This window comes from Streptomyces sp. NPDC111628, assembly GCF_055635195.1.
Window position 1 is genome coordinate 57380 of sequence record NZ_JBVKBZ010000005.1, and the last position, 55465, is coordinate 112844.

General features: G+C 72.5%; 56 protein-coding genes, 5 tRNA genes and 1 other RNA gene (2 of these 62 cut by a window edge). 33 read left to right on the forward strand and 29 right to left on the reverse strand.

From position 1 onward, the window contains the following. Positions 1-231, reverse strand: the start of a protein-coding gene (locus ACZ7MF_RS26035) for a M23 family metallopeptidase (protein ID WP_471480200.1). The gene continues 621 nt to the left of window position 1, outside the view; the window shows 231 of its 852 coding nt (coding positions 1-231); it begins with the start codon at positions 229-231; the stop codon falls past the left edge of the window. A gap of 65 nt (positions 232-296) precedes the next feature. After that, the gene (locus ACZ7MF_RS26040) at positions 297-803 is read right to left on the reverse strand and encodes an ArsR/SmtB family transcription factor (RefSeq protein ID WP_471480201.1); all 507 of its coding nucleotides are present in this window, start codon (positions 801-803) and stop codon (positions 297-299) included. Between the two features lie 109 nt (positions 804-912). On the opposite strand from ACZ7MF_RS26040, the gene ACZ7MF_RS26045 reads away from it, so the two are divergent. After that, positions 913-1497, forward strand: coding sequence for a Uma2 family endonuclease (locus ACZ7MF_RS26045; RefSeq protein WP_471480203.1), 585 nt, complete (start codon positions 913-915; stop codon positions 1495-1497). 61 nt (positions 1498-1558) lie between these two features. Here the strand turns inward: ACZ7MF_RS26045 and purL are convergent, their stop codons facing one another. The 3 genes from purL to purS are packed head-to-tail and all read right to left on the reverse strand — an operon-like array spanning position 1559 to position 4763. After that, entirely contained in the window at positions 1559-3817 is a 2259-nt protein-coding gene (purL, locus tag ACZ7MF_RS26050) for a phosphoribosylformylglycinamidine synthase subunit PurL (RefSeq protein WP_471480205.1), read from the reverse strand. Beyond that, on the reverse strand, positions 3814-4494 hold the full coding sequence (gene purQ / locus ACZ7MF_RS26055; RefSeq protein ID WP_356867795.1) for a phosphoribosylformylglycinamidine synthase subunit PurQ: 681 nt from the start codon (positions 4492-4494) through the stop codon (positions 3814-3816). The genes purL and purQ overlap by 4 nt, the downstream gene beginning before the upstream one ends. Further along, entirely contained in the window at positions 4491-4763 is a 273-nt protein-coding gene (gene purS / locus ACZ7MF_RS26060) for a phosphoribosylformylglycinamidine synthase subunit PurS (RefSeq protein WP_003974895.1), read from the reverse strand. The genes purQ and purS overlap by 4 nt, the downstream gene beginning before the upstream one ends. A 350-nt stretch (positions 4764-5113) precedes the next feature. On the opposite strand from purS, the gene ACZ7MF_RS26065 reads away from it, so the two are divergent. From ACZ7MF_RS26065 to ACZ7MF_RS26100, 8 genes are all read left to right on the forward strand, one after another. Then, entirely contained in the window at positions 5114-5431 is a 318-nt protein-coding gene (locus tag ACZ7MF_RS26065) for a histone-like nucleoid-structuring protein Lsr2 (protein WP_003974896.1), read from the forward strand. Positions 5432-5598: 167 nt separating this feature from the next. Continuing rightward, a tRNA-Gly gene (locus ACZ7MF_RS26070) sits at positions 5599-5670 on the forward strand. An 82-nt stretch (positions 5671-5752) separates the two neighbouring features. Beyond that, a tRNA-Gly gene (locus ACZ7MF_RS26075) sits at positions 5753-5825 on the forward strand. 141 nt (positions 5826-5966) lie between these two features. Then, the gene (locus tag ACZ7MF_RS26080) at positions 5967-6965 is read left to right on the forward strand and encodes an ABC transporter ATP-binding protein (protein ID WP_471480207.1); all 999 of its coding nucleotides are present in this window, start codon (positions 5967-5969) and stop codon (positions 6963-6965) included. Then, entirely contained in the window at positions 6962-7777 is an 816-nt protein-coding gene (locus ACZ7MF_RS26085; RefSeq protein WP_356867790.1) for an ABC transporter permease, read from the forward strand. Before ACZ7MF_RS26080 ends, ACZ7MF_RS26085 begins: the two co-directional genes overlap by 4 nt. 29 nt (positions 7778-7806) lie before the next feature. Continuing rightward, the gene (locus tag ACZ7MF_RS26090) at positions 7807-9054 is read left to right on the forward strand and encodes a sensor histidine kinase (protein ID WP_471480209.1); all 1248 of its coding nucleotides are present in this window, start codon (positions 7807-7809) and stop codon (positions 9052-9054) included. Further along, positions 9051-9665 carry a response regulator transcription factor gene (locus ACZ7MF_RS26095; protein WP_059302871.1) on the forward strand — a complete coding sequence of 205 codons (615 nt, stop codon included), beginning with the start codon at positions 9051-9053 and terminating at the stop codon, positions 9663-9665. The genes ACZ7MF_RS26090 and ACZ7MF_RS26095 overlap by 4 nt, the downstream gene beginning before the upstream one ends. Positions 9666-9702: 37 nt before the next feature. After that, a tRNA-Gly gene (locus tag ACZ7MF_RS26100) sits at positions 9703-9775 on the forward strand. A 59-nt stretch (positions 9776-9834) separates the two neighbouring features. Here the strand turns inward: ACZ7MF_RS26100 and ACZ7MF_RS26105 are convergent. From ACZ7MF_RS26105 to ffs, 6 genes are all read right to left on the reverse strand, one after another. Further along, positions 9835-10734 (reverse strand): phosphoribosylaminoimidazolesuccinocarboxamide synthase, encoded by a 900-nt coding sequence (locus ACZ7MF_RS26105; RefSeq protein ID WP_356867786.1) that lies wholly within the window; start codon positions 10732-10734, stop codon positions 9835-9837. Between the two features lie 91 nt (positions 10735-10825). After that, positions 10826-12283 (reverse strand): N,N-dimethylformamidase beta subunit family domain-containing protein, encoded by a 1458-nt coding sequence (locus ACZ7MF_RS26110; protein WP_471480211.1) that lies wholly within the window; start codon positions 12281-12283, stop codon positions 10826-10828. 164 nt (positions 12284-12447) lie between these two features. Continuing rightward, entirely contained in the window at positions 12448-14358 is a 1911-nt protein-coding gene (locus ACZ7MF_RS26115; protein WP_471480213.1) for a hypothetical protein, read from the reverse strand. 318 nt (positions 14359-14676) lie between these two features. Continuing rightward, positions 14677-15927, reverse strand: coding sequence for a phosphoribosylamine--glycine ligase (gene purD / locus ACZ7MF_RS26120; RefSeq protein ID WP_471480214.1), 1251 nt, complete (start codon positions 15925-15927; stop codon positions 14677-14679). Between the two features lie 148 nt (positions 15928-16075). Next, complete coding sequence (locus ACZ7MF_RS26125) at positions 16076-18442, reverse strand: DNA polymerase III subunit gamma and tau (RefSeq protein ID WP_471480216.1); 2367 nt, start codon at positions 18440-18442, stop codon at positions 16076-16078. A 46-nt stretch (positions 18443-18488) separates the two neighbouring features. Continuing rightward, positions 18489-18583, reverse strand: an RNA gene (ffs, locus tag ACZ7MF_RS26130) — signal recognition particle sRNA small type. 74 nt (positions 18584-18657) lie between these two features. Here ffs and ACZ7MF_RS26135 point away from each other — a divergent pair. Beyond that, a tRNA-Ser gene (locus ACZ7MF_RS26135) sits at positions 18658-18745 on the forward strand. A 145-nt stretch (positions 18746-18890) separates the two neighbouring features. Here ACZ7MF_RS26135 and ACZ7MF_RS26140 read toward each other — a convergent pair. After that, positions 18891-20063, reverse strand: a complete 1173-nt coding sequence (locus ACZ7MF_RS26140; RefSeq protein ID WP_471480218.1) for a serine hydrolase domain-containing protein — start codon at positions 20061-20063, stop codon at positions 18891-18893. 54 nt (positions 20064-20117) lie between these two features. Then, positions 20118-21317, reverse strand: a complete 1200-nt coding sequence (locus tag ACZ7MF_RS26145) for a serine hydrolase domain-containing protein (protein WP_471480220.1) — start codon at positions 21315-21317, stop codon at positions 20118-20120. A 213-nt stretch (positions 21318-21530) separates the two neighbouring features. Here ACZ7MF_RS26145 and ACZ7MF_RS26150 point away from each other — a divergent pair, with 213 nt between their 5' ends. Both ACZ7MF_RS26150 and ACZ7MF_RS26155 read left to right on the forward strand, forming a co-directional pair. Continuing rightward, positions 21531-22700 carry a sensor histidine kinase gene (locus tag ACZ7MF_RS26150; RefSeq protein WP_471480222.1) on the forward strand — a complete coding sequence of 390 codons (1170 nt, stop codon included), beginning with the start codon at positions 21531-21533 and terminating at the stop codon, positions 22698-22700. Next, positions 22697-23404 carry a response regulator transcription factor gene (locus ACZ7MF_RS26155; protein WP_471480224.1) on the forward strand — a complete coding sequence of 236 codons (708 nt, stop codon included), beginning with the start codon at positions 22697-22699 and terminating at the stop codon, positions 23402-23404. The genes ACZ7MF_RS26150 and ACZ7MF_RS26155 overlap by 4 nt, the downstream gene beginning before the upstream one ends. A 94-nt stretch (positions 23405-23498) precedes the next feature. Here the strand turns inward: ACZ7MF_RS26155 and ACZ7MF_RS26160 are convergent, their stop codons facing one another. Together ACZ7MF_RS26160 and ACZ7MF_RS26165 are read right to left on the reverse strand one after the other, a co-directional pair. Continuing rightward, positions 23499-23834: an ArsR/SmtB family transcription factor gene (locus ACZ7MF_RS26160; protein ID WP_471480226.1), complete on the reverse strand. Its 336-nt coding sequence runs from the start codon at positions 23832-23834 to the stop codon at positions 23499-23501. Beyond that, positions 23831-24325 carry an SRPBCC family protein gene (locus ACZ7MF_RS26165; protein ID WP_471480228.1) on the reverse strand — a complete coding sequence of 165 codons (495 nt, stop codon included), beginning with the start codon at positions 24323-24325 and terminating at the stop codon, positions 23831-23833. Before ACZ7MF_RS26165 ends, ACZ7MF_RS26160 begins: the two co-directional genes overlap by 4 nt. A gap of 293 nt (positions 24326-24618) precedes the next feature. Between ACZ7MF_RS26165 and ACZ7MF_RS26170 the strand changes: the two genes are divergently transcribed. Then, complete coding sequence (locus tag ACZ7MF_RS26170) at positions 24619-25455, forward strand: MIP/aquaporin family protein (protein WP_471481187.1); 837 nt, start codon at positions 24619-24621, stop codon at positions 25453-25455. A gap of 36 nt (positions 25456-25491) precedes the next feature. Here the strand turns inward: ACZ7MF_RS26170 and ACZ7MF_RS26175 are convergent, their stop codons facing one another. Next, positions 25492-25683 carry a hypothetical protein gene (locus ACZ7MF_RS26175; protein WP_030190387.1) on the reverse strand — a complete coding sequence of 64 codons (192 nt, stop codon included), beginning with the start codon at positions 25681-25683 and terminating at the stop codon, positions 25492-25494. Positions 25684-25821: 138 nt separating this feature from the next. Between ACZ7MF_RS26175 and ACZ7MF_RS26180 the strand changes: the two genes are divergently transcribed. Next, positions 25822-26955 (forward strand): glutathione-independent formaldehyde dehydrogenase, encoded by a 1134-nt coding sequence (locus tag ACZ7MF_RS26180; RefSeq protein WP_471480230.1) that lies wholly within the window; start codon positions 25822-25824, stop codon positions 26953-26955. Here the strand turns inward: ACZ7MF_RS26180 and ACZ7MF_RS26185 are convergent. The 6 genes from ACZ7MF_RS26185 to ACZ7MF_RS26210 form a co-directional block, all read right to left on the reverse strand. Next, positions 26952-27650 (reverse strand): hypothetical protein, encoded by a 699-nt coding sequence (locus tag ACZ7MF_RS26185; RefSeq protein ID WP_471480232.1) that lies wholly within the window; start codon positions 27648-27650, stop codon positions 26952-26954. The genes ACZ7MF_RS26180 and ACZ7MF_RS26185 overlap by 4 nt on opposite strands. A gap of 147 nt (positions 27651-27797) precedes the next feature. Further along, entirely contained in the window at positions 27798-29579 is a 1782-nt protein-coding gene (locus ACZ7MF_RS26190) for a copper resistance CopC/CopD family protein (protein ID WP_471480234.1), read from the reverse strand. 219 nt (positions 29580-29798) lie between these two features. After that, positions 29799-30593, reverse strand: coding sequence for an SDR family NAD(P)-dependent oxidoreductase (locus ACZ7MF_RS26195; RefSeq protein ID WP_471480236.1), 795 nt, complete (start codon positions 30591-30593; stop codon positions 29799-29801). Next, positions 30590-31087, reverse strand: a complete 498-nt coding sequence (locus ACZ7MF_RS26200; RefSeq protein ID WP_471480238.1) for a cupin domain-containing protein — start codon at positions 31085-31087, stop codon at positions 30590-30592. Before ACZ7MF_RS26200 ends, ACZ7MF_RS26195 begins: the two co-directional genes overlap by 4 nt. Beyond that, positions 31084-31704, reverse strand: a complete 621-nt coding sequence (locus tag ACZ7MF_RS26205; protein WP_471480240.1) for a GNAT family N-acetyltransferase — start codon at positions 31702-31704, stop codon at positions 31084-31086. Before ACZ7MF_RS26205 ends, ACZ7MF_RS26200 begins: the two co-directional genes overlap by 4 nt. Continuing rightward, entirely contained in the window at positions 31697-33910 is a 2214-nt protein-coding gene (locus ACZ7MF_RS26210) for a penicillin acylase family protein (RefSeq protein WP_471480242.1), read from the reverse strand. The genes ACZ7MF_RS26205 and ACZ7MF_RS26210 overlap by 8 nt, the downstream gene beginning before the upstream one ends. 84 nt (positions 33911-33994) lie before the next feature. On the opposite strand from ACZ7MF_RS26210, the gene ACZ7MF_RS26215 reads away from it, so the two are divergent. The 6 genes from ACZ7MF_RS26215 to ACZ7MF_RS26240 all read left to right on the forward strand — a co-directional run bounded on the left by ACZ7MF_RS26215 (position 33995) and on the right by ACZ7MF_RS26240 (position 38393). Next, the gene (locus ACZ7MF_RS26215; RefSeq protein ID WP_471480244.1) at positions 33995-34720 is read left to right on the forward strand and encodes a siderophore-interacting protein; all 726 of its coding nucleotides are present in this window, start codon (positions 33995-33997) and stop codon (positions 34718-34720) included. 25 nt (positions 34721-34745) lie between these two features. Continuing rightward, complete coding sequence (locus ACZ7MF_RS26220) at positions 34746-35339, forward strand: HhH-GPD-type base excision DNA repair protein (protein WP_361015481.1); 594 nt, start codon at positions 34746-34748, stop codon at positions 35337-35339. 547 nt (positions 35340-35886) lie between these two features. Continuing rightward, positions 35887-36567, forward strand: coding sequence for an HdeD family acid-resistance protein (locus ACZ7MF_RS26225; RefSeq protein ID WP_471480246.1), 681 nt, complete (start codon positions 35887-35889; stop codon positions 36565-36567). A 471-nt stretch (positions 36568-37038) separates the two neighbouring features. Beyond that, positions 37039-37173, forward strand: coding sequence for a hypothetical protein (locus ACZ7MF_RS26230; RefSeq protein WP_016326745.1), 135 nt, complete (start codon positions 37039-37041; stop codon positions 37171-37173). Positions 37174-37346: 173 nt separating this feature from the next. Next, positions 37347-37643 carry a type II toxin-antitoxin system VapB family antitoxin gene (locus ACZ7MF_RS26235; protein WP_003955420.1) on the forward strand — a complete coding sequence of 99 codons (297 nt, stop codon included), beginning with the start codon at positions 37347-37349 and terminating at the stop codon, positions 37641-37643. 135 nt (positions 37644-37778) lie between these two features. Continuing rightward, complete coding sequence (locus ACZ7MF_RS26240; protein ID WP_471481189.1) at positions 37779-38393, forward strand: LytR C-terminal domain-containing protein; 615 nt, start codon at positions 37779-37781, stop codon at positions 38391-38393. A gap of 56 nt (positions 38394-38449) precedes the next feature. Here the strand turns inward: ACZ7MF_RS26240 and upp are convergent, their stop codons facing one another. Beyond that, a complete protein-coding gene (gene upp, locus ACZ7MF_RS26245) occupies positions 38450-39085 on the reverse strand; it encodes a uracil phosphoribosyltransferase (RefSeq protein WP_003974921.1) in 636 nt (211 codons plus the stop codon). A 138-nt stretch (positions 39086-39223) separates the two neighbouring features. On the opposite strand from upp, the gene ACZ7MF_RS26250 reads away from it, so the two are divergent. The 8 genes from ACZ7MF_RS26250 to ACZ7MF_RS26285 all read left to right on the forward strand — a co-directional run bounded on the left by ACZ7MF_RS26250 (position 39224) and on the right by ACZ7MF_RS26285 (position 43866). After that, positions 39224-39472 carry a hypothetical protein gene (locus ACZ7MF_RS26250; RefSeq protein ID WP_471480248.1) on the forward strand — a complete coding sequence of 83 codons (249 nt, stop codon included), beginning with the start codon at positions 39224-39226 and terminating at the stop codon, positions 39470-39472. A gap of 339 nt (positions 39473-39811) precedes the next feature. Beyond that, the gene (locus ACZ7MF_RS26255) at positions 39812-40360 is read left to right on the forward strand and encodes a tRNA adenosine deaminase-associated protein (RefSeq protein WP_471480250.1); all 549 of its coding nucleotides are present in this window, start codon (positions 39812-39814) and stop codon (positions 40358-40360) included. A 68-nt stretch (positions 40361-40428) separates the two neighbouring features. Then, positions 40429-40860, forward strand: coding sequence for a tRNA adenosine(34) deaminase TadA (gene tadA, locus ACZ7MF_RS26260; RefSeq protein ID WP_471481190.1), 432 nt, complete (start codon positions 40429-40431; stop codon positions 40858-40860). Between the two features lie 77 nt (positions 40861-40937). Next, positions 40938-41022: transfer RNA gene (locus ACZ7MF_RS26265), tRNA-Ser, on the forward strand. Positions 41023-41065: 43 nt separating this feature from the next. Then, positions 41066-41287: a hypothetical protein gene (locus tag ACZ7MF_RS26270; RefSeq protein ID WP_003974925.1), complete on the forward strand. Its 222-nt coding sequence runs from the start codon at positions 41066-41068 to the stop codon at positions 41285-41287. Next, positions 41287-41580 (forward strand): Dabb family protein, encoded by a 294-nt coding sequence (locus tag ACZ7MF_RS26275; protein ID WP_115743197.1) that lies wholly within the window; start codon positions 41287-41289, stop codon positions 41578-41580. The genes ACZ7MF_RS26270 and ACZ7MF_RS26275 overlap by 1 nt, the downstream gene beginning before the upstream one ends. 179 nt (positions 41581-41759) lie before the next feature. Further along, a complete protein-coding gene (locus ACZ7MF_RS26280) occupies positions 41760-42599 on the forward strand; it encodes an RNA polymerase sigma factor SigF (RefSeq protein ID WP_030188868.1) in 840 nt (279 codons plus the stop codon). A gap of 292 nt (positions 42600-42891) precedes the next feature. Then, positions 42892-43866, forward strand: a complete 975-nt coding sequence (locus ACZ7MF_RS26285; protein WP_471480252.1) for an RNA polymerase sigma factor SigF — start codon at positions 42892-42894, stop codon at positions 43864-43866. A 138-nt stretch (positions 43867-44004) separates the two neighbouring features. Here ACZ7MF_RS26285 and ACZ7MF_RS26290 read toward each other — a convergent pair whose 3' ends face one another. Then, entirely contained in the window at positions 44005-44205 is a 201-nt protein-coding gene (locus tag ACZ7MF_RS26290; protein WP_007451180.1) for a hypothetical protein, read from the reverse strand. Positions 44206-44410: 205 nt separating this feature from the next. On the opposite strand from ACZ7MF_RS26290, the gene ACZ7MF_RS26295 reads away from it, so the two are divergent. The 3 genes from ACZ7MF_RS26295 to ACZ7MF_RS26305 all read left to right on the forward strand — a co-directional run bounded on the left by ACZ7MF_RS26295 (position 44411) and on the right by ACZ7MF_RS26305 (position 48456). Then, positions 44411-44911, forward strand: coding sequence for a MarR family winged helix-turn-helix transcriptional regulator (locus ACZ7MF_RS26295; RefSeq protein WP_109029062.1), 501 nt, complete (start codon positions 44411-44413; stop codon positions 44909-44911). Between the two features lie 85 nt (positions 44912-44996). Continuing rightward, complete coding sequence (locus ACZ7MF_RS26300; protein ID WP_471480255.1) at positions 44997-47525, forward strand: MFS transporter; 2529 nt, start codon at positions 44997-44999, stop codon at positions 47523-47525. 109 nt (positions 47526-47634) lie between these two features. After that, positions 47635-48456, forward strand: coding sequence for a YceI family protein (locus tag ACZ7MF_RS26305; RefSeq protein WP_388524375.1), 822 nt, complete (start codon positions 47635-47637; stop codon positions 48454-48456). On the opposite strand, the gene ACZ7MF_RS26310 is transcribed toward ACZ7MF_RS26305, so the two are convergent. Together ACZ7MF_RS26310 and ACZ7MF_RS26315 are read right to left on the reverse strand one after the other, a co-directional pair. Next, entirely contained in the window at positions 48439-49200 is a 762-nt protein-coding gene (locus ACZ7MF_RS26310) for a GAF and ANTAR domain-containing protein (RefSeq protein WP_471480257.1), read from the reverse strand. The genes ACZ7MF_RS26305 and ACZ7MF_RS26310 overlap by 18 nt on opposite strands. 18 nt (positions 49201-49218) lie before the next feature. Beyond that, positions 49219-49968, reverse strand: coding sequence for an ANTAR domain-containing protein (locus tag ACZ7MF_RS26315; protein WP_471480259.1), 750 nt, complete (start codon positions 49966-49968; stop codon positions 49219-49221). A 238-nt stretch (positions 49969-50206) separates the two neighbouring features. Here ACZ7MF_RS26315 and ACZ7MF_RS26320 point away from each other — a divergent pair, with 238 nt between their 5' ends. Together ACZ7MF_RS26320 and ACZ7MF_RS26325 are read left to right on the forward strand one after the other, a co-directional pair. After that, complete coding sequence (locus tag ACZ7MF_RS26320; RefSeq protein ID WP_471480261.1) at positions 50207-50608, forward strand: STAS domain-containing protein; 402 nt, start codon at positions 50207-50209, stop codon at positions 50606-50608. A 9-nt stretch (positions 50609-50617) separates the two neighbouring features. Continuing rightward, positions 50618-51088: a PPOX class F420-dependent oxidoreductase gene (locus tag ACZ7MF_RS26325; protein WP_471480263.1), complete on the forward strand. Its 471-nt coding sequence runs from the start codon at positions 50618-50620 to the stop codon at positions 51086-51088. A 47-nt stretch (positions 51089-51135) separates the two neighbouring features. Here ACZ7MF_RS26325 and ACZ7MF_RS26330 read toward each other — a convergent pair whose 3' ends face one another. The 3 genes from ACZ7MF_RS26330 to ACZ7MF_RS26340 form a co-directional block, all read right to left on the reverse strand. Continuing rightward, entirely contained in the window at positions 51136-51912 is a 777-nt protein-coding gene (locus tag ACZ7MF_RS26330; RefSeq protein WP_471480265.1) for a TetR/AcrR family transcriptional regulator, read from the reverse strand. 120 nt (positions 51913-52032) lie between these two features. Further along, the gene (locus tag ACZ7MF_RS26335; protein ID WP_471480267.1) at positions 52033-53556 is read right to left on the reverse strand and encodes an MFS transporter; all 1524 of its coding nucleotides are present in this window, start codon (positions 53554-53556) and stop codon (positions 52033-52035) included. Between the two features lie 58 nt (positions 53557-53614). Beyond that, positions 53615-55465: the 3' portion of an ArnT family glycosyltransferase gene (locus tag ACZ7MF_RS26340; RefSeq protein ID WP_471480269.1), read on the reverse strand. 378 nt of this gene lie beyond the right edge of the window; only the last 1851 of its 2229 coding nucleotides appear in the window; its start codon lies beyond the right edge, outside the window; its stop codon occupies positions 53615-53617.

Sequence of the window (55465 nt, forward strand, 5' to 3'; positions counted from 1 at the left end):
GCCGGTGACGGGCGGTGCGGTCTCGACGGGTGCGCGGGCCTTGCCGGACGCGTCGGGGGCGCCGCCGTTCCACCGGTTGACCACGGTGATCAGGACGTAGGCGAGGACCAGCGGCAGGAAGACGCACCACCACGGGATCCCGGGGTCGAAGAGGACGCCGATGGCCACCAGGGCCAGGAAGACGAGCTGCAGCACCCGGAAGGTGATCATGGCGAGCTTGCGTGCGGACATTGGTCCTTCCCCTTGCTCGTGACGTTGCTCGTGACGTTGCTCGTGTCGGTCCTGACCGCCCTCGGTCAGTTCCGTGCGATCGACAGCGCCACCAGCAGCGGGACGACCCGCCCCGGCGGCACCTCGTGGCGGCCCCGGCCGGTGGTGTGCAGCCAGCCGGCGCCGGTGAGCTGGCGCAGGTGGTGGTAGATCTGGCCGGTCGTGCCCATTCCGTCCAGCTCGGCCAGCTCGGCGGCGGTGCGTCGCCCGCCGAGAACCTCCCGCAGCAGCCGCAGCCGCACGGGATGCCCCAGCGCGGCGAACACCTCGGCGGACTCGGCCCAGTCGGCGTCCAGCAGCCCCTCGGTCAGCGCGCCGTGCTGCCAGGCGTACTGCTCCCCGGTCGGCAACCGCACCGAGCCGGTGAAGAGGACACCCCCGGCTTCCGCCTCCAGCTCCGTGAGCTGCTCCTTTAGCCCTTCCAGGGCCCAGAGGTCGCCCCCCTGGACGCGAGGCGCGGGGCGGTCGGTGGCTTCCAGCGCGGCGAGGCGCCGTTCGAGGTCGGCTACGCGTTGTTCGAGATGCTGCTCCACTCCGACAGATTACGGAAGTACGTAATTACGTGCAATCCTTGAACGCGGATCACTCGTACGTGCGTCTGGGCGGGGAACCGACCCTCGCCGGCGCCGGAGTGCGAGCACCATGACGGTCATGGCCGAACACCATCCTGAAATGTCGGTGGAAGTGTTCGAAACGATCGCTTCCGGCGCCCCCGAGACCGTCACCCTCGAGTTCCTCGACGGACGCCTCGCGGTCGGGAAGGCAAGGGACGGGGATCACTGCACCGTCGTGTCCTGGCTGGTCAAACGCTGTCTGCAGACCCGGCCCGACCTGAACCTGTGCCAGACACAAGGGTTACGGGTCGACGCCCACCGGCAGAGCCGTGCGCGGCCGGACGCCGTGCTCGCACCCGAGGCTCATTTCGCGGGGCACGGGGAGTGGGCCGACGCGGCCGGGGCGCTCATGGTCGTCGAGGTCACCTCGTACGACTCGGACACCGACCGGCGGGCCCGGTACGTCAAGCCGGCCGCGTACGGGCAAGCCGGGATCCCCCTGTACCTGCTGATCGACCGGGGAAGCTGCACGATTACGGTGCGCAGCAGCCCGGACCGGCAGGTCGGCGGCTACCGGGACGCCCGCGTCACGATGTTCGGCGAGACGTTGGTCCTGCCGGACCCCGTCGGCATCGAACTCGACACGGCGATCCTCAAGAACTACGTGCGCTGAAGCACAGAGGTCCCGTCCGGACGTGTCCGGACGGGACCTCTGCCGCGCAGCGAGCGTGCGACTACGCCAGCAGCCCCGGGATGGTCCCCTCGTGGGCCTCGCGCAGGTCGGTCAGGGGGAGGGTGAACTCGCCCTGGACCTCGACCGCGTCGCCGTCGACCACGCCGATGCGGGTGACGGGCAGCCCGCGGGCGCCGCACATGTCGTTGAAGCGGAGCTCCTCCGAGCGCGGGACGGCGACGACCGCACGGCCCGCCGACTCCGAGAACAGGAAGGTGAAGGCGTCGAGCCCGTCCGGTACGACCAGGCGCGCGCCCTTGCCGCCCAGCAGCGCCGACTCGACGACCGCCTGGACCAGACCGCCGTCGGACAGGTCGTGCGCGGAGTCGATCATGCCGTCGCGGGAGGCGGAGATCAGGATCTCGCCCAGCAGGCGCTCGCGCTCCAGGTCGACCTTCGGGGGCAGGCCGCCGAGGTGGTCGTGGATCACCTGGGACCAGGCCGAGCCGCCGAACTCCTCACGCGTGTCGCCCAGCAGGTACAGCAGCTGGCCGTCCTCCTGGAAGGCGACCGGCGTGCGGCGGGCCACGTCGTCGATGACGCCGAGGACCGCGACCACCGGGGTGGGGTGGATGGCGGCCTCGCCGGTCTGGTTGTAGAGCGAGACGTTGCCGCCGGTCACCGGGGTGCCGAGCTGGAGGCAGCCGTCGGCCAGGCCGCGCACGGCCTCCGCGAACTGCCACATGACCGCCGGGTCCTCCGGCGAGCCGAAGTTCAGGCAGTCGGAGACCGCGAGGGGCTTCGCCCCGGTCGTGGCCACGTTGCGGTAGGCCTCCGCCAGCGCCAGCTGCGCGCCCGTGTACGGGTCGAGCTTGGCGAACCGGCCGTTGCCGTCGGTGGCGATGGCGACACCGAGGCCGGACTCCTCGTCCACCCGGATCATGCCCGAGTCCTCGGGCTGGGCGAGGACGGTGTTGCCCTGCACGAAGTGGTCGTACTGCTGCGTGATCCACTGCTTGGACGCCTGATTGGGCGAGCCGACCAGCTTGAGGACCTGGTCCTTCAGCTCGTCGGACGTGCCCGGCCGCGGCAGCTTGCCCGCGTCGTCGGCCTGGAGGGCGTCCTGCCAGTCGGGGCGGGCGTAGGGGCGCTCGTAGACCGGGCCGTCGTGGGCGACGGTGCGCGGGTCGACGTCGACGATCTTGCCGCCGTGCCAGAAGATCTCGAGGCGGTCGCCGTCGGTGACCTCACCGATCACCGTGGCGATGACGTCCCACTTGTCGCAGATCTCCAGGAAGCGGTCGACCTTCTCCGGCTCCACGACCGCGCACATGCGTTCCTGCGACTCGCTCATGAGGATTTCCTCGGGCGAGAGGGTCGAGTCGCGCAGCGGTACGTCGTCCAGGGTGACGCGCATGCCGCCGGAGCCGTTCGACGCCAGCTCGGACGTGGCGCAGGACAGGCCCGCCGCGCCGAGGTCCTGGATACCGACGACCAGCTTCTCGGCGAACGCCTCCAGGGTGCACTCGATGAGGAGCTTCTCCTGGAAGGGGTCGCCGACCTGGACGGCGGGACGCTTGGACGGCTTCGCGTCGTCGAAGGTCTCGCTCGCCAGGATCGACGCGCCGCCGATGCCGTCGCCGCCGGTGCGGGCGCCGTACAGGATGACCTTGTTGCCCGCGCCGGAGGCCTTCGCGAGGTGGATGTCCTCGTGCCGCATGACGCCGATGGCACCGGCGTTGACCAGCGGGTTGCCCTGGTAGCAGGCGTCGAAGACGACCTCGCCGCCGATGTTGGGCAGGCCCAGGCAGTTGCCGTAGCCGCCGATGCCGGCGACGACGCCCGGCAGGACGCGCTTGGTGTCGGGGTGGTCCGCGGCGCCGAAGCGCAGGGGGTCCACGACGGCGACCGGCCGCGCGCCCATCGCGATGATGTCGCGCACGATGCCGCCGACGCCGGTCGCGGCGCCCTGGTAGGGCTCCACGTACGACGGGTGGTTGTGCGACTCGACCTTGAAGGTGACCGCGTAGCCCTGGCCGACGTCGACCACACCGGCGTTCTCGCCGATGCCGACGAGCATCGCCTCGGACTCGGGGGCCTTCTCGCCGAACTGGCGCAGGTGGACCTTGCTGCTCTTGTACGAGCAGTGCTCGGACCACATGACGGAGTACATGGCCAGCTCCGCGCCGGTGGGGCGGCGGCCGAGGATCTCGACGACCCTCTCGTACTCGTCCTTCTTCAGGCCCAGCTCGGCCCAGGGCAGCTCGACGTCGGGGGTCGCGGTCGCGTGCTCGACCGTGTCCAGAGGCGTCCGGCTCATGCGTTGACCAGCTTCTTGAGGATCGAGGTGAAGAACGGCAGGCCGTCGGTACGGCCCGTACCGATCAGCGACTCGACGGCGTGCTCGGGGTGCGGCATGAGGCCGACGACGTTCCCGGCGGCGTTGGTGATGCCGGCGATGTCGTTGAGCGAACCGTTGGGGTTCATGTCCAGGTAGCGGAAGGCGACCCGCCCCTCGGCCTCCAGCTCGTCCAGCGTGTGCTGGTCGGCGACGTAGCGGCCGTCCATGTTCTTCAGCGGGATGTGGATCTCCTGACCGGCGGTGTAGTCGCTGGTCCAGGAGGTGTCCGCGTTCTCCACCCGCAGCTTCTGGTCGCGGCAGATGAAGTGCAGGTGGTCGTTGCCCAGCATGCCGCCGGGCAGCAGGTGGGCCTCGGTGAGGATCTGGAAGCCGTTGCAGATGCCCAGCACCGGCAGCCCGGCCTTCGCCTGGTCGATGACGGTGTCCATCACCGGCGAGAAGCGCGCGATGGCGCCGGCGCGCAGATAATCGCCGTACGAGAAACCGCCGCACAGCACCACGGCGTCGACCTGCTTGAGGTCCTTGTCCTTGTGCCAGAGAGCGACGGGTTCGGCGCCGGCGACGCGGATCGCGCGCTGCGTGTCCCGGTCGTCGAGAGAGCCAGGGAAAGTGACGACGCCAATACGAGCGGTCACTTCGCCGCCCCCGCGACTACGTCTTCGGACTCGACCTTGACGGTGAAGTCCTCGATCACGGTGTTGGCGAGGAAGGATTCCGCAAGATCATGGATGCGGGCGAGGGCGGCGTCGTCGACCGGCCCGTCCACTTCCAGTTCGAATCGCTTTCCCTGGCGGACGTCCGAGATCCCTTCGAAACCCAGTCGCGGCAGTGCGCGCTGCACCGCCTGGCCCTGGGGGTCGAGGATCTCCGGCTTGAGCATGACGTCGACTACGACGCGTGCCACTGGCACTCCCGGTGTGTGGTGCTGAGCAGGTTCCTTCAGACTACCCGTACAAAATTTCTACGCGCGTAGCCTTGGAGGAAACTACGTGAGCCCAGTCACGATTCGGCATCGGGAGGGGGCGGCCACGAAAAGCTTCGGGAAAGATCCGGGATCGAGCGCGGACACCTATTGCCCGACGGACACGCGGGCAGATTTAGTCGGTCTTCCCATTGCAATGCCGGGCACTGTACAAATGAAATGTCATTAGCCGATACTTTGCCCAATTACAGGCGAACAGTCGGCATCATCGCGGCGTCTCGGCACGTTCGGGCACGTCATCGCGGAGATGCCGCACGAAGGGACCGATATTCGTGGCGCAGCGTGTCGTGGTCACTCTCTTTGACGACATCGACGGCTCGGAAGCGGCGGAGACGATCGCCTTCGGAGTCGACGGCCGGATGTACGAGATCGACCTGAACGAAGCCAATGCCCGGAAACTGCGCAAGGCGCTCGAACCGTACGTCTCGGCCGGCCGCAAGCGCTCCCGGTCCGGCAAGGCCTACCGGCAGACGGAGGTCGCCCCCGACCCGGCGGCGGTCCGCGCCTGGGCCCAGGCGAACAAGATGGACGTGCCCGCGCGGGGCCGGATCCCGAAGAAGGTGTACGAGGCGTTCGCCGAGGCGCGGTGAGCCGTGCGTCCAGTGAACCGGCCTCCAGTGGGCCGGCGTCCGGCGGGAGCGGCCGACGGCCGCTCAGCCGCCCCTCGCGGCAACCGACTTGCGCGGCACCCCGGGTGATCAGCTAAAGTCTGGAGCACGCCGAGGGGCTAGGCCGAAAGGCCCAGCTCACGGAACATGCGGGTGTAGTTCAGTAGTAGAACATCCCCCTTCCAGGGGGAAGGCGCAGTGTGCAATTCCTGTCACCCGCTCTGCACTGCCGTACCGATGACCCGATGGGATCAGGTAGGCTGGTGCTCGCACCGATCAGTGAACTGCTGATCGGGAGCACATGCGGACGTAGCTCAGTTGGTAGAGCGCAACCTTGCCAAGGTTGAGGTCGCGAGTTCGAGCCTCGTCGTCCGCTCGGGAATCAGACCCCGGTCCTCCAGGACCGGGGTCTTTTCGTGTATCCGGTCCCGGGTGCCCCAACGGCTCTGACATTTGTCATGTCCGGTGATGACGGCTCGCACTGTCGTCCCGCCCGGTGCGCCGGAATGCTCGAAGCATGCAGACGAACGAGCACGAACACGTGATTGAGGTCACCGGCCTTCGGCGGGTGTACGGGGGCGGGTTCGAGGCCGTGCGCGGAATCGACTTCTCCGTGCGCCGCGGCGAGGTCTTCGCCCTGCTCGGCACCAACGGCGCCGGCAAGACGTCGACGGTCGAGCTCCTGGAGGGCCTGGCCGCCCCGGCCGGCGGGCGGGTACGGGTCCTCGGGCACGACCCGTACACCGAGCGGGCCGCCGTGCGCCCGCGCACCGGGGTCATGCTCCAGGAGGGCGGCTTCCCCTCCGAGCTGACGGTCGCCGAGACGGCACGGATGTGGGCGGGGTGCGTGAGCGGCGCCCGGCCGCCGGCCGAGGTGCTGGCGCTGGTCGGTCTGGAGTCGAAGACCGACACCCGCGTGAAGCAGCTGTCCGGTGGCCAGCGGCGCCGCCTGGACCTGGCGCTCGCGCTGCTCGGCGACCCCGAGGTGCTCTTCCTCGACGAGCCCAGCACCGGCCTGGACGCCGAAGGCCGCCGGGACACCTGGGAGTTGGTGGCCGCCCTGCGCGACCAGGGCACGACGGTGCTGCTGACCACGCACTACCTGGAGGAGGCCGAACACCTCGCCGACCGGCTCGCGATCATGCACGACGGCCGGATCGCCGCCACCGGCACCCCGGCCGAGGTGACCGCCGCACAGCCGTCCCACATCTCCTTCGAACTGCCCGACGGCTACTTCGTGGGCGACCTGCCGCCGCTCGGCGAACTCGGCGTGAGCGACCACGAGATCGACGGCCGGACGGTGAAGCTGCGCACCAGGGAACTCCAGCGCGCGGCCACCGGCCTGCTGGTGTGGGCCGCGCAGGCCTCGGTGGAGCTGCGCCGCCTGGACGTGCGCTCGGCGTCCCTGGAGGAGGCCTTCCTCAGCATCGCCAAGAAGGTGGCGGCGAGGGCGGACGGCACCGCGACGGACACGACGGGCACGACGGACACGACGAAGAAGGAGTACGCGGCATGAGCGCCACGGACGCACCGGCCCGCGCGAAGGGTCCCGCCCGGACGGCGGCCACCACGCCGAGAAGCCGCATGACCGCCCTCGCCCGCGCCGAGCTGACCCTGCTCGGGCGGAACAAGGGCACCGTCTTCGCCGCGCTGTTCATCCCCTTCGTGATGCCGTTCAGCGTGCGGGCGGGAGCCGAGGAGATGGACCTCGGCAAGGCGGGGCTGACCATCGGCACGCTCGTGCTGCCCGCCGCGATCGGCTTCTCCCTGCTGTTCGCCGTCTACTCGGCCCTCGTCGGCGTGTTCGTCGTCCGGCGCGAGGAACTCGTCCTCAAGCGGCTGCGCACCGGCGAGCTGCGGGACGCGGAGATCCTCGCCGGATCCGCCCTGCCGGCCGTGCTCAGCGGGCTGGTGCAGTCCCTGCTGCTCGCGGTGGGCTGCGCGGTCCTGCTCGACCTGCCGGCACCGTCCGCACCCCTGCTGAGCGTCGTCGGCCTGCTGCTGGGCCTGCTGATGTGCGCCGCGCTCGCGGCCGTCACCGCGAGCTTCACCAGGACCGGCGAGAGCGCGCAGGTCACGCCGCTGCCGTTCACGTTCGTCTCGATGCTCGCCTCCGGCCTGTTCTTCCCGCTGGAGCTGCTGCCCGACCGGGTGGCCTCGGTGTGCGAGCTGCTGCCGCTGACCCCCGTCGTCACCCTGGTGCGCGGCGGCTGGACCGGCGACCTGTCGGCGGCCGAGACACTGGGCGCCGTGGCGACGGCGGTGGCCTGGACCGTGCTCGCGGTGTTTGCTGTACGGCGGCGGTTCCGGTGGGAGCCGCGGCACTGACGTGCGAGTCGAGCGGGAGTGGCGGACGGATGCGCAGGCCGGGCGGATGGTGGCGGCTCAAGAGCACGCCGGAGAAGGTGGAGACGTACACGCGGTGGTCGTTCCACTTCTTCGGGGTCATCGAGATCCTCGCGCTGGGGGTGTCCGCCTACGGCCGGACCGGCGCGGGGCTCGCCACCGTGCTGTGCCTGCTGGTCACCGCGCACGCCGCGGTCTGCATGCTGGTCTCGTCCCGGGCGCTGGACTGGACGCGCGGACGGCGCCCGCAGCCCGTGCGGCAGATGTGGGCGCTCGTCGTCGTCTCCGCCGTCGTCTCGGCCACCGCGGTCGTGATCGCGGAGCGCGGACCGTCCGGTGAGGTGGAGACCGCGGCGGGCTCGGTCTACGGCGGGGTCCTGTGCTACGCAGCCGGTGTCATCACGCTCGGGGTGCGGGGGCGGCGGCGCAGGGTCGCCGTCGTCGGGGCCTTCGCGGTGGGCGCCGGGCTCCTGACGTTCCCGCTGGAGATGCCCCTGCTCGCGTCGGTCGTGCTGGCCGGCCTGGTGATGGTGACCGGCGGGTTCCTCGCCGTCACCTCGATCTTCTCCCTCTGGCTGCTCAACGCGGTCTACGCGCTCGACGACGCCAAGGAGACCCGGGTCAGGCTCGCCGTCGCCGAGGAGCGGCTGCGGTTCGGCCGGGACCTGCACGACGTGATGGGCCGGAACCTGGCGGTGATCGCGCTCAAGAGCGAGCTGGCCGTCCAGTTGTCCCGGCGCGGGCGGCCCGAGGCGGTGGAGCAGATGATCGAGGTGCAGCGCATCGCCCAGGAGTCGCAGCGCGAGGTCCGGGACGTCGTGCGCGGCTACCGGGAGGCCGCCCTGGAGGTCGAACTGGCCGGCGCCCGGGGGGTGCTCTCGGCGGCGGGCATCGCCGCGAAGGTCACCGGGGACACGTCCGGCCTGCCCCCCAAGGTGCAGTCGGCGCTCGGCTGGGTGGTGCGGGAGGCGACCACGAACGTGCTGCGGCACGGGGACGCGAAGAAGGTCGCGGTGACGGTGCGGATGTCGGAAGGACGTGCGGTGCTGACGGTGGAGAACGACGGGGTGTCCGAGGCGACGGGCGAAGGGCCCCCGGCGGGTCCGGGCGGCTCCGGGCTCGCGGGGCTGCGGGAGCGGCTCTCCGCGGTGGACGGGACGCTGGAGGCGGGGCCCGTCGGCAAGGGCGTGTTCCGGCTGACGGCCGAGGTGCCGCTGCCGGACACCGCGGCCGGGGCCGCGCTGGAGGTCGCGTCGTGACGACGACCGTGCGCGTCCTGCTCGCCGACGACGAGCACCTCATCCGCGGGGCCCTGGCGGCCCTGCTGTCCCTGGAGGACGACCTGGTCGTCGTCGCCGAGGCGGCCACCGGTCCCGAGGCCCTGGCGATGGCCCGGGCACACGCGCCGGACGTCGCCGTACTGGACCTCCAGATGCCCGGCGCCGACGGTGTGAAGGTCGCCACATCGCTGCGGGCCGAGCTGCCCGCCTGCAAGGTGCTGATCGTGACCAGTCACGGGCGCCCGGGGCATCTCAAACGGGCCCTGGCGGCGGGGGTGCGCGGGTTCGTCCCCAAGACGGTCAGCGCCCAGCGGCTCGCCGAGCTGATCCGCACGGTGCACGCCGGAAACCGGTACGTCGACCCCGAGTTGGCCGCCGACGCGATCTCCGCCGGGGACTCGCCGCTGACCGCGCGCGAGGCCGAGGTGCTGGAGCACGCCGCCGACGGGGCGCCCGTCGCGGAGATCGCCGAGCGGGCCGCGCTCGCCGAGGGGACCGTACGGAACTACCTGTCGTCGGCCGCGAGCAAGCTCGGTGCGGAGAACCGGCACGCGGCGGTGCGGCTCGCGAGGGAGCGCGGTTGGGTATAGTGGCTGTCGCGCCACGGAGAAATCCACGGCACGCAGTGCGAACGTAGCTCAGTTGGTAGAGCGCAACCTTGCCAAGGTTGAGGTCGCGAGTTCGAACCTCGTCGTTCGCTCCGAATGAGAAGCCCCCCGGTTCCGACCGGGGGGCTTCTTCGTGTGCGGCCTTCCGCCGCTACGACCAGCTCTGGCCGGTCAGAAGCTCGTACGCCTCCACGTACTTGGCGCGGGTGGCGTCCACGACCTGCTGCGGCAGCGGCGGCGGGGGCTGCTCGCTCTTCCGGTCCCAGCCGGACTCCGCCGAGGTCAGCCAGTCCCGCACGAACTGCTTGTCGTACGACGGCTGCGCGCGGCCCGGCTGCCACCGGTCGGCCGGCCAGAAGCGGGAGGAGTCCGGGGTGAGGACCTCGTCGGCGAGGACCAGGTCGTCCCCGTCGAAGCCGAACTCGAACTTGGTGTCCGCGAGGACGATGCCGCGCTCGCGGGCGATGTCCCGGGCGCGGGAGTAGACGGCGAGGGTGGCCTGGCGCAGGGCGGCGGCGGTGTCGGCGCCGACCTGGCGGGCGACCTCCTCGTAGGAGACGTTCTCGTCGTGCTCGCCGACCTCGGCCTTGGTGGCCGGGGTGAAGATCGGGGCGGGCAGCTCCGAGCCGTCGACGAGGCCCTCGGGCAGGGCGAGGCCGCAGACGGTGCGGGTCTCGTCGTACTCCACCAGGCCGGAGCCGGTGAGGTAGCCGCGGGCCACGCACTCCACGGGGACCATTCGCAGCGACTTGCAGACCAGGGCGCGGCCCGCCCAGTCGGCGGGGGCGCCGGGGGGCAGCTCGGTGCTCAGGACGTGGTTGGGGGCCAGATCGGCGAGCTGGTCGAACCACCACAGGGAGAGCTGGGTCAGGACCCGGCCCTTGTCGGGGATCTCGGTCGGCAGCACCCAGTCGTAGGCGGAGATGCGGTCGCTGGCGACCATCACGAGGTCGCCCGCCTCGTTCCGGTACAGCTCGCGCACCTTGCCGGTGTGCAGATGCACCAGACCCGGAACCTGGATCGGCTCGGGCTTTTCAACGAATCCGGACACGGTTCCTCCCCGTGGTTCTGAACAATACGTCGATTGTCCCGTACGTCGGGGGGAGGGCGACCGGCGGGGCGGCGGGGTGCGGGTGCGCGGCTCAGTCCCGTTTGCAGATGCGGTCCAGGAGGTTGGCGGTGGCGCGCTGGACCCGCGGGTCGACGTGGCCGGGGCGGTCCAGGGCCGGGGACCAGGCGAACGTGCCGGACGCGAAGACCCAGGCGCCCGACGGGGCCCGGTACAGCGACGTCTCCTGGTGGCGCCGGACGCCGTCCACGTCGGTGTACGGGGAGTGGGCGAGCAGGACCCGCTCGTCGTGCCCGGGGAGCGCGGTGCGCGGGAAGTAGCGGTCGGCCTCGCCCGCCACCAGGTCCTCGATCTCGTCGCCCTCGTGCGCCCCGGTGGCCTCCCAGAGCCAGTGACCGGCGTTGCGGACGACCATCGGGTGGGGTTCGGGGACACGGCCGGCGTACTGGATGCCGAGCAGCTGCTGCTCGGGGCGGTCGATCTCCCGCCACAGCGCGGGCCGGCCGGGGCCCTTGCGTTTGCGGCAGGTCAGCAGGCGGTCGGCGACGCCGGAGGGAGAGGGGGCCAGCTCCACCTGCCAGTACATGGTGTTGGCGGAGAGGAAGACCAGGGACGTGCCCCGGTCGCGGGCCCGTTCCGCGGTGCGGCGCATGGCGGTGGACCAGTACTCGTCGTGGCCGGGGAAGACCAGTCCCCGGTAACGGGCCGGGTCGACCCGGCCGGAGTGCAGGTCGCGGGCGTCGGCGTAGGCGAGGTCGTAGCCGTAGCGCTCGGCGAAGCGGATGAAGTCGTAGGCGTGGCCCACGTGGAGGGGCAGCCCGGCGCCCGCGTACGGGCGGTCGAAGGAGACGGTCGTCGCGGCGTCCGCCTCGCCGAGGAGCCGGCCCTCCTCGTCCCAGGCGTGGTAGAGGCTGGCACCGGTGCGGCCGTCCTCGGGATAGAGGTTGTACGCCTGCCAGGTGACGTCCGGCAGGACGAGGAGCAGGTCGGCCGGGTGGTCGTCGCGGACCGTGAAGGGGACGTGGGAGCGGTAGCCGTCGGCGGTGGTGAGCACGGCCACGTACGCGCCGATGTTCCAGTACGTGGGGATCTGCAGGCGCCAGGACAGCCACCAGTGGTGGCAGGAGACCGTGCGGTCGGCGGCGAGCGGCGGGGGCTGGACGATGCCGGACAGGCGGGGGCTGGTGGTGATCTTGGCGGCGCCGTCGCCGCCGTAGTGCCCGATCCGGTAGACGTCGACGCTGAACTGCTGCGGCGGGTCGACGGTGACGTGGAAGTCGATGGCCTCGCCGGGGGCGGCGGCTCCCGTCGCGGTGAAGCCCTTGATCTGGCGGCGGACGTCGTCCGCGGCGCGGGGTCCGGTCTCGGCCCCGGTGCGGTCCTGGTCCGCGTACCAGGCGACCACCTGGCCGGTGTCGCCGAAGTACGTCTCGCCGCCGCGCAGCCAGGGGACCGGCCCCTGCCCGAAGGGGTCCGTCACGGCGTGCGCGAGTGCTCCCGACTCCCAACGGCGGATCTGCTCGGAGCCCATGGGACAGTCCCCTCCCTCGTGCCCCCGTGGTCGTGCGTATGACGAACGCCTTTGCCATGTGCGCGATCGGTCCCAGCACATCACATTTCGCACGCGGGCTGTCACTGTTCGTCGCGAACTGGCCGAAAGTGGAATGGGAGGGTCCGATTCGTCGGAGTCCGGGGTCAGACCAGGCGCACCGGCTTCTCGGGACGTATGCCGAGGTCGGTCATCCAGGCGCGCAGCGGACCCGGGTCGCCGGTCTCGACGAGGCTGAGCACGCTGGGCGCCAGGTCCGCGGTGCGGGCGCCGTCGAAGAGGAGCGAGGGCCCGTCGAGCCAGTCGAGGCCGGGGGCCGCCCCGGCGGTGTCCATCGCCGCGCAGCACACCATCGCCGTGATGTGCGCGGTGAGGATCTCGCGCCCGGTGCGCGGGGGCTGGAGCGGGAGAAGGGGGAGCGCGCGGTCGTCCCAGAGGGCCGCGTCGGGACCGGCTCCGGCCCCGGCTCCCGGTTGCGGGGTCGGCGAGGGGGACCCGACCGCGGCGGGCGGCGCCTCGGCCTCCTCACGGGCCAGCTGCGCAGTGAGCCCGGCGGCCAGGGCGGCGCCGCGGGCGGTGGTACCGGCGAGATCGTCCTCGTCGTCCTCGTCCTCGTCGTCGGCGGCGGCGTCGGCGGCGGCGGCGTGGTCGCCGTACGACACGTGCGGGGCCTCGTCGTCGCCGTACGGCACATGGGGGTGCGGGGTGCCGACGGGGGCGTCCGCGTCGGCGCCGGCGGCAGGGGTGACGGTGACCGCGTGGTCCGGGGTCGTGAGGTGGTCCAGGACGCGGGCGAGGGTCGGGCCGTCCGTGCCCGCTGCCACACCCTCGGCGGCGCGGCGGACGCCCAGGGTGTCCAGTACGCGGTGCAGGCGGGCCGCCTCCGTGCGCCAGGTCCGGTCGACGACCTCCTCGGGATACTCGTCCCACCCCACCGGCGACCAGTCCGGGCCGGTCTCGGCGGGCCCGCCGTGGAAGAGACGCGCGGCGAGGAGCGAGACCGCCTCGTCCATCACCCCGGGCTCCTCCAGCAGGTCACAGGCGGGGCGCTCACCCAGGCGGGAGGCGAAGCCCTCGGCCAGGCGGTCCCGGCGCGACAGCTCCGTGAGGGCGGCGACGACACCGACGTCCAGCCGGGAGGGCCAGCGGCCCATCCGCCAGGCGGGCAGCGCCACCCGGGTCAGCAGCCGGTCCCAGCCCGCATAGGCGAGCCCGACCTGCTCCTGCGCGACGATTCGCAGTCCGTAGTCCACAGCCTGTGCACGCTCGGCGGCCGCGGCCGCGACCCCGCGCTCCATCTCGGTCGCGTCCCCCCGGCAGCTCCGCAGCAGCAGCCGGGACACCCAGCCGAGGCCCGCGCACACCAGGCGGGACAGCGGATCCCGCCGGCCCGCCGAGGCCACCGCCACCGCGGCGTCCAGGCCCCGTATGAAACGCCGGGCCGCGGCTATGTCGGGGTGCGCCGAGGGCCCCGTACCGGCGACGACCGGGGCGAGGACGGCGCGCAGCTCGCCCACCCGCATCCACCACAGGAACGGTGAGCCGATGACCAGGACGGGCGCGGCGGCCGCGCTCCGGCGGTGGGGGGGCCCGCTCAGGCCGCCCAGGTCGTCGTCGTGCTTCTCCACCGGGGGCGGGCCGTGGGCCGGGTGGGTGCGGTCCTCCAGCCAGCTGTCGCAGTCCGGGGTGAGCGCTATCGCGGAGGGCGCGGGGACGTCGAGGCGGTCGGCCAGGTCGCGCACCATCCGGTAGAGGTCGGGCGCCGACTCCTCGGCGACCGTGACCGTGGGGGTCACCGCGGGCCGGGAGCGCGCCACGACCAGGGCGACTCCGGCGGCGGCCGGCAGGACGAGCAGCGCGAGGGCGGACACGACCCAGCGCAGGACGTCCCAGGCGGCGCCCGCCAGGTGCCCGGTCGAGCCGCCGACCAGGAGGATCACCGCGACCGCGGCGGGCAGCAGGGCCACGGCCAGCGCGCGGCTGCGGACCCGCAGCACCGCCAGGGCCCGGGAACGCGCGGCCTGAGCACCCATCTCCACACCACCGATACCGGTCACGGCCGGACCTCACCCCCTCATCGCTGTCCTGTCTGTCCTGGACCGTCCTGCTGCTCTTGCGTGCTTCCGCTCTTGCTCACTCCACCCACTGTGGCACCCGGCACTGACATCGCAATGCCGGTGGGCCAAGTGCCGGAACGCTTGCGCGGCACCATAGTTGGGGCCCCCGCCCCCGTCAGCCGTATGGCCCATCGGTCACCCGATGGAATGGCTTTGGGGAAAGGTGGAGACGGACAGCAAAGGTCAGGCCCCGACTCCTGAGACGGAGCCGGGGCCTGCCGGGTTCGGTGACCGGGGAGACGCGGGAAGGGTGCGGGGCTACGCGCCCGCCGCCTTCGCCGCGATGTCGGTGCGGTGCTGCGAGCCGTCGAGGCCGATGCGGGCGACCGCCCGGTAGGCACGGTCGCGGGCCTCGGTGAGGTCGGTGCCGGTGGCCGTGACGGACAGGACCCGGCCCCCGGCGCTGACGACGGCGTCGCCCTCGGCGCGGGTGCCGGCGTGCAGCACGTAGGCGTGCGGGGCGTCCTGGGCGGCCACCTCGTCGAGGCCGGTGATCGGGTCGCCGGTGCGCGGGGTGCCGGGGTAGTTGTGCGAGGCGACGACCACGGTGACGGCCGCCTCGTCGCTCCAGCGCAGGGGCTCCAGGTCGGCCAGGTTGCCGGTGGCGGCGGCCATCAGCAGCCCGGCGAGCGGGGTCTTCAGCCGGGCCAGCACGACCTGGGTCTCGGGGTCGCCGAAGCGGGCGTTGAACTCGATCACGCGCACACCGCGCGAGGTGATCGCGAGCCCGGCGTACAGCAGCCCGGAGAACGGGGTGCCGCGCCGGCGCATCTCGTCGACGGTCGGCTGGAGCACGCTCTGCACCACCTCGTCGACCAGCTTCGGGTCGGCCCAGGGCAGCGGCGAGTACGCACCCATGCCGCCGGTGTTCGGACCCTCGTCGCCGTCGAGGGCGCGCTTGAAGTCCTGGGCGGGCTGGAGCGGGCGGACGTTCTCGCCGTCGGTGACGGCGAAGAGGGAGACCTCGGGTCCGTCCAGGAACTCCTCGACGACGACGCGGTCGCAGGCGTTCGCGTGCGCGCGGGCCGCCTCGACGTCGCCGGTGACGACGACGCCCTTGCCGGCGGCCAGCCCGTCGTCCTTGACGACGTAGGGCGCCCCGAAGGCGGCGAGGGCCGCGTCGACCTCGGCGGGGTTGGTGCAGACGTAGGAGCGGGCGGTGGGCACGCCCGCGCCGGCCATGACGTCCTTGGCGAAGGCCTTGGAGCCCTCCAGCCGGGCCGCCTCCCCCGAGGGGCCGAAGACCGGGATGCCCGCCTCGCGGACGGCGTCGGCGACCCCGGCGACCAGGGGCGCCTCGGGTCCGACGACGACCAGCTCGGCGCCGAGCCGGGTGGCCAGCGCGGTGACGGCCGCGCCGTCGAGGGCGTCGACCTGGTGCAGTTCGGCGACCTCGGCGATACCGGCGTTGCCGGGTGCGCAGTGCAGCGCGGTGACGTCGGGGTCGAGGGACAGGGAACGGCACAGGGCGTGTTCGCGGGCGCCGCCGCCGATGACAAGGACCTTCACGGGGTGAAGCCTAATGGGAGCGGGCCGGTGCGGTTTGTGCGGGCTTCCGAAGGGACGGCAGGCAGGGACTCGTACCTTCCTCCAGGCCCGGCGGAAGACCGACGGTGGAAGACCGATAGCGGAAGACCGACGGCGGAAGGGCGGGAGGCTATTCGTTCGTGATCTCCTCGACCACCGTCGCGCCCAGTTCGCGGACCAGCAGCTCCTTGCCGGAAAGAGCCGACTCGTCGAGGTCCGGGTCGTCGTCCTCGGGGATGTCGTCCTCGGGGGAGACCGGGGGCGGCTCGGGTGCCGAGGGCCGGGGGGCGGGAGCGGGCGCCGGGGCCGACGCGGGGGCCTGAGGTGGCGCGGCGGGCGTGGCCGCGGACGCCGACGGCCGCTGGGCGGGCGCGCCCCCGCCGAAGCCGCCACCGCCACCGGAGCCCCCGCCGCCGAAGCCGCCGCCCCCGGATCCCCCGGATCCGCCGAAGCCGCCGGAGGGCCCGGAAGGACCGCCGGCGGGCGGGGGTGCCGCGCCGCCGCCGGACGGGTCGACGACCGCGTCGATCTTCCACTGCACGTTGAACTGCTCGGCCAGGGCCTGCCGCAGCACGTCCTCGCTGCCGCTGCTCACGAAGTTGTCGCGGGCGCCGGCGTTGACGAAGCCGAGCTGGAGGGAGGTGCCGTCGAAGCCGGTCACCTGGGCGTTCTGGCTGAGCAGGATCCAGGTGAACCGGCGGCGGTTCTTGACCGCTTCCAGGATGTTGGGCCAGAGCGAACGGGGGTCGACCCCGGAAGCACCCGGCGGCGGAGAGACGGGCGCGGGGGCGGCCGCCGCGGGCGCCGGCGCCTGGGCCGGAGCCGCGGCGGGGCCGGAGGCGGGAGCAGCGGGGGTCCGGGGCTGTCCACCGCCCGCCGGTGCCGCCGTGGGCCACCCACCGGGGCGGCGCCCGCCACCCGCGGGGGCCGCGGTCGGCCAGGCACCGGGCGCGGGCGCCGGGGCGGGCGCGGGGGCAGGAGGGGGAGCGGCGGCAGGTGAAGGTGTCGCAGGTGAAGGTGCGGCAGGCGCGGGAGTGGCGTCTGCGGACGAGGGCGCGGCCTGCGGGTGTCCGCCACCGGTCGGGGGCCCACCCGCATCGGAGGCAGGACCGGTCCCAGCACCGGCACCGGCACCGGCAGCCGCGTCGGCGGAAGGGCCACCGCCCGGTGCGCCCGTCGGGGCCCCGGCGCCCTGCCCCCGTACCGCCGCACGGGCCGCGGCGGGCCCGCCGCCCGGCGGAAGCGGAGCCGCGGCGGGCACCGCGGCCCCCGCACCGGCGTGCGCCTCGGGCCCAGGCACGTACCCCATGGCGGGAGCGCCCGCACCGGCCGAGAACTGCACCCCGCGCTCGATCCGGTCCAGCCGGGCCATCACCGACCGCTCGTCGCCGTACGCGGCGGGCAGCATCACGCGCGCGCAGATCAGCTCCAACTGGAGGCGCGGCGAGTGGGCGCCGCGCATCTCGGTGAGCCCCTCGTTGACGATGTCGGCGGCGCGGCTCAGCTCGGCGGCGCCGAAGGACCGGGCCTGCTCCTGCATCCGCTCCACGACGTCGACGGGGGCGTCGATGAGCCCCTTCTCCGCCGCGTCGGGCACGGCGGCGAGGATCACCAGGTCACGCAGGCGCTCCAGCAGGTCGGTGACGAAGCGACGCGGGTCGTTGCCCCCCTCGATCACCCGGTCCACGACCCCGAAGGCGGCGGAGCCGTCCCCGGAGACGAAGGACTCGACGACGGAGTCGAGCAGCGAGCCGTCCGTGTAGCCGAGCAGGGCGGTGGTCATGTCGTACGTCACACCGTCGGCACCGGCGCCCGCGAGGAGCTGGTCCATGACGGACATGGAGTCACGCACCGACCCCGCCCCGGCCCGCACGACGAGCGGGAGCACACCCTCCTCGATCGCGATCCCCTCCCGGCCGCACACCTCGGCGAGGTAGTCGCGCAGGGTGCCGGGCGGCACGAGCCGGAACGGATAGTGGTGGGTCCGCGACCGGATGGTCCCGATGACCTTCTCGGGCTCGGTGGTCGCGAAGATGAACTTCAGGTGCTCCGGGGGCTCCTCGACGACCTTCAGCAGGGCGTTGAAGCCCTGCGGGGAGACCATGTGGGCCTCGTCGATGATGTAGATCTTGTACCGGCTGGAAGCGGGCCCGAAGAAGGCCTTTTCCCGCAGGTCACGGGCGTCGTCCACGCCGCCGTGCGAGGCGGCGTCGATCTCGATGACGTCGATCGAGCCCGGCCCGTTCCGCGCGAGGTCGCGGCAGGACTGGCACTCGCCGCACGGGGTCGGCGTGGGGCCCTGCTCGCAGTTCAGACAGCGGGCCAGGATCCGGGCGCTGGTCGTCTTGCCGCAGCCGCGCGGACCGCTGAACAGGTACGCGTGATTGACCCGGTTGTTCCGCAGCGCCTGCTGCAGCGGGTCGGTGACATGCCCCTGCCCGATGACCTCGGCGAAGGACTCCGGGCGGTAACGGCGGTAGAGCGCGAGAGACGACACGCATACGAGGTTATAGGCGCCCACCGACAACCGGACCGCCCGCAAAGGAGACGCCCCCCACGCACCCGCCAGAGCCGACCTACCCTTGCTGCCTTCCGGCCCTGGGGGAGTTCAGTCAGATAGCGCCGCGTGAGGGGCTGAGCCACACGTTACCCGATGTGGGGGCCTCAGAACGAGTTCGCAAGCACTCCCCGGCGTCATGTAATGTTCTCGGCGGAGGATTCGCCTAGAGGCCTAGGGCGCACGCTTGGAAAGCGTGTTGGGGGCAACCCCTCACGAGTTCGAATCTCGTATCCTCCGCCAGTGCCTCACCGGGCACGATGTCGAAGGGCCCCACCGTTCGCGGTGGGGCCCTTCGACGGTTTCCGTCTCAGTCTCCGGCGGGGCGAAACGTGTCCTCGGGCACGTCATTTCCGGATCGACGGAACACGAAGCACCCTCGGCGGGTTCAGCGGCACAGGGCGGTGTCCACCGCTCGTTCGAGGCTCCGCCGGGCCGCCGCGCCGGTGAGCTGCGTGGTGACCGCGACACTGGCGGCGCGGCCGTCGTCGGTGGCACCGCTCCGCGTCTCGTACCCGGGGAAACTGCCACCGTGGCCCCAGGAGAGGCCGCCGCACGGCAGCGGCCTGCTGGCAAGTCCCAGGCCATAGCGGGCGCCCGGGCCGAAGGTCGCTTCGGCCGGGACGGTGGTGCGCATCTGGGCGAGCTGGGTCGAGGGCAGGAGGCGGCCGGTGAGGAGCGCGGTGAGGAAGCGGTTGAGATCGGAGTTGGTGGAGATCATCTGGCCTGCCGCCCAGCCCCAGGACGGGTCGATCTCCGTGACGTCGCGCAGCGGCGTCTTTGCCGATTCCCGGTAGTAGCCGTGAGGGTGAGGCTCTCGGATGCCCGCGTCACGGGGAGCGGGGAAGTAGGTGTGGCGCAACCCGACGCGTTTGATGATGCGCCGGTCGATCTCGTCGGCGAGTGAGTGGCCGGTGATCTTCTGGACGATCAGGCCGGCGAGCACGTAGTTGGTGTTGCTGTACTTCCAGCTCTTCCCGGGGGCGAATTCGGCCGGGTGCCGGAGGGCTGTGGCGAGCAGTTCACTGGGGGCGTAGTACCGCACGTCGTCCCCGAGATGGCTGCTGTACTCCGGAAGTCCGCTGGTGTGCTGGAGGAGCTGCCGGAGGGTGATGCGACGCCCGTCGATACCCTCACCGCGTACGAGGCCGGGCAGGTAGGTGTCGACCGAGTCGTCAAGGCTTGCCCTCCGCTCCGCGACGAGCTGGAGAACGACGACCGCGACGAAGGTCTTGGTGTTGCTGCCGATCCGCACCTGCCCGTCGACGGGTACCGGTGCACCGGTGGCGAGGTCGCCGACCCCCACGGTGTAGGTCCGGCCAGGGCCTTCACGGCCCTTGACGCTCGCCAGCGCGCCGGGCGTCCCGCTGTCGCGCACCAGGGCGTTCAGGCTCCGCTGCACGGCGTCCGGCCTGGCGTCCGAGGCGGCGGGCTGGGCCGGGATCCCCAGCGCCAGGGCGCCGATCGCCACCGCCACCGCCACCGCGGCGGGCAGGACTCGTCGCCATGTGCCGTTCCGCCGGCTCTCCGGGCGGAACTCTCGCCGTTTCTGTCCACGCATGGGTCAGCTCCTCAGGAATCGTTGGATCGTCGTTAGGGCCTGCGGTTGCGTGACTCAGCCGCACAGGGCCTTGTCCACGGCGTCCTTCACGTGCTGTGCGGCCGCCTCGTCCGTCGGGATGCTGGTGACCGCCACGTTGGCGGCGCGGCCGTCGTCGGTGACACCGCCCCGCGTCTCGTATCCCGCGATGTCACCGCCGTGGCCCCAGTAGACGCCGCCGCAGGACAGTGGCCTGCTGGTGAGCCCCAGCCCGTAGCGGAGGCCGGAGGTCCCGGCGGGAACCGTCGTGCGCATCTCGGCAAGCTGTTCCGCCGGGAGGAGGCGGCCGGCGAGGAGCGCGGTGAAGAAGCGGTTGAGATCGGAGTTGGTGGAGATCAACTGGCCCGCGGCCCAACCTGCCGAGGGGTCCATCTCCGTGAAGTCGCGCAGCGGTCCGTCCGCCGGGCTGCGGTGGTACCCGTGCGGGTGCCGCTCACGGATGGTCATCTCGCCGGGAGCGGGGAAGTACGTGTGGCGCAGCCCGAGGCGCTTGATGATGCGCCGGTCCATCTCCTCGGCGAGTGGACGGCCGGTGACCTTCTGGACGATCAGGCCGGCCAGGATGTAGTTGGTGTTGCTGTACCCCCACTTCTCCCCCGGATCCGCGTCGGCCTTGTGCTCGAGGGCGAGGTCGAGCAGTTCGCGGGGCAGGAAGTACCGGTTCCTGATCTCGGCGTCGTCGAGGTGGATGCCGTACTCCGGGAGTCCGCTGGTGTGCTGGAGGAGCTGGCGGACGGTGATGCGGCGCCCGTCGATGCCCTCTCCGCGTACGAGGCCGGGCAGGTAGGTGTCGACGGAGGCGTCGAGGTCGACTTCCCCCTCGCCGACGAGCTGAAGGACCACGACCGCGGTGAACGACTTGGTGTTGCTGCCGATTCTCACCTGCCCGTCCCTGGGCACCTTCGACCCGGTGGCCAGTTCGCCGACTCCGGCGGTGTAGGTGCGGGTACGGCCGTTCCGGTCCTTGACGCTCGCCAGTGCGGCAGGCATCGCGTCGTCGCGCACCAGCGTGTTCAGGGCCCGCTGCACGGCGTCCGGCCCGGCGTCCGAGCCGGAAGCGGAGCTGGAAGCGGAGCTGGAGGGCGGAGCGAGAATGCCCGCTGTCATGACGCCGACGCCGACGGCGGCCACGGCCGCGGCCGCCATGGCCCGTCGCCGTCGGCCCGACTGGCGCCGGATCGAGAAGCGCAAGCTCTGCCGTGTCTGAGCACGCATAAGTCGTCTCCCGGAGGATCGTGTGGTCGGGACACGAATCCTGGCTCGCGGGGCCCTTCGACCACATCGCGGAAAGGCAGGAGAAGTCGCTCCCCCGATCGAGGGAGGCCGCCGGCGGGCCATCCGTCGATACTGACGACCATGATCAGGGGATTTCGACTGTTGCTGCGTGGCTCCACGTACTCAGGTGTGCTGTTCGCATACTGCGGCGCGTTGGCGAGCCTTCCACTCCTGCCGTTCGCCCTGCTTCCGGCGCTGTCGTGGCAATCCGCCCCCGAGAGCGTGCAGGTCGTCCTGGTCCTGCTGGTCTGGACGGCGCTGGTCGGCCTGGTCGGCCTGGCACGCCCTGTACGGCGAGCACTGGTCGTGTCCGCCCGCGGACTGCTGCGGGTGACGCTGCCGAATCCGGTGGCCGGCCGCCGCGCCTCCGGTTCACCCGGTCTCGACCGCTGGCGGACGCCGCTCTGGCTGGTCCTGCACGTGGCCGTCGGGTGGACGGGGGCGCTGGCGAGCGGTGTGCTGTTCATCATGGGCCTCTCCCTGCCGGCGAACTGGCTCGGCGGCGAGGCGCGGGCGGGCCTGTTCGGCACGTCGGTCCAGCTGTCGGGCGGGTGGAGCTGGGTGGCGGCTGCGGTGTGCCTGTTCCTGGCGGTCGCCGTCTGCGTACTGGTGACGAAGGCCCTGCGCTGGTCGGCACCACGGCTGCTGGGGCCGTCGGCGGCCGAACGGCTCGCGCTGGCTGCGGAGCGGGAACTGTTGCTGGCCGAACGCAACCGGATCGCCCACGAGTTGCACGACTCGATCGGGCACACGCTGACGGCGACCACCATCCAGGCGGCGGTGGCCGGCGAGATGCTCTCCGCCGACCCTGCTGCGGCACGGGCAGCCATGCGCAGCATCGAGGACTCGACGAGGGCAGCGCTGGAGGACCTGGACTACGCGCTCGGAGCGTTGCGAGAGGAACAGTCGGGAGCGGCACCGACCCGTACTCTGGCCGACCTTCCCGAGCTGCTGGAACGCCTGCGGCACACGGGGGCGGTGGTGGAACCGGAGCTTTCGGGTGAACTGGCCCGGGTGCAAGGGACGCTCTCCCGGGCGGCGTACAGGATCCTCCAGGAGGGACTGACGAACGCGCTGCGCCACGGGGCGGGCGGCCCTGTCGAGGTCCGGGTGGCGGCCGGACCGGACGGTCTGGATCTCGTGGTGGTCAACCGGACCGGAGCACGGACGGGGCCGGGCCCGGGCCCCTTCTCGACGTCCGGCCACGGCCTGCCCGGACTGGCCGAGCGCGTCAGGCTGCTGAACGGTGAGTTCCGGTCCGGCCCGGACGGGACGGGGCACTGGCGGCTCGCCGTCCGGCTGCCGGTACGGACGTCGGCGTGAGTGGATCCGGCGCGGACGGGGACACGGCCCTCCCCGCGGAAGCCGGCCCCGCCGTTACCCTCTTGATCGCGGACGACGACGAGGTGACCCGAAGCGGCCTGGGCATGCTGCTCGGCGCGCAGCCGGGGATCACGGTGGTCGGCGAGGCCGCCGACGGCGTCGAGGCGGTCGACCGGGCGCGGAGTCTGCGGCCGGACGTGGTCCTCATGGACGTCCGGATGCCCCGTCTCAACGGGATTGACGCCACCCGCCGACTGCTCGCCGGAGCGGCCGACCCGCCGAAGGTCGTGGTGATCACCACCTTCGAGAACGACGGCTACGTCACCGCCGCCCTCAGCGCGGGCGCCAGCGGCTTCGTCCTCAAACGCCTCCCGGTCCGCCGGATCGCCGAAGCGGTTCGGGTGGTGGCGGCCGGTGAAGCGGTGCTCTTCCCGGCCGCGCTGGGCCGCATGGTCGCCGCCCGCCCGATGGGCTCCGCAGAGGCCCTGCCGCAAGCCGCCCTGACCGGCCGGGAGGAGGAGGTCCTGCGTCTGATGGCTGTCGGGCTCTCCAATCCGGAGATCGCGGAGTCCCTCAGGGTGAGCCTGGAGACGATCAAGACCCACGTCGGAAACGTGCTGACCAAGCTCGGCGCGCAGAACAGGACCCACGCGGTGGTGATCGCCTACGAGTCCGGCCTGGTCGTCCCGCGCTTCGCCGAATGACCGGCTGCTTGGCGCCGATGTCGCAGAGGTGAGGTCGGGTGAGGTCGGCCTTGCTCGTCGGCGTCCCGTGTCCTCCGCCCGAGTGCGAGGTGCGTCAGCTCGGCCGGTCGTCTGCGGGGCGTTCCGCCAGTGTCTTGATCCGCAGCAGTCGGGTCTCCCAGGAGCGGCCGATGCGCTCGAGTTCGCGGGCCAGTGCGCCGAGGCGGGCGCCGACGGCGACGTGGACGACCTCGCGGCCCCGCCGCTCGGACTCGACCAGGCCGACCTCGCGCAGCACCTCCAGGTGCTTGACGATCGCCTGCCGGCTCACCGGCAGCACCCTGGCCAGCTCGGATGCCGACACCGGGGCCTCGCCGAGCCGGGCGAGTATCTCCCAGCGCGTCGGGTCGCCGAGCGCCGCGCACACGGCGGGCAGCGCGGGGGCGGTCACCGGTGCCCCGTGGCGGGCGTGGCCTGCTCCGCGTACGCCTTCGCCGCGGCCAGTTCGGTGATCCAGCCCTTGTCGTTGCCCTCGCGCTGCTCGAGCCAGGTCGCCGGGTCGTCGGCGAGGCCGGAGAACCCGCTCTCCACCACCCGCAGGGTCACCCCGCCACCGTCCCGCTCGTCGATCCAGAACTCGACCAGGGTCGAAGGGGCGGACTCGTCGCGGAAGGGGGTGCCGATCCACCGGAACGCCGCGTAGCGCGGCCTGTCCAGCTCCACCGTCCGGAACCGGAACTCGCCGAGGGACGGATGGCGCACCACCGCCGTGTCGCCCTCGTACCGCACCTCCTGGTCCGCCTCGACCGCGCCGTCGTTGACGTACCAGCCGGGCCGGGCCACCAGCTCCCACACCCGGTCGGCCGGGGCGTCGATGTCGATCTGCCGGGCGATCCGGTCGAGCTCGGCCGCCTCTGTCACGGAATGTGCCGACTTGTTCATGACTCGTCCCTTTCTCCGTACTGCTGGGTGCTGCTCCGCATCGATCGGTACTGCAATTAAACGGTTGCACATCGAGCCATGATTAGCAACCCGGAGGTTGCACTTCATGCCCCCGCGTTGCTCCATCGAGGCGGACTCTCGTGTCGTCATGCCGTGCTGTCACCCGGTTGAGCCACCCAGGGGCCGCTTCGCGGGTATGGAACGGATTGGTCTGTTCCGTTTCCAGTGAAGGAGGGCCGGTGGCCGAACGCATTGTTCATCGACGCGGTTATCGAAAGGGCCTCGGCGGTGAGATGTGCGCCGAGTTCCTGGGGACGTTCGTCCTGATCCTGTTCGGCGTGGGATCGGTGGCCGTCGCGGTCGCCGGACTGCCGGGCTCGGGTCGGCAGACCGCGGACTTCGGGCCCGCCAACTGGCTCATCATCTCGTGGGGATGGGGCCTGGCCGTCGTGTTCGGCGTCTACGTGGCCGGCGGCATCAGCGGGGCGCACCTCAACCCCGCGGTAACCCTCGGGTTCGCGGTACGGCGGGACTTCCCGTGGCGGAAGGTCCTGCCCTACTGGCTCGCCCAGGTCGTGGGCGCCTTCGTCGCCGCCGCGCTCGTGTACGCCTGCTACCGGTGGGCGATCGACGCGGCCATCGCCAAGGCGGGCGAGACACGGGAGACGTCCCTGAACACGTACTCGATCTTCGCGACGTTCCCCGCGGAGTACTTCGGAGACTCCTGGTGGGGCCCCCTGCTCGACCAGATCGTGGGTACCGGGATCCTGCTCCTGCTGATCTGCGCGCTCATCGACACCCGCAACACGGCTCCGATGTCCAACCTGCACCCGTACCTGATCGGGCTCGTCGTCGTCGCGATCGGCCTCACCTTCGGCACCAACGCCGGATACGCGATCAATCCGGCCCGCGACTTCGGCCCGCGCCTGTTCACCTTCTTCGAAGGATGGGGCGACATCGCCCTGCCCGGCACCTTCCAGTGGTTCAGCGGCTACTGGTGGATCCCCATCGTCGGCCCGCTGATCGGCGGGGTCGTCGGGGTCCTGGTGTACGACCTGCTCATCAGCCCGGTACTGAAGGCCAGGCTGACCGCGCGCGAGGAGGGACCGGCCACCGAGGAGCCCTCCTGACCGAGGAGCCCGGGCGGTCCGGACGTGCCCGGCGGTCTAGCGGTCGGCGATGTCCTCGCGGAGTCCGTCGGAGAACTCCCACCACGACAGCGGAAGCCAGTCACCGTTGACGAAGGCGTCGACGGTGGCGCCGCGGCCGCGGACGGTCACCGTCGTGCCGGGCGGGTAGGTGGTGCCGGACAGGCCCGGCACGGGAACCAGCAGAGTTCCCAGTCGTTGCGCTGACACCCTCTGGCCTCCTTTCGCGGTGTGCGGCGGGCGTCTCGTTCGCCCGAGATTCCCGAGATTACCGACTTGCCCCCTCTCGTCGACCGGAGAACCATGAGAGATGGGTCACGGAAATCCGCGCGGACGGAGGTCACGACCATGAAGGCTGTCGTCTACAAAGGACCGTTCTCTGTCGCGGTCGAAGACGTCGAGAAGCCGGACATCCAGCATCCGAACGACGTGATCGTGCGCGTCACGTCGACCGCGATCTGCGGCTCGGACCTGCACATGTACGAGGGGCGCACCGCCGCCGAGCCCGGCATCGTCTTCGGTCACGAGAACATGGGGATCGTCGATCAGGTCGGGCAGGGCGTCACGGGACTGAAGAAGGGCGACCGCGTGGTCATGCCCTTCAACGTCGCCTGCGGCTTCTGCACCAACTGCGCCGCCGGGTACACGGGTTACTGCACGACCGTCAATCCCGGCTTCGCGGGCGGCGCGTACGGCTATGTGTCCATGGGGCCCTGGCAGGGCGGCCAGGCCGAGTACCTGCGCGTCCCGTACGCCGACTTCAACTGCCTGAAGCTGCCCGAGGGCGACGCGCACGAGACCGACTTCATCCTGCTCGCCGACATCTTCCCGACCGGCTACCACGGCTGTGAACTCGCCGGTGTGCGTCCCGGCGAGAGCGTCGCGGTGTACGGGGCGGGTCCCGTCGGGCTCATGGCGGCCTACTCGGCGCTGCTGCGCGGCGCGAAGAAGGTGTTCGTCGTCGACCGCGTCCCGGAGCGGCTGCGGAAGGCCGAGGAGATCGGGGCGGTGCCCGTCGACTTCTCCGCGGGCGACCCGGTCGAGCAGATCAAGGAGCAGACCGAGGGCGCCGGCACGGACAAGGGCGTGGACGCCGTCGGCTACCAGGCGACGGCGGGCGGGACCGGCAAGGAGGAACCGGCGACCGTCCTGAACTCGCTGGTCAACACGGTCCGGCCGACCGGAGCCCTGGGCGTCCCCGGGCTCTACGTCCCGGCCGACCCGGGCGGTCCGGACGAGCAGGCCAAGCAGGGCATGCTCCTCGTCGCGATCGGCAAGCTCTTCGAGAAGGGCCTGCGGGTGGGGACGGGTCAGTGCAATGTGAAGCGCTACAACCGCCAGCTGCGCGACATGATCATCGAGGGCAGGGCGGAGCCGAGCTTCGTCGTCTCCCACGAACTGCCCCTGGACCAGGCTCCGTCCGGCTACGACAAGTTCGACAAGCGGATCGAGGGATACACGAAGGTGGTCCTGCACCCCTAGCCGCGCGGAAGCGGGCGCGGACGCAGGCGCGGACGCAGGCGCAGCCGGAACCACAGCGCCGCGCACACCGCCAGGGGGACGGCGACCAGAGGCACCGTCCCCCACGGGATGCCGGTCCACACCGCTGACAGGCCCACCGCGAAGCTCACGCCGACGAGGCCGAAGAGCAACCACCTGCCGTACGGCTCCCAGGTCAGCGGTTCGTGGTCCAGCGGCCTGACCAGGCGCACCACGCCGAACACGAGGCACTGCGCGGCGAGGAGCCCGGCGAGCACACCGGCGGCGGCGTTCATCTGGAGTTCGTCGCGGGGCGCCTCCAAGGTGTCCTGTCGCACCCCGTCCTTGCCAAGCTCCATGATCTCGCCGCGCCAGGCGGTGGCCGTGACCCGGTCGCCGGGCCCGAGCCGCTCCAGGAGCGGTCCCGAGCCGTCGAGGTGCACGGTCCGGCGCCACGAGTCCCGGTACGTCAGGGTCGCGTCGTGCACGGACTCCTTGCCGGCGGTTCTGTTCTCCGTCTTCTGCACGGTGAGGTGCCAGGTGCTCAGGCAGTCCGTGTCCCCCCGGCTCAGCGCGCCGGAGGAGCAGGGCTCGGCTGCTCGGTAGTCCTGGTAGCGCTCGCCGTCGGAGGGAAGCCACCGGGCGAACGTGAGCCAGCATGCTGCCGCCGAGGCCAGGGCCAGCAGGATCAGCAGCACCCCTGTGCGCCGTGCCCGGCCAGGCGACCGCCCGTCCGTGAACCGCGCTTTGGCCCACGCCCGTGGCGCCGTCGTCTCCCGTGGTGCCGTCGCCCTCGACGGAGAGGGTCTGCGGCTGCTGTGTCCCGGCAATCCGTCCGTCGTCGTCTACCGCTCCACCCGTATCCGCCGGGTCTCGCTCACCTGGTCGATCTCCGACACCCGGACCGTCGCCCTCATCGTCCAGGTGCCCGGGAGCGGCAGGGTGACGGTGTTGGCGCTCCAGTAGCCGCCCCGGTCGACCAGGTCCGCCTCGATGGGGCCGACGTCCTTGTCGGGGAGGGTGAAGGAGAGGCGCAGTTCGGGTACGGCGGCCAGGCTGCCGTCGGGGCCGAAGACGACGGCCTGGACGGCGTTGTCGCCGGTGCGGCCGGGGTCCAGGGTGATCTGGACCGTGCCGCGGCCCGAGGCGCCGATCTCGAACGGGATCGTGGTGACCGACGCGGGCAGCACCCCGCCCGCCGGTACGGCCGCCCGCGCCGCCTCGTCCGCCGCCCGGCCGGGCACGGTGGCGGTGAGCACGGTGGTGACCCCCAGCACGACGGCGGCGACGACGGCCTCGACGAGGACGGACCGGTACAGGCCGCGCCGGAGGGCGGGCTCGGTCCCGGTGCCGGTGCCGGTGCCGACGTCCGGCGGGCGCGGCGGGCGCGGTGGCTCCGGGGGTGGGCCGCCTGCCGGTTGCGGTACCCGCTCGTGCGCGCGGTCGGGCTCGCGTACGGCGGCAGGCTCCGTCACCAGCGCCGCCGTCCACCTCCGGGACACCGCCGCCGCGGCCAGCAGCACGGCCACCAGGAGCACCTTGGCCAGCAGCAGCCTGCCGTACGTCGACCCGGTGAGCGCCTGCCAGGAGCCGAGGCCGCGCCAGGACTGGTAGACGCCGGTGGTCACCAGGACGGTCACGGAGGCGAAGGCGACGCGGGAGAAGCGGGCGACGGTGGCGGCGTCCGCGGTGGCGCGCAGGGTGACGATCAGGGCGGTGAGGCCGCCCAGCCAGACCGCGGTGGCGAGCAGGTGCAAGGTGAAGGACGTCATCGCGAGGGGCACCTGGATACCGGCGGAGGCGTGTTCCGCGGCCGCCCAGGTCAGGGCGAGGCCGACCGCCAGGGCGATACCCACCGCGCCGGCGAGAGGGGTGCGCTCCCCCCGCCGGTCCGCGCGGGATGCCCGGACGAGGAAGAGCGCGACCGGGGCCAGCAGCGCCAGCCTGATCAGCAGCAGCACGCCGGGGCGCGCGGTGAGGGTGCCGGCGAGCGCGTCGGCGTCCAGGGCCGACGACGGGCCCGTACCCGCCTCGTACGGGGCGCGCAGCATCAGCAGGGCGACGGTGGCCGCCAGCAGGGTCCACCAGCCCGCCACCAGCGGGCGGCGCAACGGGGCCGGGTCCAGCGGGCGGCACAGGGCGACGAAGGCGGCGGTGCCGATGAGCAGGGCGGCGGCGAGGTAGGCGAGGTAGCGGGCGAGTTTGTGCAGGCCCGCGGTCAGCGGATCCTCGGTGGGGCCCGTGTCCACGGGTGCGGACGTCTGCGACGGCTTGCCCACGGAGAAGGTGAAGGCGCCCGACACCGGGTGGCTGTCGGCGGACACCACCCGCCAGGCCACGGTGTACGTGCCCTCCCCCAGTCCGTCCGGCAGCGCGACCCTGGCCGTGTCGGACCGGCCGTCCGCGTGCCCGGCCGCTCCGGTGCGGACGCGGTGACCGCCCGGGTCCAGGACGCGGAAGGAGTCGTCGCGCAGGCCGACGGACTCGCTGAAGGTCAGGGTGACGTGTCCGGGGGCCCGCTGGAGGACCGTTCCGTCGGCGGGGTCGGTGGAACCGAGGGCGGCGTGCGCGGACGCCGGTCCGGCGCCACCGAGGAGGAGCAGGACCAGCACGGCACCCAGCAGCACCAGCCGCCGGACTCCCCGGCCGGGCTGACTGGCCCGGCGGTCCCCGCAGCCCCGGTGGTCCCACCGTTGTGTCCGGTCGCGGCCTCCTCCGCGCCCCCGGTGTCCAGCGTGCGCATCGTCACCACGGCTCACGTCGTATCTCCGTCGTCGGGGCCCACTGCCTCGGGGATACGTACGGACGCGGAGGCCGTCCCGCTCAGCCGGTCGCCCGGCCGTTCCTCACCACGACGGGCGGGCCGTCACACCGCCGTCCACCACCAGGTCGTGGCCGGTCACCCAGGACGCCAGCCGGGAGGCCAGGAACACGCACGCGTCCCCCACGTCCTCCGGGCGGCCCAGCCGTCCCGTGGGCGCCGCCCGGCGCCACCGCCGTACGCCCTCCGGCCAGGCCTCGGCGAGGCCCTCCCGGTCGACGAGGCCGGGGGAGACGGAGTTCACCCGCACGCCCCACGGGCCGTACTCCAGCGCCGCCGACCGGGCGTGCATCACCACCGCCGCCTTCGAGGCGCTGTAGTGCGCGTGCCCGGGAGCGGGGGCGCCCGCCTCGATGGAGGCGATGTGGGTGATCGTGCCGCCGCCGTCCTGGGAGCGCATGACCCCGGCCGCGGCCTGCGTACACGCGAAGACGCCGGTGACGTTGGTGTCCACCACCTCCCGCCACTCCGCCGCCGTCATGCCGGGCAGGTCCCGCAGCGGCTGCACGCCCGCGTTGTTGACCAGCGCGTCGAGCCGTCCGCCGCCCCAGTCGGCGGCCTCCCCGACCAGGCGCCGGCAGGCGTCCTCGTCGGTGAGGTCGGCGCGCAGGACGGTGGCGCGTCCGCCGCGGTCGCGGATGCGTTCCGCCACCTCCCGCGCCGACTCCACCGCCGTACGGCAGTGCACCGCCACCGCCGCGCCCTCCTCGGCGAAGCGCAGGGCGATCCCCCGGCCGATGCCGCCGCCCGCGCCCGTGACCAGGGCGATCTGTCCGTCGAGGAGGTGTGTGGAGGCGGTGGAACGGGGCAACGGGGTCATGGGCGGCACAGTGACACGATCCGGGCCGCCTCGGCCGGGTAGCGCGCCGTGAGATCGGCGGCGGCGCCGTGCTCGTAGTCCCCGTAGGTGAAGCCGGGCGCCATCGTGCAGCCGAAGAGCGACCACGCGCCGTCCGCGGCCACCCGGCCGCCCATCCACGTGCCGGCGGGCACCGTGTACTGCACGTGCTGCCCGCCCAGGACGTCCGGTCCCAGCACGGCCCTGCGCGCGCTGCCGTCCGGGGCGAGGAGGAGCAGGTCGAGGGGGTCGCCGAGGTAGAAGTGCCAGACCTCGTCGGCGGGCAGGCGGTGCAGGGCGGAGAAGTCGCCCGGCCGGGCGGTGAGCAGGGCGACGATGGCGGTCCCGGCGGGGCGTCCGTCCGGGCGCTCGGGGCCCGCCCAGGTGCGCCGGAACAGTCCGCCCTCGCGCGGAATGGGTTCCAGTGCGTAGTGGGCGATCAGGTCCTCGGCGGTCGGTGTCGGCGCGGGAGTCACGCGCCGAACGCTACCTCCCGCCGCAGGAAAGCCAGTTGTGCCTTCTTCTCCGGCAGGTACACGTCCGGCAGGTCCACCTCGGGCAGGACCACCGCGGGGCCGGGGGTGAAGCCCTGCTTGAGGAAGCGGGCGATCGCCTTCTCGTTGGCCACGTCCGGGTCGACCACGATCCGCGTCCGGTCCAGGCCGAGCAGCACGTACGCCATGAGGGCGCCCGACAGCGCGGCGGTCCAGCCGGGGCGCGCCCCCTCGGTTCCGGCGGGGGCGAGGAGCAGGTGGACGCCGATGTCGCCCGGCTCGGCGGCGTAGCACTCGCTCACCCGGTCGGCCGCGGGATCGTAGGTCTGGAGCAGGGCGGCCGGCTCGCCGTCCTGCACGACCAGGAAGGCGTGGTGGGTGTCGAGGGTGTCCATGTGGGCGTACACGGCCGCGACCTGGTCGCGCGTCAGGTCGTTCATCCCCCAGAAGGCGGCCCGTTCCTCGCTGACCCAGCCGTGGACCACCGCGGCGTCCGCGGCGGGGTCCAGGGGGAGGACGCGGACGGTGCCGAAGCCGTCGAGGTGCTGCTCGTGGACCGGGGTGCGGGAGGCGTACGGGGTCGCGGGTGCGTCAGTCATCGGATTCCTTCGTGAGCCGGTCGAAGTCGGTGACCACCGGGGCGAGTTCCCCGCCGAGCCACAGGGGCTGCTGGTCGCGGTGGTGGGGTGAGCCGGGCAGGCCCGAGGCGCCGTGCGGCACCACCCAGCGGCTGTTCGCGCGGTCGGCCAGGTCCCAGACGTACCGTGCGGCCGGGCCGCGTGCGGCGCGGTCGGTGAGGCCGGGGACGGGGGACGTGCACAGGACGCAGTCGTGGTCTCCGGAGAGGCCGGGTTCGTCCGTGGCGGTGCCGGTGTCCGGCAGCGCCCGCCAGGGGGCCAGCCGGTGGGTGTCGCCCCAGGTGCCGGGCGGCGGCGACGCGGCGACCTCCTCCAGGGCGGCGCGGACGGTCGCGGCGCGGTCGATGCCGTACAGGTCCTCCACGCGCAGCAGGTGTTCCAGGGCGTGGCCCAGGCGCGGCACGAGCGCGAGCCACGGCAGGAGCACCTCGGGGTACGCGGGCGACACGGACGCCGGGGCGAGGACCGGGTGCGCCGCCAGCCCGCGTACGACCGCTGCGCGCACGGCCGCGTACGCCGCCGCGTCGGTGCTGTCGGCGTCCATGCGCCGGTCCCAGGCGAGGAGGCGGTCGCGCAGGGCGGCGGCCTCGGGGGTGAGGGGGGTCGGGGTGGCCCCGAGGGGCGCGGAAGTCGGTGCGGCTTCGGAAGTCGGTGCGGCTTCGGAGGCCGGCGCGGCTTCGGAGGCCGGCGCGGCTTCGGAGGCCGGTGCGGCTTCGGCGGGCAGGGTCGCGAGGTGGTTCAGGAGCGGGGCCGCCGAGCCCAGGTGGGTGTCCGTGTGGATCGCGGGCATGTCCGCCGCCGACCAGTGCTCCTTGGCCGCGAGCAGGGCGGTGATGCGGTCGGCGCGGTGCGGCGGGGCGAACTCGACGCCCAGGGGCGTGGCCGGGCCGCGCTGGTTGGCCATCACGGCTACGCCGTCGGTGAGGCCGGCGCGGGGCGGGGTGTGCCAGCCGGTCCACTCGTGGCCGGGCTCCCAGGCGGGGACCGGACGCAGGCCGTTCGCGGCGGGGCGCACGGGGACGCGGCCCGCGACCCGGTGCAGCAGGCCGCCCTCCGTGTCGGCGGCCTGCACCACGTTGACCGGCTCGGCCCACGCATCCAGGGCGCGGTCCACGTCGGCGACCCGGCGGGCCCGCAGCAGCGGCAGCAGGGCGCCGAAGCCGAGGTCGGCGGTGACGCGGGGCGGGTAGCGCAGGCTGAGGGCGGCCGGGGTGCCGTCGTCGAGGCCCTCGGGGCCGCCGGCGATCACCGGGCCGCGGTCGGTCTCGATGATCTCCACCTCCACCGTGTCCTCCCCGGCGACGCGGATCGTCTCCGTGTGGCGGGCGGCGCGGTGCCAGGTGCCGTCGGGGCCGAGCGCCTCGACGCCCGCCCCGGTGCGGCGCAGGCGTTCGCGGTACAGGTCCTGGTAGTCGGCCATCGCGTTGGTGATGGCCCAGGCGACCGTGCCGGTGTGGCCGAAGTGGGCGACGCCGGGGACGCCGGGCACGGCGAGGCCGACGACGTCGAACTCCGGACAGGACAGGTGGATCTGCTGGTAGACGCCGGGGTCCTCGATGAAGCGGTGCGGGTCGCCCGCGATGAGCGCGTGCCCGGTGGTGGTCCGCTCGCCGCTCACCAGCCAGCCGTTGCTGCCCGCGGTGCCGGGGCCGTCGGCGGCGAACAGGGCGACGGCTTCCGGGCCGAGGTGCGTGGAGACGTGCTCGCGCCAGAGTTTGGCGGGGAAGCCCGCGAAGAGGATGTGCGTGGCGAGCCAGACGCCGAGCGGGGTCCAGGGGTCCCAGCGGCCCGGGGTGAGGCCGGTGCGGGCGAACTCGGGGGCCCGGGCCGGGTTCGGGTGCTCGGTCTCGGTCTCGGTGAGCCCCTCGTTGACGCCGTCCGCATACGCCCGTACCCAGGCCGCCGTCTCCGGGTCCTTTTGCTCCAGGGCGGTGAAGCAGCGGCGGGCGGTGTCCGCGAGGCGGGCGCGGCGGGCGAGGCGGTCCCAGGACAGGGCCTCGGGGCCGAGGAAGGACGCGGAGGTGCCCTGGGCGCGGTGTCGCTCGACCTCCAGTTGCCAGGCGCGGTCGCGGGCGGTGACCCGGCCCTGGGCGCGGGCGAGTTCGTGCGGGGTGTCCGCGCGCAGGTGCGGGATTCCCCAGGCGTCGCGGTAGGTCTCGGCGCTCACCCCTGTGCCTCTACTTTCCTTTAGGTTAGGCTCACCTAAGTTATTGCTGTCGTGGCCGAATAGTACGTGAAGGGTGAAGGAAACATGGGGCAGGGGCGGGGCTGGGAGGGCGCGGTCCTCAAGCTGATGCGCGCGAAGGACTTCGAGTTCACCGTGACGGGCGTGGAGGACGTGACCCCGCACTACCGGCGGCTGCGCCTGCGCGACGGCGGCATGCTGGCGGTGACCGGGGTCCACCCCACGATGTGGGTGCGGCTGTGGTTCGACAACGCGGGCAAGCCGCATCAGCGGGGGTACACGCTGGTCGACCCGGATCCGGCGGCCGGGACGTTCGCCATGGAGTTCGCCCTGCACGAGGGGTGCGCCAGCGACTGGGCGCGGGCGGCGAAGCCGGGGGACACCATCGAGGCGACGGTCCAGGGCACCGGGTTCGAGGTGCCGCAGCCCCCTCCCTCGCGTGTCTTCGCGGTCGCGGACCCGGCGTCCCTGCCCGCGCTCAACTCCCTGCTCGACGCGGTGGGAACGGTGCCCGCGACCGTCTGGTTCGAGGGGGGCACGGACGACGGCCTGCCGTTTCGTACCGACTCCGGGCGGCACGAGGTCCGCGCGGTCCCGCGCCGTGACGCGGGTGCGGGTCTGGTGGCTCGGGTGAAGGAGGAGCTGCCGGAACTGCTGGCGGCGGCCTCGGAGCCGTACGTCTGGATCGCCTGCGACACGGCGACCACGCGGGCGCTGGCCTCGTACGCGCGCAAGGAGCTGGGCGTGCCCAAGCAGCGGGTGAACGCGCTGGGGTACTGGCGCGCGACCTGAGCCCGTACGCGCGATCATCGGAACCATGGACGTCACACTTCACCTCGCCCAGGACCCCGAGGCCGACGAACTCCTCGGGCGGAGCCCGCTCGCCGCGCTGGTCGGCATGCTGCTGGACCAGCAAGTGCCCATGGAGTGGGCGTTCAAGGGTCCCTCGACCATCGCCCGGCGCATGGGGGCGGAGGACCTCGACGCGCACGACATCGCGGCGTACGACCCCGAGGGGTTCGCCGCGCTGCTGTCCGACAAGCCGGCCGTCCATCGCTACCCCGGCTCGATGGCGGGGCGGGTGCAGCAGCTGTGCCGGTACCTCGTCGAGACGTACGACGGTGACGCCGAGGCCGTCTGGCGGGGCGTGAACACCGGGAAGGAGCTGCTGAAACGGCTCCAGGAACTGCCGGGGTTCGGCAAGCAGAAGGCCCAGATCTTCCTGGCGCTGCTCGGCAAGCAGCTCGGCGTGCGTCCCGAGGGGTGGCGCGAGGCGGCGGGGGCGTACGGGGAGCCGGACTCCTTCCGGTCGGTCGCGGACATCAGGGGGCCGGAGTCCCTGACCAAGGTGCGCGCGCACAAGCAGGAGATGAAGGCGGCGGCCAAGGCGGCGAAGGCCTCCGGCAAGTAGCTGCGGCTGCGGCATGGTGGGGGTGCGCGTTGCGCCGTGGGTTCGGTGGGTGGGTCGGGGCCGCGCCGGGGGGTGTCCGTCCTCGGAACGGCGCGGAATCGGTCGGCCACAGAAGCGAACTCCGTTGACGCGCCAACCGCTGCGGGCGGACACCCCCCGACACGACCCCTTCTCGCCGTACGCGACCGCGGCCCGCCCTCGCCCCGTCCACACGCTCGCCGTACGCCGCCGCGGCCCGCCCTCGCTCCGCCCCCACACTCGCCGTAGGCGACCCGCGGCCCGCCCTCGCTCCGGGGCCCCTCCCCGCCGTACGCGGCTCCCCGCCCCAGCTGCCGCAGCTGCGGGCAGTCGTGCCGCTGGGGCGGCACGGGTGGGCGCAGCGGCACCCCGCTACGCCGGGTTGCGTCCCCCTCGCGCCCGCACCCACCCCGGGCACCGGGTGCAACGCCGGGCGCGCGACCCCCGGGTGCCGGTCAACGCCGGGTCGCATCAGCCCCGTGGCCCAGCCCGGCTGGCATCCGTGTCGCGCCTGCTCCCAGCATGGGGCATGACCGAACCACCTAGCGGGTCCCCCGGCGGGACGCCGTACGACGACCGCGGGGTGCACGCCCGGCACGGGACGACGCACGGCCCGGCCTCCGGACACCAAGAGCCCGAGCCGGCCTTCGAGGGGCCGTTGCACCTCCTGTCCCGCGCCGCCTGGCAGACCGTGCTGTTCACCGGCGTCGCCTCGCTGATCCTGGGCATCCTGGTCCTGGTCTGGCCCGGCGCCTCGCTCCTCGCCGCCGGCGTGCTCTTCGGCCTCTACCTCGTCATCAGCGGCGTCCTCCAGCTGGCCGCGGCCTTCGGTACGCACCGCAGGACCTCGCTGCGGGTACTGGCCTTCATCAGCGGCGCCGTGTCGATCCTGCTGGGTCTGTTCTGCTTCCGCGGACCCCTGCAGTCGGTGCTGCTGCTCGCGCTGTGGATCGGCATCGGCTGGCTGTTCCGCGGCGTCACCCAGATCGTGGCCGCCGCCCACGACCCGACGATGCCGGCGCGCGGCTGGCAGATCTTCCTCGGCGCCGTCACCGTGGTCGCCGGCATCGTCCTGATCGACTCGCCGGTCGAGTCGGCCACCGTCCTCATGCTGGTCGGCGGCTGGTGGCTGGTCGTCGTCGGCGTCGTCGAGATCGTGACGTCCGTACGGCTGCGCGGGCGGGCGCACCAGGTCCCCCGCGCCCTGTGAGCGGCGCCCCGCCTACGCCGAGCGGGCGGTTTCCGTCCCGGGCGCGATGGACGGCGTACGCCGGGCGGGGACACGAGTGAGGTGAGACCCGCACCGCACGCCGCCGTCCGCCGTGACGCCTGTCTGCGGTCCCTGGTCCTGTTGCTCGTGCTGCTCGTGCCCTGCACGCACGTGGCGGCACCGGCCACGCCGGTGGCCGCAGCGACCGGCACGGCGGGGGAGTACGACCATCTCGACACCGTCCTGAGGGTGCCGGGGCGAAGCGGGCGGCGGGTCGTTGTGGTTCGGCCGGTTCCGCCGGCCTTCGTGGCGGGGCGTCGGGCTCATCCCCGGTTCGACGCCCGTACCGAGCGGGCCGCCCTCCTCCCCCGCGGCCCGCGCTCCGTGGTTCTGCGCTGCTGACCGCGCCGGACCGGCCCGGCCGCCGGTCCCCCGCGCATCCGACACGCGAACCAGGAACGAGGAATCGACATGCCCAACGACCCCTACGCCGTCCTGCGCGCCCTCCTGCGCGCCGAGGCGGCCCGCCGTGCGCCCAGGCCCGGCACCGCGCCGCAGGCAGCCGGCGAACAGCAGCGGCCCGCGCGGGAACGGCGGCGCGGCTGAGGGAAGGCCGGGGCGGGGGGCGGTCACGCACCGTCTCCGCCGCCGGCCGAGGGCCCCGCGGTCGCCGAACTCGCGGACGCCTTGCCGATTGATCCGGTTTGCGGCGTCTTTTCCGGCGCCGCACTCCGGCGCCATGGCTGCGCCCGCAACGCCGGGGCCGGTAGGCTTTCCGTGTGATCTTCAAGCGCATCGGAAACGGCCGGCCGTACCCCGACCACGGCCGGGAAAGCACCCGGCAGTGGGCGGACGTCGCGCCGCGCCCGGTCCGCCTCGATCAGCTCGTGACGACCAAGGGCCAGCTCGACCTGGAAACGCTCCTGGCCGAGGACTCCACCTTCTACGGCGACCTCTTCGCACACGTCGTGAAGTGGCAGGGCGATCTGTATCTGGAGGACGGTCTGCACCGGGCGGTGCGGGCCGCGCTGCAGCAGCGCCAGGTGCTGCACGCCCGGGTGCTCGAGCTCGGCTGACGACGTCGGCGGCGCTTTCGGTTGGCCCTTTCGGGTTGCCTTGCACCGAACCTCGGAACGTCGACTGATCATCTAATAGGCATCCCTGCTCCGGCGCACTACGCTGCGCCCATGAGCATGCTGACTCCTCCCGGCATGGGTGGCCAGTACAAGATCACGGGGGACAAGTACCCGCGGATGCGCCCGGCCCGGCGCCGTGGCCGGTTCGCGGCCGTCGCCGTCGCCTGCGTCACCGTTCTCGGAGTGCTGGGCTGGGGCACGCTGCAGCTCATCGACGTCTTCACCGGCGGCGACAAGGCCTCGGCGGCTGGTGCCGCGGGCTGTGTCACCACCGCGAGGGCGAGCGCCTCGCCGGCCGCCGTGGTGCTGCCGAAGCCCGGTCAGGTCACCGTCAACGTGCTCAACGCGACGACCCGCAGCGGCCTGGCGCAGAAGACCGCCGACGAGCTGAAGAAGCGCGGCTTCCGCGTGGGCGACGTGAGCAACGCGCCCAAGGAGTACGACAAGAAGGTCGCCGGCACGGGTCTGCTGCTCGGGCCGACCGCCTCCCTCAAGACGTCGCTCACCGTGCTCGGCACCCAGCTCCCCGGCGCCGAGCACCGCGCCGACGCGGCCCGCAAGGGCGCCGCCGTCGACCTCATCATCGGCAACGGCTTCAAGGGGCTGGCGAAGCCCGCGGACGCCGGCACGGCGCTGGCCGAGCTAGCCGCGCCGCGATCGACGCCCGCCGGGGAGAAGAAGGGCTGCTGAGCGGGGATATACATCGTCCCGGGCCAGGACTTCCCGGGCCAGGACTTCCCGGGCTGCTATTCGGCTGCTCCGTACATGCGGTCGCCCGCGTCGCCGAGGCCCGGGACGATGTAGCCCTGCTCGTTCAGACGCTCGTCGACCGAGGCCGTCACGACCGTCACGGGGGTGCCGGCCAGCTCGCGCTCCATGAGTTCGACGCCCTCGGGGGCGGCGAGCAGCACCACCGCCGTCACGTCGTCGGCGCCGCGCTTGATCAGCTCCCGGATGGACGCGACCAGAGTGCCGCCGGTGGCCAGCATGGGGTCCAGGACGTACACCTGGCGGCCGGACAGGTCGTCGGGCATGCGGGTGGCGTAGGTGGACGCCTGGAGCGTCTCCTCGTTGCGCACCATGCCGAGGAAGCCCACCTCGGCGGTCGGCAGCAGCCGGACCATGCCGTCGAGCATGCCGAGGCCGGCCCGCAGGATCGGCACCACCAGCGGGCGCGGGTGGGAGAGCTTGACGCCGGTGGTCCGGGAGACCGGCGTGTGGATGTCGACCTGTTCGGTGCGGACGTCCCGCGTGGCCTCGTAGGCGAGCAGGGTGACCAGCTCGTCGGCGAGACGGCGGAAGGTCGCGGAGTCGGTGCGCTGGTCGCGCAGCGTGGTGAGCTTGTGGGCGACCAGGGGGTGGTCGACGACGTGGAGACGCATGTCCACCACATTAACCGGGCCCCGTGGGGGCGGCGTCCCCGCGGCGGGCAAGGCCCGGGGCGGGGCTCCACTCGTTCGCGGGCGTCAAACCGCCCGGTCGGGGGAAGGTGGGAGGGACGGACGCTGGGTGGTGAGACTGTGCCTGACCGGGACTTCCACGACATGCCGTCCCCCGGCGCGGAGCGGGGTGCGGAAGGCGGGGCCGAGCCGAGTGCGGTGCCGCAGGGGGAGCATGAGCGGGAGCGCGAGGCCGAACGGCGTCGGCGCCGGGCCCAGTTCCTGCGTGATCTGGCGGAGGCCCGGCAGTTGCGGGACCGCGTGCAGCCGCGCCGAGCCAAGACCGCCCGGCTGCGACACGCGATGCGCATGCGCACCTTTCGCTGGTAGTTCCTCGGCGGCCCCTCCGCCCGGGAAACTTCCTGACCCGGCCGGGGAAGATCGTGCGCCGCGCCGACGTTGGTGGTGACGGACGTACGCGGGGACCGCGAGAATCCGCGTACGATCCGCACGTGGCGGCGACGAGGGCGCTGCTGGGCGGCTGCCCGGGTGCGCACCTTCCGGGACGCCGGTCAAAACAGCCGGACACAGGGCGCCGAAGACGTCCCCTGAGTGCCTTGTTTCTGCCACGATTCCGAGTGGGTGGGGCTCGGAGCACCGCTCCCCCGCCCGTAGCCTCCGCCGGGGGGATCCCCAACCGGCACCCCTAGGACCAGTGGGAGAGTCACGGTGTACTTCGCCGCACTGCTCGCGCGCACCGAAGACGGGTGGGAAGCGAGCGACACGGAGCTCGACGATGTGGAAACCCTGTCGGATCTTGCCGACCTGGCCCGGGAGGTCTCTCCCGACGAGGACACGGTGCTCGTGCTCATCGAGCAGGAGGACGCGTGGTTCGGAGTCGTCCGGGTGGACGGCGAGGAGGACCCCCGTATCTATGTGTCGGACGCCGCCGCGGCCGCCCGCAGCAGCTACGGCGAGATCCTGCTCACCGACGAGCTGCTCGGCCGGGAGCCGGGTGACGACGGCGACGACCTCGACGCCCTCGACCTCGACGGCACGGAGGACGGAGAGTCCGACGACGACGAGGACGAGGACGGCGGCGGCTCCGACGCGGCCGCCGGCTCGGGCGAGGCCGTGCCGCACGGACCGGTCGGCGACGCCGAGGTCCTCGACGACCTCGGTGTGAGCGAGAAGGAGCTGCGCTCGATGTCCGGGGACGCGGTCGGGGAGATCGCCGAGGCCCTGGGCGCGCTGGACGTACTGGAGACCGTCCGCTGACCGCGCCGGCCGAGGAGGATCCCGAGGGGGCACCGCCCGATCCGGTGCGCGACCGGTGGCGGGCCGCGATGCGGCTCGCCCTGGCCGAGGCCGGGCGGGCCGCGGCGGGCGGGGACGTGCCCGTCGGCGCCGTCGTGCTGGCACCGGACGGCCGCACCGTGCTCTCCGCCGGGCACAACGAACGCGAGGCCACCGGGGACTCGACGGCCCACGCCGAGGTCCTCGCGATCCGGCGGGCCGCGGGGGAGTTGGGCGAGTGGCGGCTGTCCGGGTGCACGCTCGTCGTCACTCTGGAGCCCTGCACGATGTGCGCGGGCGCGCTCGTCCAGTCCCGGGTGGACCGCGTGGTCTACGGCGCCCGCGACGACAAGGCGGGCGCGGCCGGGTCGCTGTGGGACGTGGTGCGCGACCGGCGCCTCAACCACCGTCCCGAGGTGATCGAGGGCGTGCTCGCGGACGACTGCGCCCGGCTGCTCACGGACTTCTTCCGCGACCGCTGACCCGGCGCCCGGACGGCCGTTCGTCGGCCGCAATACCGATTTCTGAGCATGGCGCTCCGTACGGTAAGGTCTCTCTCGGTAGCGTGTCCGAGCGGCCGAAGGAGCTCGCCTCGAAAGCGAGTGTGGCGCAAGTCACCGAGGGTTCAAATCCCTCCGCTACCGCTTTGGAAGGGCCCCGTCGAAAGACGGGGCCCTTCGTGCGATCATGAGCGACCGAAAGGCGTGGGTCGAAGGGACAGGGGAGGCCGCGGTGGCGGTGAACTCGAAGAAGATCGCCGTCTATGTGGTCGTGGTCTTCGTGCTGTACGTGATCATCACTGATCCGGCCAAGGCAGCCGACTACGTGCAGATAGGTTTCCAGGGCATATCCGACGCGGCGGGCGCCGTGGGCGACTTCATGACCTGGGCCGCCAACGGAGGAGAGTGATGATCCGCCATCTCGTGCTGTTCAAGCTGAACGACGGCGTCGAGCGCGACGACCCGCGCGTCGTGGCGGGCGTCGAGGCCTTCCGGGCGCTCGGCGGCCAGATCGACGACCTCCGCTTCTGGGAGTGCGCCTGGAACATCAGCGACCGGCCCATCGCCTACGACTTCGCCATCAACTCGGCCGTGGACGACGCGGACGCGCTCAAGCGCTACCTCGAACACCCGGCGCACCAGGCGGGCGTCGCGCTGTGGCGCGAGTTCGCCACCTGGGTGATCGCCGACTACGAGTTCTAGAACGACCGCGGGTCCGCCAGGGCCCGCGGACCTGGCACGGCCCCGTACCAGCTCGGTGCGGGGCCGTTCCGCGTTCACTCAACACGGCGTTATGCGGTGCTTGCACACAGTGGACATGTCTTGTGATGCTATGACCGCTTTTGACGGAAGAGTTGACAGATCACGAGGTGGAGTTGACCGTGCCGGCCAGTACTGCGCCTCAAGCACCGCCCGCACCGCCCGCCCAGGCCCAGGAGGCCCCCGCGCCGCAGCGCAGCCGGGGCGCCGACACCCGGGCCCTGACCCAGGTGCTCTTCGGCGAGCTGAAGGGCCTCACCCCGGGCACGCCGGAGCACGACCGGGTGCGCGCGGCGCTCATCGAGGCCAACCTCCCGCTGGTGCGCTACGCCGCCGCCCGCTTCCGCTCGCGCAACGAGCCGATGGAGGACGTCGTCCAGGTCGGCACCATCGGGCTCATCAACGCCATCGACCGCTTCGACCCGGAGCGGGGCGTGCAGTTCCCGACGTTCGCGATGCCCACGGTGGTCGGGGAGATCAAGCGGTACTTCCGCGACAACGTGCGCACCGTGCACGTGCCGCGCCGGCTGCACGAGCTGTGGGTGCAGGTCAACAGCGCCACCGAGGACCTGACGACCGCCTTCGGGCGCTCCCCGACCACCGCCGAGATCGCCGAGCGGCTGCGCATCACCGAGGAGGAGGTGCTGTCCTGCATCGAGGCGGGGCGGTCGTACCACGCCACCTCGCTGGAGGCCGCGCAGGAGGGCGACGGGCTGCCCGGACTGCTCGACCGGCTCGGCTACGAGGACCCGGCGCTGGACGGGGTCGAGCACCGGGACCTGGTGCGCCATCTGCTCGTCCAGCTCCCCGAGCGGGAGCAGCGGATCCTGCTGCTGCGCTACTACAGCAACCTCACGCAGTCCCAGATCAGCGCGGAACTCGGCGTCTCCCAGATGCACGTCTCGCGGCTACTGGCGCGTAGTTTCCAGCGGTTGAGGTCCGCGAACCGGATCGACGCGTAAGCTCGGCCGGGGCTCCGGGCGGAGTCGAAAGCGCGAGCGAGGGATCACCGGGGAGAGCGAATCGCCCACCAGGGCCGTTGCGGACGGAATCGGGCTGAAAGCCCATCAGACCCCCTGTTTCCAGGGGGTATTCGCATCTCGGATGTCGACATGTCACTACAGCGCGTTGCCGACATGTGACATTCTGCCGGAGACGCGTTTGCCGGGGCTTCGGCTCCGGTATTCAGGTGAAGGCTGCGTTCCCGGCGTGGGAGCGTGTGCCGCGACCGTCCCGCGACCCAAAGGGGGTGGCATGTCCGCAGAACAGGGCAGCTCGAAGGTGCTCGCGCTCGCGGAGAGCGAGACCGCGCCCGACTCGATCGAGGCGCTCGGCCCCGTCGAGCCCGTCGGCCCCATCGACTCCGTCGGCGCCGTCGGATCCCTCGACGGTGCTCAGGCCGTCGAAGCCGTGCCGGACCTCGACGCCGTGCCGGCCCAGACCCTTCCGGCCACAGAGGCCACGGGGGCCATCGACACCCGCACCCTGTCCCGCTCCCTGTTCCTGCGGCTCGCCGCCCTCGACCAGGACAGCCCCGAGCGTGCCTACGTCCGGGACACCCTGATCGAGCTCAATCTCCCGCTGGTGCGCTACGCCGCCGCGCGCTTCCGGTCCCGCAACGAGCCGATGGAGGACATCGTCCAGGTCGGCACCATCGGCCTGATCAAGGCGATCGACCGCTTCGACTGCGAACGGGGCGTCGAGTTCCCGACGTTCGCCATGCCGACCGTCGTCGGCGAGATCAAGCGGTTCTTCCGCGACACCTCGTGGTCGGTGCGCGTCCCGCGCCGCCTCCAGGAGCTGCGCCTGGCCCTGACGAAGGCCAGCGACGAGCTGTCCCAGAAGCTGGACCGCTCGCCGACGGTCGGCGAACTGGCGGCCGTCCTCGGCGTGTCCGAGGAGGACGTCGTCGACGGCCTGGCCGTGGGCAACGCGTACACCGCCTCCTCGCTGGACTCGCCGGCCCCGGAGGACGACGGCGGCGAGGGCTCGCTGGCCGACCGCCTGGGCTACGAGGACACGGCGCTGGAGGGCGTGGAGTACCGCGAGTCCCTCAAGCCGCTGCTGGCCAAGCTGCCGCCCCGGGAGCGGCGGATCATCATGCTGCGCTTCTTCGCCAACATGACCCAGTCGCAGATCGGCGAGGAGGTCGGCATCTCGCAGATGCACGTCTCCCGGCTGCTCACCCGGACCCTGTCGCAGCTGCGCGAGGGCCTCATCTCCGACTGAGCCCGCGCCGCGGGAGAGTCCGTACGACAGCACGGCGACCGCCGTGGCACCTCGGGGGTGCCGCGGCGGTCGTCTTCGTATGCCCCGGCACGGACCGCAGCGGCCCGGGCCCGTCCCAGTTCTTGTCCGGGGTCTTGTCTAGCCGAGCGCCAGCCAGGCCACGGCCGCGACGACGATCACGGCGGCCACGATGCCGACGATCAGGCCGACGCGGGGTCCGGAGGAGGCGGCGGGGGCCGCCGCCTGTCGGCTCTGCGGGGCGTCGTCGACGAACGCGCGGAACATCTGGGTGCTGCCTGCGGGGTCGTTGGTGCCCTGGGGGCCCTGGGTGTTAGCCATGGGCCGAGACACTAGCGAATCCGCGAGTGCGGCCCAAGTGCGGGGCCGCCGAGCCTTCTTGACCCACTCCACCCCTTACCACCTGCGCATTTACTTTCGCAATACTTGCCTTTGCCAACTTTTTATCCCGCACCGACCCTTTTTGTTTGCCTGTAGCAACTAACTGTCCTTATGGTTGCCCTAAGCAACGAATCGGGAGGTGCGCATGGCCGAGAAGGCGCAGTACGAGGAGCTGATCCGCCAGTTCAGCGCCTTCGGCGCCGTGAAGCGGGAGATGGGGCGGCTGCTGCCGTCCGACTGTCCCGGCGGGTCCGTCGCCGTACTGACACTGCTCGGCCGCCACGGGGACATGCGCATGAGCAAGCTCGCGGAGCTGCTCGCGGTGGACATGTCGGTGACCAGCCGCCATGTCGCCCACGGCGCCGAGCGGGGCTGGATCGAACGGTTTCCCGACCCGGCGGACAAACGCTCGCGCATCCTGCGCCTGACGCCCGCGGGACAGGACCAGCTCGACGAGATCGCCGAGCGGACCACCCAGCTGCTCTCCCACCGCCTGAGCGACTGGTCCGACGACGAGGTCGGCCAGCTCTCCCGGCTCATGGCCCGCCTCAGGGCCAGCTTCGACGACTGCCGGGCCCCCGCGGCCCGGCCTCCCGCACTGTCCGGGGACGAACAGTCCACCCGTACACCCGCGATCACCACGTAAGTAAAGGAAGTCCATGGCAACGACCACACCAGCCGGTGTGCGGGCTCATGCCAAGCACGGGGGAGGCTCCACCGGAGACGCTCCGATGACGCACCGGCAGATCATGGAGGCACTGTCCGGGCTGCTGCTCGGCATGTTCTGCGCGATCCTGTCCTCGACCATCGTCACCAACGCCCTGCCCGAGATCATCGGGGACCTGGGCGGCGGCCAGAGCGCCTACACCTGGGTCGTCACGGCCTCGCTGCTGACGATGACCGCCTCGACCCCCCTGTGGGGCAAGCTCGCGGACCAGTTCAGCAAGAAGGCCCTGGTCCAGATAGCCCTGATCGTCTTCGTCATCGGCTCCGTCGTGGCCGGTCTGGCGCAGAACCCCGCGATGCTGATCACCGCGCGGGCCATCCAGGGCCTCGGCGCCGGCGGTCTGTCCGCCCTGGCGCAGATCATCATGGCCGCGATGATCGCCCCGCGTGAGCGCGGGCGCTACTCCGGCTACCTCGGCGCCACCTTCGCCGTCGCCACCGTCGGCGGCCCGCTGCTCGGCGGCGTCATCACCGACACCAGCTGGCTCGGCTGGCGCTGGTGCCTCTACGTCGGAGTGCCCTTCGCGATCCTCGCGCTGATCGTGCTCCAGAAGACGCTGCACCTGCCCGTGGTCAAGCGGAAGGTCAAGGTCGACTGGGCCGGCGCCTTCTTCGTCACCGCGGCCGTCTGCCTGCTGCTCGTCTGGGTCACCTTCGCCGACGACAAGTACTCCTGGATGTCGTGGCAGACCGCTGCCATGGTCGGCGGCGCCATCGTGCTGACGCTGATCTTCCTCCTCGTGGAGTCGAAGGCCAGCGAGCCGATCATCCCGCTGCGCCTGTTCAGGAACCGCACCATCACCCTGGCCTCGCTGGCCTCGCTGTTCGTCGGTATCGCGATGTTCGCGGGCACCGTCTACTTCAGCCAGTACTTCCAGCTGGCCCGGGACAAGTCCCCGACCATGTCGGGCGTCATGACGATCCCGATGATCGGCGGCCTGTTCATCTCGTCCACGGTCTCCGGCATCGTCATCACCAAGACCGGCAAGTGGAAGCGCTGGCTGCTGGCCGGCGGCGTGCTGCTGACGGCGGGCCTGGGCCTGCTCAGCACGATGCGTTACGACACCGCGTACTGGCACATCGCGATCTTCATGGCGCTGATGGGCCTCGGCGTCGGCATGATGATGCAGAACCTGGTGCTCTGCACGCAGAACCAGGTGGAGCCGAGCGACCTGGGCTCCGCGTCCTCCACGGTCACCTTCTTCCGGTCCCTCGGCGGCGCGGTGGGCGTCTCGGTGCTCGGCTCCATCATGTCGACCCGGATCAGCCACTACGCCACCGACAGCATCGGGCAGCTCAAGCCCGAGGACCAGATGGCGGCCGGCAAGGCCCTGGGCTCCGGGCAGATCCCCGACATGGACCTGCTCCCCGCGCCCATCCGCACCTGGCTGGAGAGCGCCTACGGGCACGGCATCGCCGACATCTTCCTGTACGTCGCGCCGATCGCCCTGCTCGGCTTCCTGGTGACGCTGTTCATCAAGGAGGTCCCGCTGCGCACCAAGGGCGCCCTCGCCCAGGCGGCGGAGTCCTCGGCCGAGGCCGCCCCGCCGGTGGCGGGCACCCCCGCGGAGGCCGTCCGCGTCGCCGGCGAGCCGGTTCCGGCCGGTGCGATGGCGGCCGTGTCGGCCACGCCGTCCGGCGACCCGCTCACCGCGGTCACCTCGTCCGTCTCGGACACCGCGGTCTCCCCGGTCGCCGGACCTGCCGCCACCCAGCGGCTCGCCGCCGTCGCCACGGCGACCGGCTCCGGTGAACCGCAGGCGCCCGTCTCCGGCGGCATCGCGGTGCGCGGCTTCGTCCGCGGCGCCGAGTCCGCCCCGGTCCCGCAGGCCGCGGTCACGCTGATCTCGCTGGCCGGCCGCCAGCTCGGCCGGTCCGTCGCCCAGGTCGACGGCTCCTACGCCGTCGACGCGCCGAGCGCCGGGTCGTACGTGCTGATCGCCTCCGCCGACGGCTTCCAGCCGCAGGCCTCCACCATCGTCGTCAACGACGAGCCGGTCGCCTACGACATCCTGCTCAGCGGCACCAGCGGGCTCACCGGCCTGGTCCGGGCCGTGGAGGGCGGGCTGCCGGTCAAGGACGCCATGGTGATCGTCACCGACGTGCGCGGCGACCTGCTGGCCAGCGCCACCACCGGCGAGGCGGGCGAGTTCGCCTTCACCGAGCTGGTGCCGGGCACGGTGACCGTCGCGGTCAACGCCGCCGGCTACCGGCCCCGCGCCCTGCCCCTGGAGGTCGGTGGCACCGGCGTCACCCGCGTCGAGGTCGACCTCCAGGCCGGGGCCCAGGTCCAGGGCGTCGTGCGGGCCCCGCACGGTCCGCTGGCCGATGCCCGGGTCACCCTGGTCGACGCGGCGGGCAACGTGGTCGGCACGGCCACCACCGGGGCGGACGGGGCGTACGCCTTCACCGACCTGGACGCCGGTGAGTACACCGTCATCGCGACCGGCTACCCGCCGGTGGCGACGGCCCTGACGGTCGCCGGCCCGGGTGCCGACGGCCACGACATCGAGCTCGCCCACCCCGGCGAGTAGCAGAACCCCGGCCCGTGGTGGCGTGCGCGCTCTGAGCGGAGGTGCGCCCGCCCACCACGGGCCGGTTTCTTTACGACCACTTTCTGAGCCTTTGCAGGGAGAAAACGGGATGGGACTGACCGCGAGGATCCGAACGCGGGACGGATGGGCCGTGTCGCACGCGGTCGTCACGGTGACCGACATGACCGGTACGCAGGTGCTGCGCGCCGAGGCGGACACCGAGGGCGCCGTGCGGGACACCACCGCGCTGACGCCGGGGGCGTACACCGTGATCGTCACCGCGGTCGGCTACGCGCCGGCCGCCTCCAGCGCGATCGTCACCGCGAGCGGCCGGGCCGAGGTCGGCACCGTGACGCTGGCCCGGCAGGGCGGCACCGAGCTGCCGCCGCCGGGGCCGTGGACGGTCGACCCGGCGCACTCCAGTGTGGCCGCCGTCGCCCAGCACCTCGGCATCTCCAGCGTGCGGGGCCGCTTCACCGACTTCGCCGCCACCGTCGAGATCGCCCCGGACGACGTCACCAAGTCCCGGGTGGAGGCGGTGATCAAGGCGGCCTCCATCGACACCGGCAACGGCATGCGCGACACCCACCTGCGCTCGGCCGACTTCCTGGACGTCGAGCGCCACCCGGAGATCACCTACCGCTCCACCGGTGTCTCGGAGGCGGGCCCGGACCGCTGGACCGTCCACGGCGAACTGGGTCTGCACGGGGTCGTCCGCGAGGTCGACCTCGACCTGGCCTACCTCGGCACCGGCGCCGACCCCTGGGGCGGCACCCGGGCGGCCTTCCGCGCGACGACGGAGCTGCACCGCGAGGACTTCGCCATGAACTACAACCAGGTCGTCCAGGCCGGCATCGCCGCCATCGGCACCACGCTCCGGGTCGAGCTGGACGTCCAGGCGGTCCAGGGGGAGTCACTGCCCGCGGTGTGAGGCACCGCCGGACGCCCGGGCCACCACCTGGGCGCACAGGTCCCGGAGCTTGACGTTCCGGTCCTGTGAGGCCCGGCGCAGCCGCTCCAGGGCCCGGTGGGCGTCGATGCGCTCCCGGGCCATGAGCATGCCGACCGCCTGGTCTATGACGCTGCGGGAGAGCAGGGCGGTGCGCACGTCGGCCGCCGAGGCCTGCTGCCGTTCGATGCGCAGGGCCTCGTTCACCGCGTCCGCGGCCCGCTCCGCGAAGGCGCGGGCCGCGTCCAGCCCCTGCGCCAGGGAGCCGGGGCGGAGGCCGTAGAGGTTGAGCGCCGCACCCGTCTCGCCCTCGATGGGCAGCGGTAGCGCCAGCACACAGCGCACGCCGGTGGCCAGCGCGTACTCCGTGTACGCGGGCCAGCGGGTCTCCTCGGCCAGGTCGGCGGAGTACTTCGGGTCCCCCGACTCGGCGGCGTCCACGCAGGGGCCCGAGCCGTTCTCGTACTGGCGCAGGTCCAGGCCGCTGGGCAGGCCGGTGCTGCCCGCCAGCGTCATCAGCCGGTCGGCGCGGCGCACCGTGACCGAGCAGGCCACGGCACCGGACACCTGCCCGACCGCCCGGTCGGTCAGGTCACGCAGCAGGGTGTCGAGCCCTTGGCTGCGTGCCATGGCGTGGTCGAGCGTGGCCGACATCCGGTCCGTGTCCGTCGCCCGGCCGGTGTCCGCGTCTCGGCCCGTGTCCGTGTCCCTGGTCCGCGAGGTCATGACCGTACGGATGTCCCGTCACCGCTCGGTCACGCCTCTGCCGCCCGTACCGGAGTTGGCGTCGACGATGCGGCGGGCCAGGTCGCGCAGCTTCACGTTCTCGCGCTGGGAGGCCTTCACCAGGGACTCGAAGGCTCCGCCCGCGTCGATGTCCAGACGTTCCATGAGGATGCCGGTGGCCTGGCCGATCAGGTCCCGGGTGCGCATCGCCTCGGTGAGCTGCTCGCGCACGGTCGCCGAGTCCAGGGCGAGGGAGACGTGCGCGGTGAACAGCCGCCCGATGCGGGTGGCGTCCTCGTCGAAGGCCTGCGGCTTGCGGGCGTACGCGGTCAGCACGGTCAGCCGGCGCCGGTCGGCGCGCAGCCGCAGGGACAGCGTGGAGCGCAGGCCGAGCCCGGACAGGACGGTGCCGCCGCCGTCGGCCTCGCTGTCGTCCGTCCGTACCACGGGCGTGGTCCACAGGCGCTCCCAGTCCGGGTGCGGGGTGTGCCCGCCCTGCCGGGGCTCGGTGACGAACCGCACGGTCTCGTCGGTCCAGGCGAGGGCGCGCAGCCGGCCACCGCGCTGGATCTCCGAGATGCCCGCGTGCTCGGCGTCGGGCAGCAGGCGTACCGCCAGTGCGACGGCGGTGTTCATGGTGTCGCCGGGGGAACCCGTCGCGTGCAGGTCACCGGCCGCGGCGGTCAGGGCCTCGGCCAACTCGAAACCCACTGGAAAACGCGGCAAATCAGTAAATTCGGACGCAGCCACCACGAACCTCTTCGGCAAGCGCGGCCTCACGGCCGTGCGCAGGAGAGCTCCGCAGCACATTCCCGACTGCGAGCACAGGACGAACAGCACTTTAGCTGCTCGGTTGCGTGCCGGTGACGCTCGGCCGACGGTCCGGTCGGCCTCGCGGCCGGGCGAGCGGTGCGCCTTCCGCGCCGCCCCGCCGCGTGGTGGAATGGGGACCGGGTCAGGAAGCGGCCCGGCCGGAAGCCCGACGGACGTCTGTCAGGTGAGTGCTGTGACCTTCCTCCCCCAGCCCTGCGAGCCGTGTGATCCGCCCGGGTGCCTCGTGCTCGCGATGCCCGGCGAGATCGATTTCTGCAATGCCGCGGGGCTGCTGCCCCTGATCATGACCGCCGTGGAGCAGCGCTCCGACGGGCTGCGCCTGCTCGTCCTGGACCTCTCCCCGACCCGTTTCATGGACTCCCAGGGCGTCCGTCTCGTCGCGGCCGTACGCCGCCGGCTGCCCGACCACGCTCTGCTGCGTGTGGTGGCCGTCCCGAAGGGCGTACCGAGCCGCGTCCTGCAACTCTCCGGCCTGCGCCGCGACGTGCCGGTCCACGACAACCTCGCGGAGGCGCTGCGCACCGGGAGCGGAACGGCCGGGAGCGGAACGGCGGGGAGCGGCACGGCGGCCTAGGCTGGCGGCATGGCACCGAACATCGCGACGAACACCCGTGTCTCCCTGGACGAGTTGCTGGACTTCGTACGCCCCCGGCACCGGGCGATCCTGCTGACCCGGCGGGCCGACGGCAGCCCCCAGGGCTCACCCCTGACCTGCGGGGTCGACGACGCCGGGCGGATCGTCGTCTCGACCTACCCCGAGCGGGCCAAGACCCGCAACGCGCGCCGCGACCCGAGGGTCAGCCTCCTCGTGCTCAGCGACGAGTGGAACGGCCCGTGGGTCCAGATCGACGGCACCGCGGAGGTCATCGACGCGCCCGACTCCGTCGAGCCCCTCGTGGAGTACTTCCGCAACATCTCCGGCGAGCACCCCGACTGGGACGAGTACCGGCAGGCCATGGTCGAGCAGGGCAAGTCCATCGTCCGGGTGACACCGGAGAAGTGGGGACCGGTGGCGACGGGCGGCTTCCCGGCGCGGCTGGCGACGGACGACTAGGACCTGTCCGGGGCCGCACGCCGGGTGGACGGCAGGTGCCGGGTCGGTCAGTCGGCGCCGGGTCGGTCAGCCTGTTCGACCATCGCGTCGATGCCCGCGACGAGCAGGTCGAGGGCGAACTCGAAGTCCCGGTCCAGCATCTCCGCCACGGTGTCGCCGCCCCGGGCCGCCATGATGTCCTGCGCGTCCTCGATGACGCCCGCGGTGTCCGGCACCTCGGTCACCGCGGTCATCGAGTCCTGGTAGTACTCCTCGGGGCTCAGCCCGGTGTCCGCCACCCGGGCGAGGAAACGGCCCTCGATGGTGCCGTAGCCGTAGACGAACTGGAAGACGGCCGAGATGGCGCCGGTCAGTCGCTGCGCGGGCAGCCCGCTGCGGCGCACGACGTTCTGCACCGCGCGGGAGAAGGCCAGCGAGTGCGGCCCGATGTTGAGGTAGGTGCCGACCAGCCGGGACGACCAGGGGTGGCGCACCAGCAGCGCCCGGTTCTCCCGGGCCAGGGCCCGCAGCTCCTCGCGCCAGTCGAGGCCGGCGTCCGGGTCCGGGTGGCGCAGCTCGCCGAAGACGGCGTCCAGGGCGAGTTCGAGCAGCTGGTCCTTGGTGTCGACGTACCAGTACACGGACATCGCGGTGACGTTCAGCTCGGTGGCCAGGCGGCGCATCGAGAACCCCGTCAAACCCTCGGCGTCCAGCAGCCGGACGGTGACCCCGGTGATCCGGTCCCGGTCGAGCCCGGACGGCTGCCCCCCACGGCGCCCACCGCGCCGCGCCTCCCCCGACAGCCACACACTGTCCCGCGGCCCCTCCCGCCCTGCCTTCGCCATGCGCACCTCTCCTCGACTCATCACACGCCGGTCGGCGAAGCACCCCACAAGGGGCGCGGGGAACTGCGCGAGCAACCACGGGCAACCCGCAGCCGCGTCGCAAGCAGGCCACCCGAGCCCTTAGGCGCTCACAACCCCCGAGTCTGCCCGCTCCGCCCGCCGCAACAACACCGCCGCCACCACCCCGCCCAGCAACACGGCCACCGCCCCCACCAACTGGCTGCTCTCCACTCCGGAGGAGAACGCGTCGAGCACCCGCCCCCGCTCGCCCTCCCCCCGCGCCGCAGCCAGCGCCGCGGGGAGCGACGTCGCCGCGACGGGGGCCAGCGCCGCGAACCGCGAGGTCAGCACCGCGCCCAGCACGGCCACGCCCAGCCCGTTGCCGAACTCGGCCAGCGTGCCGTTGACGCCCGCGCCGACCCCGGCCTTGGCCGGCGGGATCGCGCTCATCAGCGCGTGGGCCATGGCCGGGTTGCCGAGCGCGCACCCCACGCCGATCAGCAGCAGCCCCAGCAGCGTGCCGGCGTAACCGTGGACGGTCAGCGTGGCGATGGACACCAGGCCCGCCGCCATCAGCACCATGCTCAGCAGCACCGCCACCGGCGTGCCGAGCCTGGCCAGCCACTTCGCGGCCACCCCGGAGAAGTTCAGCAGCACCACCGTCAGGGCCAGCGGCGCGGTCCGCAGCCCGGCCTCCAGCGGACCGTACCCGAGCACGAACTGCAGGTGCTGGGTGAGCAGGAACAGCGCACCGCCCATGCCGAAGGTGATCAGCACGAGACCGGCCACCGCGCCGGTGAACCGCTGGTCGCGGAAGAAGGTGAGGTCGAGCATCGGGTACGGGACGCGGCTCTCCCAGCAGGCGAAGAGCGCGAGCACGCCCACGGCGACGGCGGCCGTGGCCAGGACCCGCCCCGACGTCCAGCCGTGCCCGGGGCCGGAGATGACCGCGTAGACCAGTGCGGCCATGCCTATCGTGGAGAGGACGGCGCCCAGCAGGTCGGGGCGGTCGCCCTGCCGGTTCTTCGACTCCGGGACCAGGGTCACGACCGCGACCAGGCCGAGGGCCACCACGGGCAGGTTGATCAGGAAGATCGCACCCCACCAGAAGTGGTCCAGCATGAAGCCGCCGATCAGCGGCCCGCAGGCGAAACCGAGCGCGCTGACCGCACTCCAGATGCCGATGGCCTTGGCGTGCTCGGCGGGCGCGAAGATCTGCATGACCACGGCGAGCGTGGTGGTCAGCAGCAGGGCGCCGCCGATGCCCATGCCGGCCCGGGCCGCGATCAACTGGCCGGTGGTCTCCGCGAGTCCGGCCGCCAGCGAGCCGATCCCGAACAGGGCGAGGCCGGTGGCCAGCATCTTCTTGCGGCCGTACCGGTCGGCCGCGCTGCCCGCGGTGAGCAGCAGGCCGGACTGGACCAGCGAGTAGGCGTTGATCATCCACTGGATGTCGGAGGTGGCCGCGCCCAGCTCGTCGGTGAGCGAGGGGATGGCCACGTTCAGCACGGTGTTGTCGAGGACCACCGTGAGCTGGGCGAGGCTGATGACGCCGAGGATCAGCCAGCGCTGCGGGTGGCCCTGGACCGGGGGTGCGGGTTCGCGTTCCCGTTCCTCGGCGGATTCCTGCGGTGACGTCGTCATGTTGTACAGCGTATAGGACTCTCCTATACGCTGTACAACGGTTTCTCGTCCGAAGCGATCAGTCCGTCGGCGAGGTGAGGTCGTAGAAGGTGGCCGAGCCGACCGTGACCTCCTTGAAGCCGGCCTCGACCCACGAGGTGATCTGCGACGCGGTGCCGGAGCCGCCGCCCATGCCGCCTCCCGTGCCGCCGCCGATGAAGTAGTGGATGCGGCCGTCCGCCACGTACTTCTTGAACTGGGCCAGGGTCGGCGACGGGTCGGTGCCGTTGAAGCCGCCGATCGCCATCACCGGGGCGCCGGTGCCGAGCTGGTAGCTCGCGGCGTTCTGGGAGCCGATGGCGGCGGCGGCCCAGGTGTAGGCGTCGGCGTCGGTCTCCAGCAGCTTCTTCGCCTCGGAGTCGACTTCGGCGCCGTTGAGCAGGCCGCCCATGCCGCCGCCGCCCGCCCCCATACGGCCGCCCTCGCCGGACGGGCCGCCGGCCGGACCGCCGTTCTGACCGTTGGGCGTCTGACCGTTGGGCGTCTGGCCGTTCGGTGTCTGGCCGTTCTGGTTGGTGCCTCCGGTGCCCGGCGCGGTGCCGCCGCCGGGGAAGCCGCCGCCCCCCGGACCGCCCTGGCCCTGGCCCTGCCCCTGACCAGGGGCGTTCCCGCCACCCGGGAAGCCGCCGCCCCCGGGGCGACCGCCGCCGCCGGGGCCGCCCCCCATGCCCGCGCCGGACGGGCCGGCCGTGACGATGGAGCCGCTGTGCCCCTCCCGCACGGTGCTCAGCGTGTACGCGGTGGGGGCGGCCAGCGACGCCACGAGGCCGAGGCCCGCCGCCGCGAGGGCGGTCCGCCGCCCCAGCCGCCCCGCGAAGACCAGCCCGAGCGCGGCGACCAGGCCGCCGACCAGGACCGGCACCTTCAGCCAGGGGAGGTAGTCGGGCGTCCGGTTGAGCAGCACGTATCCCCAGGCCGCGCTCGCCGTGACGGCGGCGGCGAGGGCGATCGACGCCCAGGGCCGCTCGCGGCGTTCCCACAGCGTCGCGGCGCCCATGCCGGTCACGGCGGCCAGGTACGGCGCGAGGGCCACCGTGTAGTACTGGTGGAAGATGCCGGCCATGTAGCTGAAGACGGCCGCCGTCATCAGCAGCGAGCCGCCCCAGACCAGGAAGGACGCGCGCGCGGTGTCCGTGCGGCCGGCGCGGCGCGTGGCGACCAGGCCCGCGACGAGCAGGATCAGGGCGGCCGGGAGCAGCCAGGAGATCTGGCCGCCGATCTCCGAGTTGAACATCCGGTCCCAGCCGGTCTCGCCCCACTGCCCGCCACCGCCGCCGCCCATGCCGCCGCCCCCGCCGCCGACGCTGCCGGTCTCCTCGCCGCTGAGGCGGCCGAGGCCGTTGTAGCCGAAGGTCAGCTCCAGGAAGCTGTTGTTCTGCGAGCCGCCGATGTACGGGCGGGACGACGCCGGCCACAGCTCGACGACCGCGACCCACCAGCCGCCGGAGACGACGATCGCGGCGGTCGCCAGCGCGAGCTGGCCGAGGCGCTTCCTGAGCCGCACCGGTGCGCAGACGCCGTAGACCAGGGCGAGGGCGGGCAGGATCAGGAAGGCCTGGAGGGTCTTCGCCAGGAACGCGAAGCCGATCGCGACGCCCGCCCACACCAGCCACTTGCTCCGGCCGTCCTCCAGCGCCCGTACGACGAGGTAGCAGGCGACGGACATCAGCAGGGCGAGCAGCGCGTCCGGATTGTTGAACCGGAACATCAGCGCGGCGACGGGCGTGAGCGCGAGGACGGCGCCCGCGATCAGCCCGGCCGCGGGGCTGAACCGGCGGCGGACGGCCGCGTACACGACGGCGACCGTGCCCACCCCCATCAGCACCTCGGGGACGAGGACCGACCAGGAGGAGAGGCCGAAGATCCGCAC

Coding starts and splice junctions, on each gene's coding strand:
- ACZ7MF_RS26240 (WP_471481189.1), top strand. CDS start 37,779: ATGGGTGGCCAGTACAAGATCACGGGGGACAAGTACCCGCGGATGCGC.
- ACZ7MF_RS26045 (WP_471480203.1), top strand. CDS start 913: ATGACGGTCATGGCCGAACACCATCCTGAAATGTCGGTGGAAGTGTTC.
- ACZ7MF_RS26080 (WP_471480207.1), top strand. CDS start 5,967: ATGCAGACGAACGAGCACGAACACGTGATTGAGGTCACCGGCCTTCGG.
- ACZ7MF_RS26270 (WP_003974925.1), top strand. CDS start 41,066: ATGAGCGACCGAAAGGCGTGGGTCGAAGGGACAGGGGAGGCCGCGGTG.
- ACZ7MF_RS26085 (WP_356867790.1), top strand. CDS start 6,962: ATGAGCGCCACGGACGCACCGGCCCGCGCGAAGGGTCCCGCCCGGACG.
- ACZ7MF_RS26220 (WP_361015481.1), top strand. CDS start 34,746: ATGGACGTCACACTTCACCTCGCCCAGGACCCCGAGGCCGACGAACTC.
- ACZ7MF_RS26285 (WP_471480252.1), top strand. CDS start 42,892: ATGTCCGCAGAACAGGGCAGCTCGAAGGTGCTCGCGCTCGCGGAGAGC.
- ACZ7MF_RS26110 (WP_471480211.1), bottom strand. CDS start 12,283: ATGGGCTCCGAGCAGATCCGCCGTTGGGAGTCGGGAGCACTCGCGCAC.
- ACZ7MF_RS26205 (WP_471480240.1), bottom strand. CDS start 31,704: ATGACTGACGCACCCGCGACCCCGTACGCCTCCCGCACCCCGGTCCAC.
- ACZ7MF_RS26180 (WP_471480230.1), top strand. CDS start 25,822: ATGAAGGCTGTCGTCTACAAAGGACCGTTCTCTGTCGCGGTCGAAGAC.
- ACZ7MF_RS26335 (WP_471480267.1), bottom strand. CDS start 53,556: ATGACGACGTCACCGCAGGAATCCGCCGAGGAACGGGAACGCGAACCC.
- ACZ7MF_RS26275 (WP_115743197.1), top strand. CDS start 41,287: ATGATCCGCCATCTCGTGCTGTTCAAGCTGAACGACGGCGTCGAGCGC.
- ACZ7MF_RS26305 (WP_388524375.1), top strand. CDS start 47,635: ATGGGACTGACCGCGAGGATCCGAACGCGGGACGGATGGGCCGTGTCG.
- ACZ7MF_RS26325 (WP_471480263.1), top strand. CDS start 50,618: ATGGCACCGAACATCGCGACGAACACCCGTGTCTCCCTGGACGAGTTG.
- ACZ7MF_RS26145 (WP_471480220.1), bottom strand. CDS start 21,317: ATGCGTGCTCAGACACGGCAGAGCTTGCGCTTCTCGATCCGGCGCCAG.
- ACZ7MF_RS26170 (WP_471481187.1), top strand. CDS start 24,619: ATGTGCGCCGAGTTCCTGGGGACGTTCGTCCTGATCCTGTTCGGCGTG.
- ACZ7MF_RS26310 (WP_471480257.1), bottom strand. CDS start 49,200: ATGACCTCGCGGACCAGGGACACGGACACGGGCCGAGACGCGGACACC.
- ACZ7MF_RS26195 (WP_471480236.1), bottom strand. CDS start 30,593: ATGACCCCGTTGCCCCGTTCCACCGCCTCCACACACCTCCTCGACGGA.
- tadA (WP_471481190.1), top strand. CDS start 40,429: ATGCGGCTCGCCCTGGCCGAGGCCGGGCGGGCCGCGGCGGGCGGGGAC.
- purL (WP_471480205.1), bottom strand. CDS start 3,817: ATGAGCCGGACGCCTCTGGACACGGTCGAGCACGCGACCGCGACCCCC.
- ACZ7MF_RS26295 (WP_109029062.1), top strand. CDS start 44,411: ATGGCCGAGAAGGCGCAGTACGAGGAGCTGATCCGCCAGTTCAGCGCC.
- ACZ7MF_RS26300 (WP_471480255.1), top strand. CDS start 44,997: ATGACGCACCGGCAGATCATGGAGGCACTGTCCGGGCTGCTGCTCGGC.
- ACZ7MF_RS26290 (WP_007451180.1), bottom strand. CDS start 44,205: ATGGCTAACACCCAGGGCCCCCAGGGCACCAACGACCCCGCAGGCAGC.
- ACZ7MF_RS26225 (WP_471480246.1), top strand. CDS start 35,887: ATGACCGAACCACCTAGCGGGTCCCCCGGCGGGACGCCGTACGACGAC.
- ACZ7MF_RS26165 (WP_471480228.1), bottom strand. CDS start 24,325: ATGAACAAGTCGGCACATTCCGTGACAGAGGCGGCCGAGCTCGACCGG.
- ACZ7MF_RS26140 (WP_471480218.1), bottom strand. CDS start 20,063: ATGCGTGGACAGAAACGGCGAGAGTTCCGCCCGGAGAGCCGGCGGAAC.
- ACZ7MF_RS26230 (WP_016326745.1), top strand. CDS start 37,039: ATGCCCAACGACCCCTACGCCGTCCTGCGCGCCCTCCTGCGCGCCGAG.
- ACZ7MF_RS26330 (WP_471480265.1), bottom strand. CDS start 51,912: ATGGCGAAGGCAGGGCGGGAGGGGCCGCGGGACAGTGTGTGGCTGTCG.
- upp (WP_003974921.1), bottom strand. CDS start 39,085: ATGCGTCTCCACGTCGTCGACCACCCCCTGGTCGCCCACAAGCTCACC.
- ACZ7MF_RS26090 (WP_471480209.1), top strand. CDS start 7,807: ATGCGCAGGCCGGGCGGATGGTGGCGGCTCAAGAGCACGCCGGAGAAG.
- ACZ7MF_RS26215 (WP_471480244.1), top strand. CDS start 33,995: ATGGGGCAGGGGCGGGGCTGGGAGGGCGCGGTCCTCAAGCTGATGCGC.